General features: G+C 43.8%; 50 protein-coding genes and 1 tRNA gene (2 of these 51 cut by a window edge). 38 read left to right on the plus strand and 13 right to left on the minus strand.

Going from position 1 to position 57,671, the window contains the following annotated elements:
• The 3 genes in view from BGP76_RS16080 to BGP76_RS16090 are tightly spaced (at most 22 nt apart) and all read left to right on the plus strand, a layout consistent with a single transcriptional unit that may run on beyond the window.
• Positions 1-18: the 3' end of an RND family transporter gene (locus tag BGP76_RS16080; protein WP_119845424.1), read on the plus strand. It extends 2,409 nt beyond the left edge of the window; the window shows 18 of its 2,427 coding nt (coding positions 2,410-2,427); the start codon falls outside the window, past its left edge; its stop codon occupies positions 16-18.
• Between the two features lie 21 nt (positions 19-39).
• A complete protein-coding gene (ileS, locus tag BGP76_RS16085) occupies positions 40-3,411 on the plus strand; it encodes an isoleucine--tRNA ligase (RefSeq protein ID WP_119845425.1) in 3,372 nt (1,123 codons plus the stop codon).
• Positions 3,412-3,433: 22 nt separating this feature from the next.
• On the plus strand, positions 3,434-4,030 hold the full coding sequence (locus BGP76_RS16090) for a lipoprotein signal peptidase (protein ID WP_119845426.1): 597 nt from the start codon (positions 3,434-3,436) through the stop codon (positions 4,028-4,030).
• A gap of 81 nt (positions 4,031-4,111) precedes the next feature.
• On the opposite strand, the gene accD is transcribed toward BGP76_RS16090, so the two are convergent.
• Both accD and BGP76_RS16100 read right to left on the minus strand, forming a co-directional pair.
• The gene (gene accD, locus BGP76_RS16095; protein ID WP_073120975.1) at positions 4,112-4,954 is read right to left on the minus strand and encodes an acetyl-CoA carboxylase, carboxyltransferase subunit beta; all 843 of its coding nucleotides are present in this window, start codon (positions 4,952-4,954) and stop codon (positions 4,112-4,114) included.
• 109 nt (positions 4,955-5,063) lie between these two features.
• On the minus strand, positions 5,064-6,278 hold the full coding sequence (locus BGP76_RS16100; protein WP_119845427.1) for an NAD(P)-dependent oxidoreductase: 1,215 nt from the start codon (positions 6,276-6,278) through the stop codon (positions 5,064-5,066).
• Positions 6,279-8,452: 2,174 nt separating this feature from the next.
• On the opposite strand from BGP76_RS16100, the gene BGP76_RS16110 reads away from it, so the two are divergent.
• The 3 genes from BGP76_RS16110 (at position 8,453) to BGP76_RS16120 (ending at position 10,762) form a co-directional block, all read left to right on the plus strand.
• Positions 8,453-8,809, plus strand: coding sequence for a hypothetical protein (locus BGP76_RS16110; protein WP_147407491.1), 357 nt, complete (start codon positions 8,453-8,455; stop codon positions 8,807-8,809).
• Between the two features lie 116 nt (positions 8,810-8,925).
• A complete protein-coding gene (locus BGP76_RS16115; protein ID WP_073120963.1) occupies positions 8,926-10,005 on the plus strand; it encodes a sensor histidine kinase in 1,080 nt (359 codons plus the stop codon).
• Positions 9,980-10,762, plus strand: a complete 783-nt coding sequence (locus BGP76_RS16120; protein ID WP_119845430.1) for a LytTR family DNA-binding domain-containing protein — start codon at positions 9,980-9,982, stop codon at positions 10,760-10,762. The genes BGP76_RS16115 and BGP76_RS16120 overlap by 26 nt, the downstream gene beginning before the upstream one ends.
• A gap of 48 nt (positions 10,763-10,810) precedes the next feature.
• Here the strand turns inward: BGP76_RS16120 and mutS are convergent, their stop codons facing one another.
• Entirely contained in the window at positions 10,811-13,420 is a 2,610-nt protein-coding gene (gene mutS, locus BGP76_RS16125; protein WP_119845431.1) for a DNA mismatch repair protein MutS, read from the minus strand.
• A 211-nt stretch (positions 13,421-13,631) separates the two neighbouring features.
• On the opposite strand from mutS, the gene BGP76_RS16130 reads away from it, so the two are divergent.
• The 7 genes from BGP76_RS16130 (at position 13,632) to BGP76_RS16160 (ending at position 20,960) form a co-directional block, all read left to right on the plus strand.
• Complete coding sequence (locus BGP76_RS16130) at positions 13,632-14,165, plus strand: RNA methyltransferase (protein ID WP_119845432.1); 534 nt, start codon at positions 13,632-13,634, stop codon at positions 14,163-14,165.
• 216 nt (positions 14,166-14,381) lie between these two features.
• Complete coding sequence (gene fumC / locus BGP76_RS16135; protein ID WP_119845433.1) at positions 14,382-15,785, plus strand: class II fumarate hydratase; 1,404 nt, start codon at positions 14,382-14,384, stop codon at positions 15,783-15,785.
• Between the two features lie 97 nt (positions 15,786-15,882).
• The gene (locus BGP76_RS16140) at positions 15,883-16,491 is read left to right on the plus strand and encodes an Ezrin/radixin/moesin family protein (RefSeq protein WP_252737291.1); all 609 of its coding nucleotides are present in this window, start codon (positions 15,883-15,885) and stop codon (positions 16,489-16,491) included.
• A 125-nt stretch (positions 16,492-16,616) separates the two neighbouring features.
• Positions 16,617-17,402, plus strand: a complete 786-nt coding sequence (gene map / locus BGP76_RS16145; RefSeq protein WP_119845435.1) for a type I methionyl aminopeptidase — start codon at positions 16,617-16,619, stop codon at positions 17,400-17,402.
• Between the two features lie 68 nt (positions 17,403-17,470).
• Entirely contained in the window at positions 17,471-18,169 is a 699-nt protein-coding gene (locus BGP76_RS16150; protein WP_119845436.1) for a hypothetical protein, read from the plus strand.
• Positions 18,170-18,236: 67 nt separating this feature from the next.
• Positions 18,237-20,438: a tetratricopeptide repeat protein gene (locus BGP76_RS16155; protein ID WP_158584304.1), complete on the plus strand. Its 2,202-nt coding sequence runs from the start codon at positions 18,237-18,239 to the stop codon at positions 20,436-20,438.
• A 21-nt stretch (positions 20,439-20,459) separates the two neighbouring features.
• Positions 20,460-20,960 carry a DUF3124 domain-containing protein gene (locus BGP76_RS16160; RefSeq protein WP_073120949.1) on the plus strand — a complete coding sequence of 167 codons (501 nt, stop codon included), beginning with the start codon at positions 20,460-20,462 and terminating at the stop codon, positions 20,958-20,960.
• Between the two features lie 46 nt (positions 20,961-21,006).
• Here BGP76_RS16160 and BGP76_RS16165 read toward each other — a convergent pair whose 3' ends face one another.
• Positions 21,007-21,372 carry a DUF1573 domain-containing protein gene (locus BGP76_RS16165; RefSeq protein ID WP_073120947.1) on the minus strand — a complete coding sequence of 122 codons (366 nt, stop codon included), beginning with the start codon at positions 21,370-21,372 and terminating at the stop codon, positions 21,007-21,009.
• Between the two features lie 179 nt (positions 21,373-21,551).
• Here BGP76_RS16165 and BGP76_RS16170 point away from each other — a divergent pair, with 179 nt between their 5' ends.
• The 13 genes from BGP76_RS16170 (at position 21,552) to BGP76_RS16230 (ending at position 32,527) form a co-directional block, all read left to right on the plus strand.
• The gene (locus BGP76_RS16170) at positions 21,552-22,817 is read left to right on the plus strand and encodes a sensor histidine kinase KdpD (RefSeq protein WP_073120945.1); all 1,266 of its coding nucleotides are present in this window, start codon (positions 21,552-21,554) and stop codon (positions 22,815-22,817) included.
• A complete protein-coding gene (locus BGP76_RS16175; RefSeq protein WP_119845438.1) occupies positions 22,814-23,500 on the plus strand; it encodes a response regulator transcription factor in 687 nt (228 codons plus the stop codon). The genes BGP76_RS16170 and BGP76_RS16175 overlap by 4 nt, the downstream gene beginning before the upstream one ends.
• 208 nt (positions 23,501-23,708) lie before the next feature.
• On the plus strand, positions 23,709-24,641 hold the full coding sequence (locus BGP76_RS16180) for an alpha/beta fold hydrolase (protein ID WP_158584305.1): 933 nt from the start codon (positions 23,709-23,711) through the stop codon (positions 24,639-24,641).
• A 214-nt stretch (positions 24,642-24,855) separates the two neighbouring features.
• The gene (locus BGP76_RS16185; protein WP_119845440.1) at positions 24,856-26,025 is read left to right on the plus strand and encodes a Gfo/Idh/MocA family protein; all 1,170 of its coding nucleotides are present in this window, start codon (positions 24,856-24,858) and stop codon (positions 26,023-26,025) included.
• A gap of 27 nt (positions 26,026-26,052) precedes the next feature.
• Positions 26,053-27,108, plus strand: coding sequence for a sugar phosphate isomerase/epimerase (locus BGP76_RS16190; RefSeq protein ID WP_073120937.1), 1,056 nt, complete (start codon positions 26,053-26,055; stop codon positions 27,106-27,108).
• Positions 27,109-27,180: 72 nt separating this feature from the next.
• Entirely contained in the window at positions 27,181-27,588 is a 408-nt protein-coding gene (locus tag BGP76_RS16195) for a GNAT family N-acetyltransferase (protein WP_073120935.1), read from the plus strand.
• A 9-nt stretch (positions 27,589-27,597) separates the two neighbouring features.
• A complete protein-coding gene (locus tag BGP76_RS16200) occupies positions 27,598-27,900 on the plus strand; it encodes an antibiotic biosynthesis monooxygenase (RefSeq protein ID WP_119845441.1) in 303 nt (100 codons plus the stop codon).
• A 99-nt stretch (positions 27,901-27,999) separates the two neighbouring features.
• Entirely contained in the window at positions 28,000-29,484 is a 1,485-nt protein-coding gene (gene crtD / locus BGP76_RS16205) for a 1-hydroxycarotenoid 3,4-desaturase CrtD (RefSeq protein WP_158584306.1), read from the plus strand.
• A gap of 72 nt (positions 29,485-29,556) precedes the next feature.
• On the plus strand, positions 29,557-30,645 hold the full coding sequence (gcvT, locus tag BGP76_RS16210) for a glycine cleavage system aminomethyltransferase GcvT (RefSeq protein WP_073120929.1): 1,089 nt from the start codon (positions 29,557-29,559) through the stop codon (positions 30,643-30,645).
• Positions 30,646-30,649: 4 nt separating this feature from the next.
• Complete coding sequence (locus BGP76_RS16215) at positions 30,650-31,363, plus strand: 2-phosphosulfolactate phosphatase (RefSeq protein WP_073120927.1); 714 nt, start codon at positions 30,650-30,652, stop codon at positions 31,361-31,363.
• A 117-nt stretch (positions 31,364-31,480) separates the two neighbouring features.
• A complete protein-coding gene (locus BGP76_RS16220; protein ID WP_158584307.1) occupies positions 31,481-31,948 on the plus strand; it encodes a DUF4783 domain-containing protein in 468 nt (155 codons plus the stop codon).
• 123 nt (positions 31,949-32,071) lie between these two features.
• On the plus strand, positions 32,072-32,281 hold the full coding sequence (locus BGP76_RS16225; protein WP_073120923.1) for a hypothetical protein: 210 nt from the start codon (positions 32,072-32,074) through the stop codon (positions 32,279-32,281).
• Between the two features lie 45 nt (positions 32,282-32,326).
• Entirely contained in the window at positions 32,327-32,527 is a 201-nt protein-coding gene (locus BGP76_RS16230) for a hypothetical protein (protein ID WP_073120921.1), read from the plus strand.
• A 73-nt stretch (positions 32,528-32,600) separates the two neighbouring features.
• On the opposite strand, the gene BGP76_RS16235 is transcribed toward BGP76_RS16230, so the two are convergent.
• The 6 genes from BGP76_RS16235 to BGP76_RS16260 all read right to left on the minus strand — a co-directional run bounded on the left by BGP76_RS16235 (position 32,601) and on the right by BGP76_RS16260 (position 38,500).
• Positions 32,601-33,602, minus strand: a complete 1,002-nt coding sequence (locus BGP76_RS16235; protein ID WP_119845443.1) for a glycosyltransferase family 2 protein — start codon at positions 33,600-33,602, stop codon at positions 32,601-32,603.
• 18 nt (positions 33,603-33,620) lie between these two features.
• On the minus strand, positions 33,621-34,469 hold the full coding sequence (locus tag BGP76_RS16240) for a hypothetical protein (protein ID WP_119845444.1): 849 nt from the start codon (positions 34,467-34,469) through the stop codon (positions 33,621-33,623).
• A 24-nt stretch (positions 34,470-34,493) separates the two neighbouring features.
• The gene (locus BGP76_RS16245) at positions 34,494-35,846 is read right to left on the minus strand and encodes a deoxyguanosinetriphosphate triphosphohydrolase (RefSeq protein WP_370453804.1); all 1,353 of its coding nucleotides are present in this window, start codon (positions 35,844-35,846) and stop codon (positions 34,494-34,496) included.
• Positions 35,847-35,848: 2 nt separating this feature from the next.
• Entirely contained in the window at positions 35,849-36,601 is a 753-nt protein-coding gene (locus tag BGP76_RS16250; RefSeq protein ID WP_119845445.1) for an SDR family NAD(P)-dependent oxidoreductase, read from the minus strand.
• 89 nt (positions 36,602-36,690) lie between these two features.
• Positions 36,691-37,971 (minus strand): sterol desaturase family protein, encoded by a 1,281-nt coding sequence (locus BGP76_RS16255; protein ID WP_119845446.1) that lies wholly within the window; start codon positions 37,969-37,971, stop codon positions 36,691-36,693.
• A gap of 94 nt (positions 37,972-38,065) precedes the next feature.
• Positions 38,066-38,500, minus strand: coding sequence for an SRPBCC domain-containing protein (locus BGP76_RS16260; protein ID WP_073120912.1), 435 nt, complete (start codon positions 38,498-38,500; stop codon positions 38,066-38,068).
• Between the two features lie 339 nt (positions 38,501-38,839).
• Here BGP76_RS16260 and rimP point away from each other — a divergent pair, with 339 nt between their 5' ends.
• The 4 genes from rimP (at position 38,840) to BGP76_RS16285 (ending at position 43,887) form a co-directional block, all read left to right on the plus strand.
• Positions 38,840-39,310, plus strand: coding sequence for a ribosome maturation factor RimP (gene rimP / locus BGP76_RS16265; RefSeq protein WP_073120910.1), 471 nt, complete (start codon positions 38,840-38,842; stop codon positions 39,308-39,310).
• Positions 39,311-39,314: 4 nt separating this feature from the next.
• Positions 39,315-40,559 (plus strand): transcription termination factor NusA, encoded by a 1,245-nt coding sequence (gene nusA, locus BGP76_RS16270; RefSeq protein ID WP_073120908.1) that lies wholly within the window; start codon positions 39,315-39,317, stop codon positions 40,557-40,559.
• Between the two features lie 37 nt (positions 40,560-40,596).
• On the plus strand, positions 40,597-43,533 hold the full coding sequence (infB, locus tag BGP76_RS16275) for a translation initiation factor IF-2 (protein ID WP_119845447.1): 2,937 nt from the start codon (positions 40,597-40,599) through the stop codon (positions 43,531-43,533).
• Positions 43,534-43,810: 277 nt separating this feature from the next.
• A tRNA-Arg gene (locus BGP76_RS16285) sits at positions 43,811-43,887 on the plus strand.
• Between the two features lie 962 nt (positions 43,888-44,849).
• Here BGP76_RS16285 and BGP76_RS16290 read toward each other — a convergent pair.
• Positions 44,850-45,761, minus strand: coding sequence for an App1 family protein (locus tag BGP76_RS16290; RefSeq protein WP_147407492.1), 912 nt, complete (start codon positions 45,759-45,761; stop codon positions 44,850-44,852).
• A 185-nt stretch (positions 45,762-45,946) separates the two neighbouring features.
• On the opposite strand from BGP76_RS16290, the gene BGP76_RS16295 reads away from it, so the two are divergent.
• From BGP76_RS16295 to BGP76_RS16325, 7 genes are all read left to right on the plus strand, one after another.
• Complete coding sequence (locus tag BGP76_RS16295; protein WP_119845450.1) at positions 45,947-46,828, plus strand: diacylglycerol kinase family protein; 882 nt, start codon at positions 45,947-45,949, stop codon at positions 46,826-46,828.
• Between the two features lie 111 nt (positions 46,829-46,939).
• Positions 46,940-47,692, plus strand: coding sequence for an ABC transporter ATP-binding protein (locus tag BGP76_RS16300; protein ID WP_119845451.1), 753 nt, complete (start codon positions 46,940-46,942; stop codon positions 47,690-47,692).
• Entirely contained in the window at positions 47,692-48,975 is a 1,284-nt protein-coding gene (locus tag BGP76_RS16305) for an ABC transporter permease (protein ID WP_119845452.1), read from the plus strand. Before BGP76_RS16300 ends, BGP76_RS16305 begins: the two co-directional genes overlap by 1 nt.
• A gap of 14 nt (positions 48,976-48,989) precedes the next feature.
• A complete protein-coding gene (locus BGP76_RS16310) occupies positions 48,990-49,241 on the plus strand; it encodes an acyl carrier protein (RefSeq protein ID WP_073120896.1) in 252 nt (83 codons plus the stop codon).
• Between the two features lie 4 nt (positions 49,242-49,245).
• Positions 49,246-50,523 (plus strand): hypothetical protein, encoded by a 1,278-nt coding sequence (locus BGP76_RS16315; protein ID WP_119845453.1) that lies wholly within the window; start codon positions 49,246-49,248, stop codon positions 50,521-50,523.
• Positions 50,520-51,695, plus strand: a complete 1,176-nt coding sequence (locus BGP76_RS16320; protein WP_119845454.1) for an FAD-dependent oxidoreductase — start codon at positions 50,520-50,522, stop codon at positions 51,693-51,695. Before BGP76_RS16315 ends, BGP76_RS16320 begins: the two co-directional genes overlap by 4 nt.
• Positions 51,696-51,742: 47 nt before the next feature.
• Complete coding sequence (locus BGP76_RS16325) at positions 51,743-53,185, plus strand: class I adenylate-forming enzyme family protein (RefSeq protein ID WP_119845455.1); 1,443 nt, start codon at positions 51,743-51,745, stop codon at positions 53,183-53,185.
• A gap of 32 nt (positions 53,186-53,217) precedes the next feature.
• Here the strand turns inward: BGP76_RS16325 and BGP76_RS16330 are convergent, their stop codons facing one another.
• Positions 53,218-54,345, minus strand: coding sequence for a sulfotransferase (locus tag BGP76_RS16330; protein WP_119845456.1), 1,128 nt, complete (start codon positions 54,343-54,345; stop codon positions 53,218-53,220).
• A 57-nt stretch (positions 54,346-54,402) separates the two neighbouring features.
• On the opposite strand from BGP76_RS16330, the gene BGP76_RS16335 reads away from it, so the two are divergent.
• Positions 54,403-56,877, plus strand: coding sequence for a DUF5686 and carboxypeptidase-like regulatory domain-containing protein (locus BGP76_RS16335; protein ID WP_158584308.1), 2,475 nt, complete (start codon positions 54,403-54,405; stop codon positions 56,875-56,877).
• A gap of 24 nt (positions 56,878-56,901) precedes the next feature.
• Here BGP76_RS16335 and BGP76_RS16340 read toward each other — a convergent pair whose 3' ends face one another.
• Positions 56,902-57,671, minus strand: the 3' portion of a protein-coding gene (locus BGP76_RS16340) for a PAS domain S-box protein (RefSeq protein WP_158584309.1). Its footprint extends 1,021 nt past the window's final position; 770 of the gene's 1,791 nt are visible here — the last part of the coding sequence; the start codon falls outside the window, past its right edge; it ends in the stop codon at positions 56,902-56,904.

Below are 57,671 nucleotides of genomic sequence, written 5' to 3' on the forward strand. Positions count from 1 at the left end.
GGAGAAGAAAGTAAATAATCGAAGAATATTTTTGAGACTGTGAAATACAGAGAATATAAAAACATCAACTACGCGGAGGTTGCCGACGAAGTATTGGAGTTCTGGAAAAAGAACGACATCTTCAAAAAATCTGTGGATGAGAAAGAAGGTGCAGAGTCATTTGTGTTCTACGAGGGGCCTCCCTCCGCGAATGGTACGCCAGGTATTCATCACGTAATGGCTCGTGCGGTCAAGGATATTTTTTGTAGATACAAAACCCTAAAAGGGTATCAGGTCAACCGTAAAGGGGGCTGGGACACGCACGGCCTACCTGTTGAGCTCCAAGTAGAAAAAGAACTTGGAATTACCAAAGAGGATATTGGGAAGAAAATCTCTGTAGAAGAGTACAATCAAAAGTGTCGTGAAGCGGTCATGAAATTCAAAAATGAATGGGATGACCTAACGGAGAAAATGGGGTACTGGGTTGATTTGGACGATCCCTATATCACTTTTGACAAGAACTACATGGAGACGCTATGGCATCTACTCAAAAAGTTCTATGACAAGGATCTGCTCTACAAAGGCTACACGATACAACCTTACTCTCCAGCGGCTGGTACAGGGCTGAGCTCTCACGAACTCAACCAACCTGGCACATACCGTGACGTGAAGGATACGTCTATCGTGGCGCAGTTCAAAGCCAAAAAGACGGATGCTACGGCTAAGTTATTTGAAGGAGACGAGGAGGTGTTTTTCCTCGCATGGACTACTACACCTTGGACGCTACCGTCCAACGCTGCGCTAGCAGTAGGAAAGAAAATTAGTTATGTCAAAGTGAAGACTTTCAACCCCTATACTTTCTTGCCGGTCTCTGTGATCGTTGCGAAGGATCTGATGGGAAAATACTTCTCTGAGAAGGCAAAAGAAATTGCATTTGATGACTACAAATCAGGAGATAAATTAATCCCATGGGAAGTGACGGGAGAATTTTCGGGTGAAGATTTGGTAGGTATGCCGTATGAGCAGTTGATGCCCTATGTGACCAATGACGAACTCGAAGCAAAGGCATTTAGAGTGATTTCAGGAGATTTCGTATCGACTGAGGATGGTACAGGTATCGTACATATCGCGCCGACTTTTGGTGCGGACGATTTCTTGGCTGCTAAGCTGGCGGATGTACCAGGTGTAATGGTTAAAGACGAAACGGGCAAGGACGTCCCCTTAGTAGATAAGCAGGGAAGGTTCGTGGCAGAGGTCCCTGACTATGCTGGCAAGTATGTCAAGGCAGAGTACTATAGCGACGAAGAGAATTCCGCGAAGGATTTTAAACCAACGGATGTACTAATTGCCATCCAGCTCAAAGAAGAAAATAAGGCATTTAATGTCACCAAATACGAGCACAGTTACCCACACTGCTGGAGAACTGACAAACCTATCCTTTACTATCCGTTAGATTCTTGGTTTATCAAAACCACGGCCTACAAGGATAGATTGGTCGAACTCAATAAGACGATCAACTGGAAACCAGCATCAACAGGTACAGGTCGATTTGGCAACTGGTTGGAGAATCTGGTAGACTGGAACTTATCACGTTCTAGATACTGGGGCACACCACTACCTATCTGGGTGTCTGAGGACAAAACAGAAGAGATTTGTATCGGATCTATTGCTGAGCTGAAAGTAGAGATCGAAAAGTCTATTACTGCAGGATATATGACTGAGCAGATTGGTGAAGATTTCGATTTGCACAGACCGTATGTGGACGATGTGTTTTTGGTCAGTGCATCAGGGCAGAAAATGTATCGAGAGCCAGACTTGATCGATGTATGGTTTGATTCTGGAGCTATGCCTTATGCACAGTTCCACTTCATGGGGGATGACCCGAAGGCCGATTCTGTTAAAGAAGGAGGTCTTAAGGAAGTTTATCCAGCAAACTTCATTGCCGAAGGGGTGGATCAGACGAGAGGATGGTTCTTTACGCTACATGCGATATCGGTCATGCTTTTTGACAAAGTGTCTTTCCAAAATGTGATAGCGAATGGTCTTGTCTTAGATAAAAAAGGCAATAAGATGTCAAAACGATTGGGCAATGCAGTTAACCCATTTGAGACACTCAAAAAATACGGTCCAGATGCGACGCGTTGGTACATGATCTCCAATGCTAACCCTTGGGATAATTTGAAATTCGATATCGAAGGAGTCGCTGAGTCTCAGCGTAGATTCTTTGGTACTTTATATAATACGTATTCCTTCTTTTCGCTGTATGCGAATTTGGATGGATTTACTTTCTCTGAAAAGGCTATTCCTTTGGCTGAGCGAACGGAGAGTGATCAATGGGTTATCTCTAAGTTGAACACGCTAGTCAAAAAGGTGGATGAGGCCTACGACGAGTATGAACCTACCAAAGCAGCTCGATTGATTCAGGATTTTGTGATCGATGACATGAGCAACTGGTATGTTCGTCTAAACAGAAAACGATTCTGGAAAGGGGAGTATAACGAGGACAAGCGAGCAGCGTACCAGTCTCTTTATACTTGTCTCAAAACAGTGGCTAAACTCGGTGCTCCAATTGCACCTTTCTTCCTAGATAGGTTGTATTCTGATTTGAATGCGGTATCAGGTAGCGAAAATCATGAATCAGTACACTTATCCAACTTTCCCGTAGCAGACGAAGCAGCTATCAATATAGAGCTAGAAGCACGTATGGATATGGCACAGAAGATCTCTTCTTTGGTTCATTCGTTGAGAAAGAAGGAAAGATTGAAAGTACGTCAGCCTTTGGCTAAAATCATGATTCCTGTGATGAACGAAAACACGGTGTCTCGTGTGAGTGCAGTCAAAGATTTGATATTGAATGAGGTCAACATCAAAGAGATCGAGTTCTTAGATGACACATCGGGTGTATTGGTCAAGTCCATCAAGCCTAACTTTAGAAAGCTGGGTAAGGAGTTTGGTCCTAAGATGAAGGATGTGAGCAACCTTATCAATGCTTTTGATCAAGATCAAATTGCCGAGATAGAAAAAAGTAACAGCTTGATTGTTGATCTCAATGGTGAGGCGATTACTTTGACGTTGGAGGATGTAGAGATTGCTTCTCAGGATATCCCAGGGTGGTTGGTAGCAAGCGAAGGCGGCATCACTGTCGCGCTAGATATCAACCTGACGGATGAGTTGAGACAAGAGGGGATCGCGAGAGACCTAGTCAATAGAATCCAAAATCTGAGAAAGGATCAAGGTTTAGAGGTTCAAGATAAAATTAAAGTGAGTCTGCGTAGTGATGAGGAAGTAGTAACTGCAGCAGTGCAGGCTTTCAATAGCTACATCTGTGAAGAGACACAGGCTAACGAACTAAAACTTGTAGACAGTTTGTCTGCGGGACAGGAATTAGATATAGATGAATTGAAAATCAGCGCGCAAATAGAGGTTTGCTAGTTGTCACTTTTAGCGGTAATCGATGAAATATTATAAATACTTTTTGATCAGTCTGGGTGTAATCCTACTAGATCAGGTAGTGAAGTTGGTTGTTCATTTCAATATGGATATGGGCGTCAATGGACAAATTCAGATCATAGGCGAATATTTTAAACTCCATTATTTGACCAATCCAGGTATGGCTTTCGGGATGAAACTGGGTACGGAGTATGGCAAGCTGTTTTTGACTTTGTTTAGATTGGTCGCGATGGTTGGGATTGGCTACTACTTGTACACGCTGATCAAAAAAGAAGTTTCTACTGGTTTACTCGTATGTATCGCATTGATATTAGGTGGAGCCATAGGCAATGTGATCGATAGCACCTTCTACGGAGTATTCTTGGATAATGCTCCCTATGATGCCCCTACTCCATGGTTTTATGGTCAGGTAGTGGATATGTTCTACATCGATATCTGGGAAGGGCGTCTACCGGACTGGTTGCCGCTCATGGGAGGGAAATACATGTCTCTCTGGCCTGTATTTAATGTAGCGGATGCATCTATCTTCATAGGGGTAGCCATTATTCTCATCTTTCAAAAGCGGTTTTTTGCGCATACAAAGGAGCAAGAGGCAGAGTAAAATTTTAATATTTAGCACAGCGTTAAACCAAAAGAAGCCGAGCGATATCGCTCGGCTTCTTTTGGTTTAACGCTTCTCTTCTTAATTCTCTAGCATCTTGAGAAGTGTCGAGAGTTTGTTTTTTAAACTACGACGATCTACGATGAAATCTAAGAAACCATGATCTTTTACAAACTCAGCACTTTGGAAGCCTTTTGGCAAATCCTTACCGATGGTCTCACGAATAACTCTTGGACCCGCGAACCCTATCAATGACCCTGGTTCTGAGATGTTGAAATCTCCTAGCATCGCGTAGGATGCCGTTACTCCTCCAGTCGTAGGATCTGTGAGTAGCGAGATGTATGGGATTTTTGCTTCGCTCAGTAGAGCAAGTCTAGCTGAAGTCTTGGCCATCTGCATGAGCGAAAAACCAGCCTCCATCATACGCGCACCACCTGATTTGGAGATCATCAAAAACGGGATTTTATGTTCTAAAGAGTGATTGATAGCTCTTGCGATTTTCTCCCCTACCACTGATCCCATAGAACCACCAATGAACCCAAAATCCATACAAGCGATGACTAGGGGCGTACCGTTGATTTTGCCTACTGCACTTCTCAGTGCATCCGTCAATCCAGATTTTTTCTGAGTTGCTTCGATACGAGCTGGATAAGGTTTAGAATCCACAAACTTGAGTGGGTCTCCTGAAGAAAGCTCTGCGTCGAGCTCTTCGAACTTATTGTCATCAAAAAGAATTTCGAAATATTCTTTAGAGCCAATACGAACATGATAGTCATCTTCTGGACTTACGTATGCATTGTTACGAAGCTCGCGCATGTGGACAATCTTGCCACTAGGCGTCTTGTACCAAAGTCCATCTGGTGCTTCTTTTTTAGATTCTGTGGGGGTCTGTATGCCCTTATTTGTTCTTTTAAACCAAGCCATAATTAACTTTTCATTCCTCCCCAAATACGTGAAATTAAGTCGTTGGAGGTTTGCAAAGATAGGAATTCAATCGAAGATATAAGATTTGACAATATGTTTTTTAGCCTACTCAGTCACGCCCATCTACATAGTCTTGGAGGTAGGAATATTTCTCAGTCAAATGACCTCCTTTGGCTATGGTAGCCCTCTCTATAATACTTCCTTTGTCTTCTCCGATGAGGTTGGGTAGTACATTATTGAGGAGCTCTTTTCCAAAGTCTGCTGACGCATTTCTGGGTAGTTCGCATGGGAGATTGTCTACAGCCATCACTGTGACATTGCCTTCGTCTGAGAGTGGTGGTGCTAGTATGCCTTGTGTCGGGTCATAATCATAGATGGGATCATCTATGGTAGCAGGCTGCAGTGTCGAGGGGATCGATCCCTCTATATCGCAAGTTACATCCGCAATCACTTTGATGCTGAAGTTACGCTGAGTCATATCTTCCCGAGTAAATAGAACAGGGGCTTTGGGATTCCAAAAAGCACATGCGATCAAGATATCGGCAGCTTGGGCATAGGGAGCGAAATCAGATTCGAAATCTTCTGGTGACCGAAAGAATTCAGCACGATTGAAGACTTTGTCTTCGTTTTTGTGCTTGTGATAGTCTCGGTTATTTAGTTGGCAATACACGGGTTCATCAAATAGTTGGGTGATGAACTGATGAGGTGATACGCGACGAATACCAACCTGATTCATGATTTCCATAGCTCCTTTGGCTACTCGGCCACCTCCAGTGATAACGATCTTTATTTTGGGAAGTTTGATTAGATTAAACTCTGTTTTTAGATCGTCCAAATCAAAGCATTCGTGCGCACGTCGGATATCAAATAGGTTATAGCGCTTTCCATAAGTCCATAACGCATTGTACGCGCCTACGATTCCTGCATACCGACCAAAGGCAATGATGCGTTGCCCATCAGTATTCGTCAGTGTTTCATAATCGATCAAGGTTATGTTCTTGTCCAGTATGGTTTGGAGCAGTGTTCTGTTGTAGGCTTGTTTCTTGATCGTGTGTGAGAAGAAAAAGTAGGTTTTGTTAGGTATCAATGCTGCGATCGGCACTTCTTTGACTCCAAATAAAATATCACAGTCCGACACATCATCTGTCAGGGGGGTGTTTAGATCTATATAGTCCTGATCCGAGAAACATCTAATGTCGCTATGCGCACAGACAAGTGAAACCTCTGGGTGTGTTTCTTGTATTTTTTTGGCTTGTTCCGGCGTGATGGCAACACGTCTATCGACGGGGATTTTGCCTTCTTTTAGAATGCCGATTTTGATCATTGGGGTAGTGTTTGTCATAAAGCCAAATATCGCAAGATTGGTAGATATAGCTAGTAATTTGAGTTCGATTAATCATTGTTGTTTTGGTTATCTGAGCAAGTTATCATCATGTTTCTAAACTAAATAGGCTTTCATTTCGTCTATTGTCGAAATGAAATGACAAAAAAGGCTTTAATACTGCTATTGAGTCTGTTTTAGAACCGAATTCAGGTTAGTAGGTCATAAGGTTTTTTTGATTAGGCTTTTCCTTTCTTGAATCGTAGGCTAACTCTAGCAGTTCTGTCATTCTCATGGTGGGTTAGGTTTGTTTCCTGTATAATGACAGGTTTTAAAAAGGGTATGTACAAGATTTTGTATGGCTTTGTGTGCGGAAGTAGAATATGCCCTAAATCAATCCTATAGCTACTTTTTAGTTTGCTTGGTTTATCCTTTCTTTCACCTGTCAAATAATACAGTTCACCGATTTCTAGTTTTAGAATCAAGTACTGGCTGCTATTATTGCATTGTAGTCACAGAGAAACGAAGAGAAGAAAAGAGGAAGTGACTACATGAGCTGAAAAGCTCCACCGAAACAGAATAGTAATTTAGTCTTTCATAATCATGCTTAAGCTGCTGACCCGGACGGGGTGAGCAGCTTTTCTTTTTTTAGGGGCAATGGTGTCAATCCACGTTGCTATTTTAGGAAGCTACTCTACAGTACTGACTGAAAAGCCTGAGGAAGGAAATAACTATCGGCGACCTCTCTAGCTCTATTAGGTTCTCGATACTAACCATCAATCAAAACGACTTCATCTATCGGTCCATCCAAAACCACTCTCCTATATAATGATGAAGTTCACCTGTCAAATAATACAGTTCACCGATTTCTGCTTTAAAACAATACGCTGCATGCATATTATTGCATTGTAGTTACAGAGAAACGAAGAGAAGAAAAGAGGAAGTGACTATATGAGCTGAAAAGCTCCACCGAAATAGAATAGTAATTTAGTCTTTCATAATCATGCTTAAGCTGCTGACCCGGACGGGGTGAGCAGCTTTTCTTTTTTTAGGGGCAATGGTGTCAATCTACGTTGCTATTTATAGAAAGCCACTCTTCATTGTGGATCAATCCGTATTTCTGAGGGAGAGGTAGTAGATCACTTCGTGATTCAAGATTCATTGTTCGAAATTCATTATTGTTTTTTGTGAATAACCATCCCTTATAAGTCCTTGAGGTTTTTTTGAATAAAAATATCGAACCTGTCTACCGAGTTTATCCCCCCAATTTTACAGACTGATCCTTCATCGTTGATCGAAAAGCCTGAGGAAGGAAACAACTATCGGCGACCTCTCTAGTTTCATTGGGCTCTCAGTACTAACTATCGATCCATCCAAAACCACTCTCCTATATAATGATGAAGTTCACCTGTCAAATAATACAGTTCACCGATTTATGCTTTAAAACAATACGCTGCATGCATATTATTGCATTGTAGTTACAGAGAAACGAAGAGAAGAAAAGAGGAAGTGACTACATGAGCTGAAAAGCTCCACCAATACTAGAATAGTAATTTAGTCTTTCATAATCATGCTTAAAAGCTGCTGGCCCGGACGGGGTGAGCAGCTTTTTCTTTTTTAGTCGGTCTTAGCAGACACTGAGACTAGAGGAGTAGGTTTTTCTATCCTCTGATTTTATACCCTAATGAGGACATGGTTTAGATTGGAGATTATACTTATTGGGAGTAAAACCAAAAAGGTAAGTTTTGGAAACGGTAACTTAGGTTTAGAAGAAGGGAGTGGGGTATGTTCATTGCATTATAAATGCCAAGAAGGTTTCAGTCGCATTAGGAAATGCGATCAAGCGGGAGCACTATTCGAATCGCAATGAACATAAAGACTAATCTGCACCAAATTATATTTTTGCACAGGGAAGACAGTCTTACTTACTTCAGAATTCATCCTTTGACTCGGCTAGATGCCAAACAACACTCGCCCCGTAGCAAATGCTCTACTTCATATGCAACCAAAAGAACTATTAGAATTGTCTCGTCTCATCTTGATTTGATCCAATTGCCCATAGAAAATTTTCTACACTTCACCTGAATAAAATTAAAGCTCACCGAAATCAGGTTTTACTCCCCTCAGGATCATCGTAAACTTGTATCGTAATCAATTTCAACAAAACAACTATTATCATGAAAACTACAATTAAAACAATCGCAATTGCTGGTTTAGTAGCCATGTCCACACTTTCGTTTGCAGGCAACAAAGGTGAAAAGTCAGAAAAGGAAGTGAAAGTGAGCCCAGAGCTCGATGTTAGAATCGTGGAACTGAACGAGTCTAGTGTTGCTGTGACTTTTGCCAAGCTAGAAGGTGAGTCCGTGAAAGTGAAGATTTTTGACGCTTATGGAGTTTTGATGCACACAGAAAAGCAGTCAGAAGGTAAAGCTTTTTTGAAAAGATTTGACGTATCAGCATTACCAGCAGGTGACTATACTTATATGGTAGCCAATGAAATGTATGCTGTCAAAAAAGTAATCACAAAAGACTAATGGATAACTGCCAAGGAATGTAACCTCAGACTATATGTATGTCTGAGGTTTTTTTTGTGTTTAGCCAGTTTTAATATTAGATATTATACGCGTACTTCGTGTATAATTTTTTTTGCATGTCAGAATTTATAAGTCCGTTTAGAGGGTACAGTGTGAACTGGTGGAGATGGCTAAGTGTCGTTTTCATGGGAGCTGGTCTTCGTTTGTTTATTGATATCATTTATAGTGTTTTTTATTCGGACTTACCCCTTTCTTGGGATCCCAATGAATACATCTATGCGATCGTTTTGGCTCTTTTTGTATTAGAGGGGATTCGCTTTATAAATCGCCGGTTAGATAAAATCCTCCCTTGGGAGCATGGTGCGAAAAGCCGCTTTATCATCCAGCTCAGCTCCAATACAGTCTATGCCTCGGTAGTCATAGCTTTTTTTGGGGCCTTCCTTTATCGTTTTGTCAGTGATCACCATTCTAGGCCGTTGTTTGATGAAATCGTGGTGATCTCCACGGCGCTGTCTCTGACCATACTAGTGGTAGCGATCGAGATGGGAATGTTTTTCTTGAACAAGTGGAAGGTCTCGATGATAGAGATCGAAAGGTTCAAAAAAGAGGGACTTGAGTTTAGACATGAAATGCTCAAAACACAGGTGAACCCACATTTTTTGTTCAACAGTCTCAACACGCTTTCATCTTTGGTCTATTCAGACCCGAATACAGCCTATAGTTTCATCCGAAAACTTTCTAATGTTTATCGAAATGTACTGGAACATCGCAACAAAGGTCTCGTATCAATTCAAGAAGAACTACAAGCCATTGAGTCCTATGTCGAGTTGATTCGAATGCGTTTTGGACAGAAATTAGTGATCGAGATAGATCCGATGAAAGAGGTAGCAAAGTGTCAAGTGCCTCCATTGATTTTGCAGTTGTTGATCGAAAACGCTATCAAGCATAATGTGGTATCTACCAAATACCCCCTATCTATCTGGGTGTACCATGAGGGCGACCAGATTGTGATCAAAAATTCACTCCGGCTAAAGTCCTCTAAAGGGTATTCATCCAAAATCGGATTGGATAACATCATCAGTCATTATGATATAGTGACAGATAAAAATGTAGAAATTAAACAAACAGAAGATAGTTTTATAGTATTATTACCACTATTAAGCCCTGATTATGAAGGTATTGATTATAGAGGATGAGCAATTCGCTCAGGATGAGCTGAAAAGACTTTTGGCTGAGACGTCATTTGACGTAGAAATTATTGATTGTTTTGAATCTATAGAAGAAACAGTCGAATGGTATGAAGACAATGAAGATCCAGACTTGATCTTCATGGATATTCAGCTGTCTGATGGGTTGAGCTTTGAGATTTTTCAGCAGACGACTGTTAGCTGCCCCATCGTTTTTACGACGGCTTTTGAGAACTATGCCATTAGAGCATTCAAGGTCAATAGTATAGATTACCTCCTCAAACCCATCGAGAAAGACGACCTAGAAGCTGCATTGAAAAAGTATGCTGATCTCAATGATAACAAAAGCGAAGAGGAAGAAGGTAGTGTCGCGTTGAGCATAGACCAAGTGCAGCAGTTGCTCAAACTATCTGACGAGCAGCGCGATTACAAAAAGCGTTTTATTATTAAGTCTGGAGACAGATTGAGACACGTGTCTGTTGAGGACATTGCGTACTTCTATGCCGAGGATGACTACACCTATTTGGTCTCGAAGGAAGGGGCTAAATTCATTATCTCCTTTAAGTTAGATGAATTAGTCAAGCAGCTTGATCCTTCTGATTTCTTTAGATTATCTAGAAAATATATCGCCAATATCCATTCGATCAAACTGGTCAACAAATACTTCAACAGTAGACTAGAGGTCATTCTACAGCCAGAGACCAAGGATCAAATCCTGATCAGTCGAGTCAGAGTGCCGGAGTTTCTGAACTGGCTGGAGAAATAATAAATGAAGACACTAGAGTCAAGACAATCTTGGGTCTAGTGTCTTCATTTATTGTTTATTCCCTTTCAAAATCGACTTTACCTCATTGAGTTTAAGCAAAGCTTCTACAGGCGAAATCGTATTGATATCTAGTTTATTGAGTAGACCAATTACCTCTTCGAAGTGTGGGTCAGATTCGAACATACTGAGCTGAAAGTTATTCTTTGGAATAGATTCTATTCGCTCCGCATCTCCTTCTTTGATCTTGTCTTTTTCTAAGTGACCCAAGATTTCGTTGGCACGTAAGACTACTTCATTGGGCATGCCTGCCATTTTAGCAACATGGATACCAAAGCTGTGCTCACTGCCGCCCTCCTTGAGCTTACGCATAAAGATCACACGGTTGTCTAGCTCCTTTACGGATACGTTAAAATTTTTGACTCTCGGGAAATCTGTGGCGATTTGATTCAGTTCGTGGTAGTGTGTCGCAAACATCGTCTTTGCTTTGAACTTCGGGTGATTGTGCAGATGCTCCACGATGGACCAAGCGATGGATACCCCATCATAGGTGCTTGTACCTCTACCAATTTCATCCATGAGAACCAGACTACTGTCGCTCAGGTTGTTGAGTATACTAGCGGTCTCGGTCATCTCGACCATGAAGGTAGATTCGCCTTTGGATAGGTTATCAGAGGCGCCCACTCTGGTGAATACCTTGTCAATGATCCCGATTTTAGCATAGGTAGCAGGGACGAAAGATCCCATCTGTGCCATGAGTACGATTAGTGCGGTTTGTCTCAGTAGGGCAGACTTACCCGCCATGTTAGGGCCGGTGATGACCATGATCTGTTGTGATACATTGTCTAACATGACGCTATTAGGGATGTACTCTTCACCAGCGGGCAGCTGGGTTTCTATTACCGGATGCCTGCCTTCTTTGATGTCGATGATCGGGTCTTCTTGGATCGATGGACGGCAGTAGTTTTGTTTTTTAGCGACCTGCGAAAAGGATAGTAGACAGTCTATCTCAGCGATACATTTAGCATTGACCTGGATCTCGTTGACATAGTCGGCAGTGAAGCTCACGAGTTCGTTGTAGAGGCGAAACTCTATGCTGCCTAATTTGTCTTCTGCAGTCAGTATTTTTTCTTCGTATGTTTTGAGCTCTTCCGTGATGTAACGCTCTGCGTTGACGAGCGTTTGCTTTCTGATCCACTCGGCGGGAACTTTATCCTTGTGTGCATTGGATACCTCTAGGTAGTACCCAAATACTTTATTGTAGGCGATTTTGAGTGATGAGATACCTGTTTTGGCTTTTTCTCTTTCTTGGATTTGGAGCAAATAGTCTTTGCCAGAGAAAGCGATTTTTCTTAGTTCGTCGAGTTCCGAATCTATCCCATCGCTGATGATTCCTCCTTGGGTGGCGTTGAGCGGCACGTCATCTTTCATGTAGGTATTGATGCGGTCGAGTAATTGTGCGCATGGGTTCAGTTTGTCTCCATATTTGGACAAAGTTTCGATTCCCGACTTCTCTAGTTGCTCCTTGATAGGTTGGATATGTGCCAGTGCTTTTTTGAGATGTAGCAACTCACGAGGGTTGATGCGCAGTGCAGCTACCTTGGATACCAGTCGCTCGATATCTGAGATCTGTGATAAGTGGCTTTCTACTGTCTCAGCAACCTCCTCTGCCTCTAATAGTGATTCTACGACCGAAAGCCTCGCTTCGATGATCGCTTTTTCTTTTAATGGAAGCACAAGCCACTTTTTGAGCAATCGTGCGCCCATAGGCGTGCAGGTATGGTCTAGGATCGATAGCAGCGCTACGCCATCATTTTGCTGAGGATAAACCAGTTCAAGATTACGGATGGTGAATTTATCCAGCCAAACATACTTGTCGGTATCCAGTCTAGAGATGGACGAAATATGACTGATCTGTTTGTGCTCGGTCTCTTCGAGGTAGTAGAGTATCGCGCCAGCCGCAGCGATTCCTTCTTTGGATTGTTCTATACCAAACCCTTTTAGATTTTTGGTCTTAAAGTGCGTGTTGAGTTTTTCATATCCGAAATCAAAACCAAAAATCCACTCCTCCAGACAGAAGATGTTGTGATCCGAACCGAGGAGTTTTTCGCAATGCGCTCGGTGGTTCTTGCAGAAAATGATCTCCGATGGGTTGAAACTTTGGATCAGTTTGTCAATGTAGTCGTCAGTGCCATGTGAGAGCATAAACTCACCTGTACTGAGATCGAGAAACGCGATCCCGTGCATTTCTTTCCCAAATGAAATCGAGGCGAGATAGTTGTTTTTTCTTTGTTCGAGGACATTGTCATTGAGCGTCAGGCCAGGAGTGACCAGCTCTGTCACACCGCGTTTGACGATTCCTTTGACATCTTTTGGGTTTTCGAGTTGATCACAGATCGCCACTCTATTTCCTGCTCGTACCAATTTGGGCAAGTAAGTGTCCAGCGAATGGTGAGGAAACCCCGCCAGCTCGATGTGCGAGGCAGAACCATTGGCACGTTTGGTCAGGACAATATCGAGGATTTTGCTGGCGCGTACTGCGTCTTCACCAAAAGTCTCGTAGAAGTCTCCTACTCTAAATAGTAGCAATGCATCAGGGTGCTTGGCCTTGATCGCATTGTATTGTTTCATCAAAGGGGTTTCTTTCTTACTTGCTGCCATGGTGATAGGATCAAAGCACGAATTTAAGAACTAGCGGCTTTTTAGTATGGGATGCTCTCATTTCTTTTTGGATTATCTAAAGTCTAATTTGAAAAGCAGCTAGATTTAAACGTTACACTACATGCCCAAACTCTTGTCTGTGCAAATATCTCGTTAAACCCATGTAAATGATTTAGGATCGTTTTCTTTGCGGTAGCAAAAAAGAAGAGCGATGCGCAAATTGAAGAATGAGGAACTCAACCGTCCAAGTGTTGAAGAGTTTAAGGAGCAAAAGAAAAATGAAGTAATCGTCATACTGGACAATGTCAGGAGTCTCAACAATGTCGGCTCTGCATTTCGCAGTTCGGATGCCTTCAATGTCAAGAAGCTCTATCTCTGTGGGATTACTGGGACTCCTCCACATCGTGACATCAATAAGACGGCTATCGGCGCAACTGACTCGGTAGACTGGGAGTACGTCAAGGATACCAAAACACTGGTCGAGAGACTACAGTCCGAAGGCTGGAAAGTCTATGCCGTAGAGCAGGCCGAGGGTGCGACGATGCTTCAGGATTTTTCGCCTGAGACTGATGAGAAAGTTTGCTATGTGTTTGGAAACGAGGTTTTTGGTGTAGAGCAAGAGGTCGTCTCTGCATGTGATGGTTGTTTAGAGATCCCTCAGTATGGTACCAAACATTCTCTCAATATCTCCGTCACTATAGGAGTAGTTCTCTGGGATTATGTCCTCAAGAGTTCTTTAAAATAGGCTGTTGGGGTACAAGTTGAAAACAGACACGTTTCACAGATTCAGGATAGGCGGGACCTATGGAGGATGTCCTATTCTGATTCGGAATCGACCCGAAAGTTCACTGTTGGCAGTGAATTTTGTTAATGATTAGTGCTTTTTTGCACACGTTTTTAATCGGTTTCTCCATGTTCTGTTAGTAATTTTGACTCGAATCAAAAATAAAATCCAAAGCAAATGGAATACCGCATAGAACATGACACCATGGGGGAAGTGAAAGTCCCTGCTGACAAATACTGGGGAGCCCAAACCCAAAGATCAAAGATGAATTTTAAAATAGGAGGCGCTAGCATGCAGATGCCTATGGAGATCATCCATGCTTTTGCTATTTTGAAAAAATCTGCCGCAGAGGCCAACACGGCGCTTGGTGTATTGGATCAAGAAAAATCAGATTTGATCGGTAAGGTGTGTGACGAGATTCTAGCTGGAGACTTGGACGATCAGTTCCCACTCGTAGTATGGCAAACGGGCTCTGGAACACAGTCTAATATGAACTCTAATGAGGTGATCGCCAACCGTGCTCATGTCATTAATGGTGGTAACCTTTCGGATGACAAGAAGTTCATCCATCCTAACGATGACGTGAATAAATCACAGTCCTCTAATGACACCTTCCCTACCGCGATGCATATCGCAGGTTACAAGATGATCGTCGAGACGACCATCCCAAAGGTAGAGAAGTTAAGAAATACACTGGATGCCAAAGCGAAAGCGTTTAAAGATGTAGTAAAAATCGGTCGTACTCACTTCATGGATGCCACTCCATTGACTTTAGGACATGAATTTTCTGGATATGTAGCACAGCTGGATTTTGGATTGAAAGCTTTAAAAAACACGCTGGCGCATCTATCCGAATTGGCACTAGGTGGTACAGCTGTAGGTACTGGCTTGAATACCCCAGAAGGGTATGCAGAGTTGGTGGCAGAGAAGATTGCTAAACATTCTGGGTTACCACTAGTGACTGCTGCGAACAAATTCGAAGCACTGGCGGCACATGATGCGATCGTAGAGTCAAGTGGCGCACTGAAGCAACTAGCAGTTAGCTTGATGAAAATTGGTAATGACATACGTATGCTTTCGTCTGGACCAAGAAGTGGTATCGGGGAACTCATGATCCCTGAGAATGAGCCAGGTTCGTCCATCATGCCAGGGAAAGTTAACCCTACGCAATGCGAAGCACTTACAATGGTATGTGCACAAGTAATCGGTAACGATGTGGCAGTATCGACTGGTGGTATGACTGGGCACTTCGAGCTCAATGTTTTTAAACCGATGATGATCTATAACCTGTTAAACTCAGCGCGATTGATTGGCGATGCATGCGAGTCATTTAACGACAATTGTGCTGTAGGTATAGAGCCTAATCACCCAGTAATTGAAGAGAAATTAGAAAAATCGCTAATGCTAGTAACTGCTCTCAACCCACATATTGGTTATGAGAATGCTGCAAAAATTGCAAAAAAGGCACACAAAGAAGGAAAAACACTTCGTGAAGCAGCACTAGAATTAGAGTTATTGACCAATGAGCAGTTCGACGAATGGGTCATTCCTGCCGACATGGTTGGTAGTTTAAAGGCTTGATCTTTTATGAGATAGCTCAAAAAAGTATAATTAATACTTTAATTAGATCAATATTTTTGTACATTAGTCACTATAAATAGGATTAAATCATAAAATTATGAAGAGTATAATAGCAATTTTCGCTGTAATATTTGCACTAGGTATGTCTGTGGATGCTTCTGCTCAGATGTCTAAGCAGGAAAGCAAGGAATGGAAAAAAAGAATCAAAGCCTTGTCTCCAGAGCAATACAAAGCCCTTTTGGAAGAAAATAAATCGCTAAAAGGCCAATTGAGTAGTTTGAAAAAAGAAGTAGCTGGAGTCGATGACAGAATCAGCGAAAAAGATGATCAAATTGCAGATTACCAAGATCAGGTATCTTCCTTGAGAAAGGAACTTTCAGAAGCTAAGAAAAATGCTTCTAAGTCAAGCGATGAAGGTCAAGTTGCTTCTCGTTCTTCTGTTCCTAAAAACGGCGTTTTCTTCAAGGTTCAAATCGGAGCTTTCAAGAAAAAGGATTTGTCTGAGTTCTCTCAAAACAACCCTTCTTTCGAAATTGATGGTGAAGATGGAACGATGAGGTACACTATTGGTACTTTCAAGGATTACTGGGAGGCTGATACCTTCAAAAAGTATTTGAGAGAGATGGGTGTTAAAGACGCTTGGATCGTAGCTTACAAAGACGGCAATAGAGTGCCTATCAAGCAAGTATTAGAAGGAGTGATTTAATTACCCCTATATCTTATAAATTATTTCCCTGATCTAGAATCGACACAGCCGTTCTAGATCAGGGTTTTTTTATATGTAGCTATCGCTTTTTGTATATTTTTGCGAATCAGAAAAATTGAGCTCCTATGATTCATTATAAGACAAGAGAAGAGATTGAGTTAATGCGTGAGAGTGCGCAGATCGTATCCAAGACATTGGGTGCATTGGCTGCTGAGGTCAAACCTGGCGTGACACCATTAGAACTAGACGCCATAGCGGAGACATGCATTAGAGACCATGGTGCTATACCTGGCTTTCTAGGGCTTTACGATTTCCCCAATACACTTTGCATGTCGCTCAATCAGCAGGTCGTACATGGCATACCAAACAAAACACCTCTTCAAGAGGGCGATATTATTAGTATCGACTGTGGCGCATTAAAAAATGGCTTCTATGGTGATCATGCTTATACTTTTGAGGTGGGCGAGGTAGCACCAGAAGTCCGGGAGCTGCTCAAAGTCACCAAGGAATGTCTCGATCTAGGTATTGCTCAAGTCAAAAAAGGGAACAGAATCGGAGATGTGAGTTTTGCTATCCAGCAACATGCAGAGAAACATGGCTATGGTGTGGTCAGAGAGCTGGTGGGACATGGGTTAGGAAAGAAAATGCATGAAGGTCCAGAGGTGCCGAACTTCGGGAAGCGTGGGCGCGGACCGGTGATCAAAGAAGGGTTAGTGATCGCCATAGAGCCGATGATTAATCTCGGAACAAAAGAAGTTCGCCAACTGTCTGATGGCTGGACGATTATTACAGGAGACAATAAGCCTTCTGCGCATTTCGAACATGATGTAGCGGTAGTCGATGGAAAACCTGAAGTCCTGTCAACATTTAGCTATATCGAAGAGGCGTTGAAAAAGACCAGTGTGATCTAATCTATCTTAAAATTGGTTTATCCTTTTTTAGTTACTTTTATATTTATTGAAAATCTAAATTCTCCTGTATGAATCAAGATCCTACCAATTACTTAGAGACCTGGGCTAGCATTGCGCATCTGATTGCTTTGGTACTGGTTCTCATGGCATGTGCCAACTACATTGTTTATATGCTTATCGTCTCGATTATGGGCAATCGATCGGGTAAGTATAGTTTTGTGCTCAACAATGAGACGAAAGTAATGTTTATTTCCGCCATTGGTTTGTCTATTGCCGCAGCATTGGTTTTGAATGTGTTTATGCTCAACGAGAGGGACTTTAGTCATTTGTTTGTCTTCTCCTTGAAGTCTGGTTTGCCCGTTGGGATAGGAATTACGCTTGCGTATGCGTTTCATGTCTATCTGAGCCAGTATTACCCATTTATACTAGAAGCTCGATTGGCAGATATTCGCTTTAGAGAACGAAAAAGTCCAAAGTCAGGGCGATCAATGCGTCTGCTCAATGAGGAAGAAGAGGATGATTATTTGTCAGAAGAGATGATGATTCAGGAAGAGCAATTGGCTTATGATTTTGACGTTTGGTTAGATGATATATCAGGAGAGACCATCATTGAGACTTACAAAGGAACGACCAATCGTGTGTGTGACAAGTGCCATTTCCGTACACTCAAACTGATCAAAGAAGAGATTAGTGAAGAGACCATGATCAAAAGTAAACATTACCAATGCTCACATTGTGGACATAAAGAGCGAGTCCAGGATCTATAATATTAGGAAGATATCAAGGGAGCAATTGCTCCCTTTTTTGATGAAAATGGTTCAAATTGCAAGGCTTATGAAGAATGTGATTTACTTGGTCTCGGGTATTGTTTTGCTATTGGTTGGATGTGGTAAAAAACAGGAAGGGTATCAGCCCTCTGCCCCTACATCGGTAACACCAGTGCAGAAGGCGGAGTTTGTGGGAGCAGATGCATGTAAGGCTTGTCACGAAGAAGCATACCATGCATGGCAAGGTTCCCATCACGATGATGCGATGAAAATTGCAGATTCGTCTACGGTTAAAGGTGACTTTAACAACATTAAGTATTCTTCGAACGGAGTAGACTATTACTTCTTTCAGAAATCCAATGACTACTATGTCAATACGCAGGATGGCGATGGTGAGTATAAAGATTTTAAAGTCGAATATACTTTTGGCGTCACCCCACTCCAGCAGTATTTAATCCCTTTCCCGAATGGGTCTTATCAAACGCTACAAGCCGCATGGGACGACCAAGAAAATAAATGGTTCGACGTACAGTCACGTTTCAAAATAGATACTGCCGAATGGTTGCATTGGACACGAGGAGCTGCCCGCTGGAACACGATGTGTGCAGATTGCCATAGCACCAATGTGCACAAAAACTACAACGCAAAGGAGGATAGCTACCATACAACATTCAGTGAGATCAATGTTGCCTGTGAGAGTTGCCATGGGCCAGGGAGCACGCATGTCAACTATTATAAAGAGAGTCAAGATGGTCCTAAACCGAAATTTTACATGTCTGCCGATATGGGGAGCAAAGAGTTGGTAGATAAATGTGCAAGATGTCATTCCAGGCGTGGACAGATCACCCCGTATTTTGATTACGAAGGGTCATATTTGGATCACTACCAACCCGCTCTGTTGACTGAGAATGTCTATGAACTAGATGGACAGATTCAAGACGAAGATTATGTCTATGGGTCGTTTATCCAGAGCAAAATGTATCACAACAATGTGTCGTGTAGAGACTGTCACGATGTGCATTCCCTTAAATTAAAAAAGCAGGGGAACTCATTGTGTCTGCAGTGTCATGAGCCGAAGTATGACTCACCTACACATCACAAACATAAAATAAACACTGAAGCGAGTCAGTGCATCAATTGTCACATGACGGGAAAGACCTATATGGGCAATGACTTTAGGCGAGACCATAGTTTTAGAGTCCCGAGACCCGATCAGACAGTGAAATACGGGACACCAAACGCGTGCAATAGTTGTCATGCTGACAAGTCTGCCAAATGGGCCAGTGATATAATCGTGAAAGAATACGGTACGGAGCGTCCTGATCACTTTTCAGATTTACTGTTAGCGGGGTATCATGGCAACAATGATGATTTGCTTCAGTTGATTATGAACTCTAAATACCCTGTGGTGGCGCGTGCCACAGCGGTCAACTATTATGGGCAGAGTGCTTCCGCTCAGGAACTACAGCAGATCACACGTTTTCTCAGAGATAGCGCTGCGTTGATACGAGGTGAGACAGTACGGGCATTGAGCAACCGGCCAGATGTCCCAGCTCATCAGTTGATCCAACCATTGATTAGGGATTCGGTTCGCTTGGTTAGAATCACAGCAGCACAGTATATGGCACGTTTGGATCCTCAGGCGGCCAATAATCCTGCTTATAAAGAAGCTATGAAGGAAAACCTAGCTTCTATGCAGATGCAAGCTGATTTTGCGTCAGGGCAGCATGCCTTAGGTATCTACTATGAAGGGATCGGGAATACCCCAGCGGCCATCACGGCCTACCGAAGAGCACTGGATATCGATGACCATTACAACCAAGCCAAAATGAACCTTGCACTGATCTTGTACAACCAAGGAGAGACTGAAGAAGCCATTGCGCTATATCTGGATGTCATCAGACAAGAGCCAGATTATAGTTACTCTTACTACATGCTCGGTCTGCTGTACAATGAGCAAGGTGACCTTTCTAAGGCAATGAAACATCTCTCTCTTGCTACACAAAAGCAACCTCCAATCCCGCGTGCATTTTACAACTATGCAACGCTGCTCTATCAGCAGCAGAATTTTGCAGAGGCTGTAATAGTCGCGCAGGAGAGTGAATTGTATTTTATGCCATCGGAGGACATGCTCTATGTGAAACTGTTGTCACAAATGGGCGCGGAGGATTATGAGGCCGCACTGCGTAGTTGTCAGCAATTGATCGAAATGGCACCAAATAACCAGCAGTATAGACAGATGTTCTCTCAGCTAAAAGTTAAATTGTAGCCTACCTAAGCATTTAGCCCTATGAAAATTTTCATTCCGTTTTTACTACTAGCAGTGCTTTTTGGATGTAAAAAGGACGAGTCACGCCTTCCTCAGGTCAACATGGACTGGAAACAGCGCACTGTTGAAGCTAGCCTCGACTCATTGTCGTCGGGTAGCACATACCTGTCCATATATAGCCAGATCAATAGCTACGATGAAGAGACCAAACATGGACTGACCGTCACTGTGAGTATGAGAAATATCTATGATGAAGACACGCTATATATGCATGGGATACGTAGCTATGACACAGAGGGGCACATGCTGACAGACTACATCTCACAGGATATTTACATCCTGCCGCTGGAGACTCTGGAGATCATCATCGACGAGGAAGATGACTATGGTGGGACTGGAGGCAATTTTATATTTGATTGGTCTGCGGAGGCAGGCAAAGAGCCATTCATAGAGGCTGTCATGATTCGTTCTTCTGGTCAGCAGGGGATATCTTTCACGACCAGAGGGATCAGAAGAGATTAATTGTCTTTTGCTCTAGTGTCAGACCAAAAGACAATCGTAGTAGTTATTATATCACCTCACCTTTGATTTTGAGCTTAATCGGGTCACCTACGCTAGGTTGTATCGTGACGCTCTTTTGGAAGCTACCGACTTTAGCTGCATTATAAGTAGTGCGAACTGTGCCTTTTTTGCCAGGTTGAATCTCACCTTTGGTATAGTCAGCTACTGTGCATCCACACGAAGCTTTGGCAGAGAGAATCATGAGAGGCTCGTCTCCTTCATTCAAAAATTCAAAGGATGCAGATACTGGTGTTCCTTGTTTGATCTGCCCATAGTCATGCATTGTTTTTGTCCAGACAAAAGCAGTTTCTTTTATCATGTGAAAGGCACTGAGTGCCACGATTAGCCCTAGGCCAAGCATTACATTTTTCATAATTGTATAGTTTATGATTATAAATTTGTTTGATCAAAGGTGTGTTTTAAGGATAGAAAGGACTGTTAATGAAATCCTATTCATTGTTAACGGGATGTTAAAACTTTGTGATCTGGTTAGATTTAGGAGATAAAGATTGATTTTTAATCCATGAAGCAGGCGTTTCCTTACTTAGTTAAATGAATAGACGAGCATTTCAGGTCTTGGTAGTGATGGCAGCCGTGTCTATAGTGGGGACACTGGCGGTGCAGTTCTTTTGGATGAAGAAGGCCTTTGATGTGCGTAACCAGCAGTTCGATCACAATGTCAAAAGTGCACTGCTCAATATCACAGAGAGCCTTTGCGAGATCAATCAAGAAGTTCCACGCACCGATGCGATCGAACAGGTCTCTTCTAATTACTTCATTGTCTACGTCAACAATAAGATAGAACCAAAGACACTAGAGTCACTGCTGAAGCGAGAGTTTGGGACACGTGCGATTCACGAAGGATTTGAATATGGCATCTTTGACTGTCGCAACCGTGATATGGTATATGGCCAGTATATTGATTTAGGGGAATCTGTAGAAACTTCCACGGGGATTGAGACATTCCCTCAGCTCAACAAGGATCAGTACTATTTTGGCGTGTATTTCCCGCATAAGGTCACAGGATTAGTCAGTCAGATGGGGATTTGGATTTTCTCCTCGCTCCTCGTACTGGTCGTAGTGATATTTTTTGCGCTTAGCCTTTTTATTATTTTTCGACAAAGACGATTGTCCGAGGTACAAAAGGATTTTATCAACAACATGACTCACGAGTTTCGTACACCCATCTCCACTATGGCCATCGCTGCGGAGGTTTTGAAGACTCCACAGATCGTGACACAGCCCGAGCGACTCAGCACCTATGCTGAGATCGTCGAGCGAGAAGCTTATCGTTTGCAAAGCCAAGTGGACCGAGTACTACAAATGTCCAATGCATCCAAAGATCAGATTGTCCTGAAGAAAGAATTTTTGGATATGGAGGCTTTGGTTGGAGAGCAGCTGCGCAGTTACCGTATCTCTTATGAGTCGGCACGACTAGAGATGAGCGTAGCAGATGACCTGCCACTTATCTATGGTGACAAGATGCATCTTGGCAATGTGGCGAGCAATCTTATCGACAATGCCATCAAATACAGTGACAATCAGCGAGAGGTAGCAGTGTCATTAAAAGCCTCGATAAACCATCTGGTCATAGTAGTCGCTGATAAGGGAAAGGGGATAGATGGGAAACACTTGAAAACGATTTTTCATCAGTTTTATCGTGTACCGACTGGCAATAGACATGATGTCAAAGGTTTCGGACTAGGACTGTATTATGTCAAAATGGTTGTCGTGGCACATGGAGGGAAGATAGAAGTAACGAGCCAGCTAGGAGAAGGGACACAGATGACGGTAACATTACCCATAGACAAGCCATGAACAAGAGAATACTGCTCGTAGAAGATGATCAAAATCTAGGTTTTGTGATCAAGGATAACCTGACTATCCAAGGGTATCAGGTAGATCTCTGTATTGATGGAGATGCTGGGTGGCTAGCTTATGAGAGAGGTGCCTATGAGCTTTGTCTTTTCGATATCATGCTACCGAAGATGGATGGATTGACTTTGGCACGTAAGGTCAGGACAGTGAACCCAAGTGTCCCGATTATTTTCTTGACGGCAAAGTCACTACAAGAGGATAAGTTGGCGGGCTTTGAAATCGGTGCGGATGATTATATCACCAAGCCTTTTTCTATCAAGGAATTACTCTACCGTGTGGAGGTATTCATGAAAAGAAGTCAGGTGATACATGACTATCAGCAACAGGTAGAGATCGGTAGCTATCATTTCGATCCCGAATCTTTCCAATTATCCTTAGGTAAAAAGATGAAGAAGCTCACGCGGCGCGAAGCGGAAATTTTGCACTATCTCCATCAGCGAGTCAACACCGTAGTAAAGCGTGACGAACTACTCATTGCGCTATGGGGAGACAATGATTATTTCAAAGGGCGCAGTCTCGATGTGTTCATATCCAAACTGAGAAAATATCTCTCCGAAGAAGAGCATGTAGACATTGAGAACATCCACGGGGTGGGGTTCAAGCTTCGTATCAAGAAGTCCTGAATGGAGAATTTCCAGAATAGGCATGATAAGATGGATTGTCTTGTAACCCCACTCTGGAAATATCCCGAACTTCATGAAAGATACGTTCGTTTTGAGCGTAACTTTCATCTGACTATTTAATGAGGGATTTATGAGATACATGGTTTGGTTAATGTTGGGATTGGCTTGCGGGAGTTGTAGCACAGACAATAAACAAGAAAGCACAAGTATGGAGGATAGAAAAGAGAAGCTGGTAGAAGAGTTTGGGGTCTATGAAGAGGAGGTTTCACCAGAAAATGAAGCGTACTACAAAGCTTACGACAAGACCTTGGGTCTATGGCAAACGGTCTATCATCAGGTCTACGTCCCGACGAGCTACGGCGAGGCGCATGTGGTGGTTAGTGGACCAAAGGATGCTGAGCCATTGGTGCTTCTGCATGGCATGAACGCCAGCTCGACGATGTGGTACCCTAATGCCGAGGCATTGTCTAAAAAATATAGAATCTATGCAATAGACTACCTGCTCGAACCAGGGAAGTCCAAAGTAACAGGTGAAGTAGGTAGTATGGAGCAGGTGACGGACTGGTACACTCAGGTAGTGGATGGATTGAAATTGGAGAGATTCACGCTAGTGGGGGCTTCTAAGGGAGGATGGCTCGCCATCAACTATGCGTTGGTGCAGCGTGATCGTGTCGATAGACTCATATTACTCAGTCCCGTACAAGCGTTTGCGTGGATCAAACCAGGATTAGAGATGGTATCTAATCTCAGCTACGCGATCTCACCGAGCAAAGAAGACCTTAACGAAATGATGTCCGGTATGTCTGTTAATGCTGACTTGATCGCAGAGGCCTACAAGAATCAATATCTCCTAGGGACGAAAAACTCAGAGGAGGATATACTGATAGTCAAAATGAGACCATTCTCTGATGAAAAATTGGAGACTCTAGACCTGCCCGTCTTATTGCTCATCGGAGATGATGATGCAATGAATAGCTCCAAAACGATCAAGGAGGCAAAGAAAATTTTGCCTCAGGTAGAAACGGAGACCGTGAAAGATGCCGGACACTTTCTCTCCGTTGATCAACCAGAGTTGATCAATCAGCGAATACTCGATTTTATAGAAAAGCATCCTGTGAGCACAGAAGCAGGAGAGGATTAGAGAGGCTGTTCAACTTATTTTTGTGATCATTAGAGCTTGATTAGACTCCATGATGGGATTTTGGTTCCTGAATTTTCTACATGTGAACAAAATATCCCGTGGATTTGAGCATATATCCCCTTTGTCACTGAAGGGAGGTTGATTACCTTAGGGATTGAAAAAAATGAGCTGATTTCAGAGTCAGCTATTATCTAATATACAATTACAATTTTTTATGAAAGGCAGAAAATTACGCATGGGAATGATCGGTGGCGGCCAAGGATCATTCATTGGCGAGGTACACCGATTGGCCGCTAATTTGGACGGACAGATTGAGTTAGTCTGTGGAGCTTTTAGCAGCAAACCAGAGGTGTCCAAGGCTTCTGGTCAGGCGCTATTCCTTCCCGAGAATAGGTGCTATGCGACCTACGCAGAGATGATCGAAAAAGAAGCAACTATGCCAGAAGGAGAAAGAATGGATTTTGTCTCCATCGTGACTCCAAATCATGTGCATTTCGAACCGACCAAGTTGGCTTTAGAAGCGGGATTTCCGGTGATATTGGATAAACCTATGTGTTTTGATTTTGATCAGGCACTACAGATGCAGGAGATTATTGGACGTACAGGACTGCCCTTTGCCCTGACACACACTTATACAGGTTACCCCATGGTCAAGCAGGCCAAATCTATGGTCAAAGACGGTACACTAGGGAAGATCAAAAAAATCAATGTAGAATATCCTCAGGGTTGGTTGTCTGAAAAACTGGAAGACACAGGTGCAAAACAAGCAGCGTGGCGAACCGACCCGAAGCGCAGTGGCAAGAGTGGTTGTTTTGGAGACATCGGTACTCATGCGGCCAACATGGCTGAGTACGTGAGTGGATTGAAAATAACTAAGGTGTTGTCTCGATTGAAAACGGTCGTAGACGGGCGTTTGCTGGATGACGATGCTGACGTATTGCTAGAGTTCGACGGAGGAGTTCATGGATTATTATCAGCTTCTCAGATATCTACAGGAGAGGAAAACGGTGTGAAGGTTCGTGTCTATGGAGAGAAAGGTGGACTAGAATGGAAGCAAGTAGACAATAATTCACTAGCCGTGACGATGCTGGGACAGCCCAAACAAATCTTGAGAGCTGGTGGAGACAATGACTACTTGAGCGAAATGGCCTTGGCGGCTTGTAGAATTCCTGCAGGTCACCCCGAAGGTTATTTGGAAGCATTTGCGAATATTTATAAAAATTTCGCCCTGTCGATGCGAGCACATGCTGCGGGACAAAAGGCTGATCTCACGATCCATGATTACCCTGGGATAGAAGACGGTGTACGAGGTATGGCATTGATCGATGCGATGGTAGCCTCTACCGAGGCGGGCAATGCCTGGACAGACGTAGTACTGAAATAATAATTGATAACTGAAGACGAGATAACGATGAAAACTATAAAAGGACCAGCGATATTTTTAGCGCAGTTTGCTGGAGACGAAGCGCCATACAATACACTAGATAATATGTGCCAGTGGGCAGCGAGCTTAGGATACAAGGCGGTGCAGATTCCCGCATGGGACACCCGACTGATAGACATCAAAAAAGCCGGAGAGAGCAAGGACTACTGCGATGAACTGAAAGGTACAGCGGCCAAATATGGCTTGGATATATCGGAGATATCGACACATCTCCAGGGACAGTTGGTAGCGGTGAACCCAGCTTATGATAGCATGTTCGATGGGTTTGCTCCCAAAGAAGTACATGGCAACCCAAAAGCACGTACGGCATGGGCGATCGACCAAATGAAGTCAGCAGCATCGGCTAGTCAAAATCTAGGGATAGATGTGATGGGTACTTTTTCGGGTTCATTGCTCTTTCATACTGTGTACCCTTGGCCACAGCGTCCTTCGGGATTAGTGGAGGCAGGATTCAAAGAGCTGGCAGACAGGTGGCTGCCGATCCTTGACCATGCCAAAGACTGTGGTGTGGAGGTTTGCTATGAGATTCATCCAGGCGAAGACTTACATGATGGGGTGACTTTCGAGCGATTCCTAGCTGCTACGGGCAACCACAGCAGCGCGAAAATTTTATATGATCCGAGTCACTTTGTTCTGCAGCAGCTGGATTACTTACAGTATATCGATTTCTACCATGAGTACATTCGTATGTTTCATGTCAAGGATGCGGAGTTTAATCCGAATGGTAAATCAGGCGTGTATGGCGGCTATCAAGATTGGGTAGACAGACCGGGGCGTTTCAGATCGCTGGGGGATGGACAGGTAGATTTCAGAAGCATTTTTAGCAAGTTAAGTCAGTATGGGTATGACGGATGGGCAGTGCTAGAGTGGGAGTGCTGCATCAAGTCACCAGAGCAAGGGGCAGCAGAAGGCGCACCTTTCATCGCCGATCACATCATCGAAGTGACTGAAAAGACTTTTGATGATTTTGCTGGGAAAGACACAGATGAAAAGGAATTGAGAAATATTTTAGGACTGGATTGATTTGAATTAATGCTTAGGACAGGAAAAGCACGATCTCGTGCTTTTCCTGTTTTGTAGGAGAATAGATTAGGTATGGACATCACGATCAGGGAGACCAAAAAATTACCTCAGGAACAAATTATTGCACTTTATAATGCCAACGGATGGAGTGCTGCCACTAAGCCAGAACAGCTGTGTCAGGCACTTGCGCATTCGCATCGCGTCGTGAGCGCATGGGAGGAGGAGCGATTGATAGGTTTGGGTAATGCCATATCTGATGGTTTTATGGTAGTATATTATCCGCATTTACTCGTGCATCCCGACTATCAAGGCCAAGGGATTGGGCAGATGATCGTAGGTCGAATGCTCGAAACCTACAAGGGCTTTCATATGCAGATGCTTACTGCTGACGGTAGAGCCATTGATTTTTACCAAAAGATGGGATTTGAAAAGGCTGGAAAAACAGAATCTATGTGGATTTATGCCGGAGACGAACATTAAAGTGACATTATGATAGCACGAATTTGGAAGGGGAAAACGAAGGTAGAAGACTTGGAGGCGTACTCAGCGTTTATGAAGGCTCGCGCCATACCAGATTATAAACAGACAGATGGATTTATCAAATTGACATTCCTGAGGCGAATAGATGATACCCACGCTTATTTTAGGCTGGTGACTTATTGGGAAAATTTGGATGTGATTAAGAATTTTGCAGGAGAGGATCCTGAGAAAGCAAAATACTACCCCGAGGATAAAAAATACTTGATAGACTTCCCCGACACGGTAACGCACTATGAGGTTTTTGCGGAATAAACTTTCCTTAATACAGGTGACTCCCCAAGGATAAAAGCCTACAGCACTATCTGCCAGTTTACTTGGAACTAATCGGCTCTGGGTGCAAATTTGTCCTCAGTGAAAAAAGCAGAAGAAACACAGCGGAGTGTGGTGATCGGTGCAGGGATAGCAGGGCTTGCTTCGGCGATTCGGTTAGTGGCCAGAGGGTTTCATGTGGATGTCTATGAAGCCAATGCCTCACCAGGAGGCAAGATGAGGCAGCAGTTTGCACAGGGCTATCGCTTTGATATGGGCCCTTCGATAGTGACACTGCCGCATTTGATTGACGAGCTGTTTGCTCTCCATAGCAAAAATCCTCGTGATTACTTCGATTATACTTTGTTAGAGAAGCCGTTCAAGTACTTTTATGAAGATGGCACGGTGATTCAGGCGTATGCAGATACTGATAGGTTTTCCCAAGAGATAGCTAATAAAACAATTGATACGCCTCGTCGCTTTCGTAAGTATCTCAAAAACATCAAACGAAAATATACGATTACCCGACCAGTGTTTATCGAGCGATCTATTCATCGTGTCAAAGATATCTTGCATCACAACGTCGTGCTGGGATTGATTCGTTTCTCTAAGATCGAAGCATTCAAGACCATGGACCGTGCCAATCGCAACCACTTCAAAGACCCCAAGTTGGTCAAGATGTTCAACAACTATGCGACCTATGTAGGGGCTAATCCGTTCGTTGCGCCCGCGACTCTCAACGTGATTCAGCACCTAGAGGTCGGGTTAGGTATGTATATGCCAGACCGAGGGGTATATTCTATAGTGGAGGCGCTACACCGACTCGCGGTAGAGATTGGCGTGACTTTTCATTTCAATCAAAAGGTCGACGAAATCCTAGTAGAAAACCGAAAGGCTAATGGTGTCATCGTTCAAGGACGCTCGATACGCTACGATACTGTGGTGAGTAACATGGATGTTTATCTGACCTATAAATATTTGTTGCCGAAGGTCGCTGGACCTAAGCATGTGTTGTCTCAGCCTAAGTCCAGTTCGGTGATTGCATTCTTTTGGGGGATGAACAGGTGCTTTGATGATCTCAATGTGCACAATTTGCTTTTTACCGAGGATCAAAAAGAGGAATTTAGAAGTATCTATTCGGATCATAAAATTAGCAAAGACCCTTCTTTGTATCTCTACATCTCTTCCAAGGTAGTTCCGAGTGACGCACCAGTTGGAAAGGAAAACTGGTTCGTACTTATCACAGCTCCCAACAACCAAGGACAGGACTGGAAAGCTATGGTAGCAGAAGCACGAACTACGGCGATAGCTAAACTCAGTCGTATGCTGGGTATGCCTATCGAAACGCATATCAAGTATGAAGACCATATCGATCCTGTCTCTATAGAGGCTGATTTGTTTAGTGCATTTGGCTCGGTATATGGCAATAGTTCCAATAGCATGTTCGCGGCATTTCTTCGTCATGCCAATTTCTCGAGGAAGGTCAAAAACCTCTATTTTGTGGGAGGAAGTGCGCACCCTGGCGCTGGGATACCCATGTGTCTGAACTCAGCGAAGATCATGGGTCAAGTGCTGAAGCAGCGCTGAGATTGTTTTGAGACTGTCGATTCTGAGGCTTACAGAATTCTATTAGATTTGCGGTCTAAAAATGAGACAAACATGGACGTGAAAAACATAACCCTAAATGATTTGCATGTTGCCTTAGGAGGAAAGATGGTTCCTTTTGCAGGATTTAACATGCCAGTAAGATATAGCTCTGATAAGGCGGAACATCTGTGCGTGCGTCAAGGCGTAGGCGTATTTGATGTGTCCCATATGGGAGAGTTCTTTTTGGAAGGACCTGAAGCACTCGACCTCATCCAACGGGTCACGACCAATGATGCCTCAAAAATAGTCGACGGACAAGCGCAATATTCCTGCCTGCCCAATCAAGACGGAGGTATCGTGGATGATCTACTCGTCTATCGTATGTCAGAGACGAAATACATGTTGGTCGTCAACGCCTCTAACATAGAAAAAGATTGGAACTGGATCAGCCAGTTCAATACGAAGGGTGTAGAGATGACTAATGCATCGGACGAGTATTCATTGTTCGCAGTGCAGGGACCTAAGGCCGTGGAAGCGCTACAGAAGATCACGGAAGTTGATCTTTCGGATATTAAGTTTTATCACTTCATGACTGGTGAGATAGGCGATGTAGCGGAGGTTATTATTTCTGCTACAGGCTATACTGGCGCGGGAGGATTTGAGCTTTATGTGAAAAATGCCGATGCAGAGAAACTCTGGAAAGCAGTCTTCGAAGCGGGGAAGGATTTTGATATTCAGCCAATTGGGTTGGGGGCACGCGATACACTCCGACTGGAGATGGGATTTTGTCTCTATGGCAATGATATCGATGACACCACGTCACCGATAGAGGCTGGACTAGGATGGATCACTAAATTTACCAAGGAGTTCACTAACAGCGACACGTTCCTTCTACAAAAGGAGTCGGGGGTTGATCGTAAATTGGTAGGGTTCATCATGGAAGACAAAGGGATCCCTAGAGGTGGATATGAGATTGCCGATGCAGCAGGAAACGTGATTGGAAACGTAACTTCTGGTACCATGTCGCCCTTGATGAATATTGGTATTGGCTTGGGTTATGTCGCAGTAGGACATCATAAGGCTGATTCAGAGATTTTTATCCAAGTGAGAAATAAATCATTAAAAGCTAAGGTGACGAAGCTTCCATTATATAAGCAGTAGAAAATTGAGTAATAGTATTGACGTATGTCTATCACCGAAACTGATAGACCTCTATGATTTAGAAGGGAAAATTGTAGTCGTGGTGGATATTCTCAGAGCGACATCTGTGATGACCACCGCATTAGCGCACGGTGCTAAGGAGATTATTCCCGTAGAAAAACTGGAAGTAGCCAAAGAGTACCTCACCAAAGAAGGCTATCTCTGTGCAGCAGAGCGTGGAGGAGAACAGATAGCAGGATTTCCGTTGGACAACTCTCCGTTTAACTACATGAAGGATAATATCAAAGGGGCTTCTATCGTGATTACCACGACGAATGGTACTGTAGCGATCGAAAAATCTGCTGTGGCAGATCAGATTTTGGTAGGGTCTTTCTTGAACCTAACCAGCGTGGCAGAATATATCAAGACGCAAAATAAAGATGTCGTCGTGCACTGTGCTGGATGGAAAGGTAAAACGAACATGGAGGATACGCTCTACGCAGGAGCGCTGATCGAGCGACTCCAGTCGACTCATGCGCTGGGGTGTGACACGCCACACATGGCATTGAAGTACTGGGAGGCTGTCAAAAATGATTTGCAACAGACTGTAGCAGACTCTGCGCATGCTAAGCGTTTGAACAAGTTGAACATTACCAAGGATATCAGGTTTTGTACTCAGATCGATGAGTATGACGTGGTGCCAAAGATGGAAGGTACTTCTTTGGTCGCTGTAAAGTAGATTTTGGGAAAAGGTGATAAGGACAGTTGCTATACGCTTATCACCTTTTTTGTGTCTGTGATTAAAATCAAGAATCCGTTATATTGGCATTATATTAGCTGATGAAATTTCCCTATGATGAAGAATCTATTACATGGAAGCCATGAGGCAGTGAGAGCAATAAAAGCAAATGCTATAGGCTATAAATCACCAGTATTTCAAATTAGATTTTGTCTAAGTGTATTTGTTATTTTGTTTTTTACGCTCAGCAGTCATGCACAGACTACCACGGATTATGTGGACCAGGCTTTTAATGCAGGGAGTGCCAAAGAGTTGATCAAATATTTTAATCATGTGACAGAAGTAAAGATTAACGATGTAGGCGCCAACTATAGTAGAGCACAGGCAGAACCTATGCTTCGAGATTTCTTCAAACAAAACCCACCAACCAGTTTCGAGTATATACACAAAGGCACTTCGCCAGAAGGCCTCAAGTATAATATCGGCATATACACCACCAGAGCGAAGAGCTACCGCGTGGTGCTACTACTGAAAAAAGTCAATGGTGAGTACGTAGTAGATACGGTCAATTTCAACGAAGATTAGTTTAAGCCTTCAATTTCCTGCCAATAGAGTGAATAAATCAGTTTTGGCAGTTTATTTAACTTTATTGGCAGGATTCTTTTTTAGGATTGGTGTTGCTTTGAATCAAACTCAAACGCAAAACCTATGAAGATCATTTGGTACAATTCGGAAAGTAAGAAATACAACTGCGGCAGCTCTCAGGATTTTATAAGTGAAGTGTCTCAGGTCAATGAGCCTTCGTCTTTGGCTATCGTGATGAAATTTAATCAGCACTCAACCAACCTCGCACGCAAAGTGCTACGCCAGCTTAACCTAGTGAACCACGAAATGGAAGAGTATTTGGCTAGTAGTTGATACGATTTAATCATTCATTTTTTAACCTCACCAAACCACTATCCTATGCATCTTATCTGGTACAATACAACCACTGCTCAATACGAATATGGTAGCAAGACAAGTTTCCGCGCTTTGAAAACGGCTAGTACTGACCCGAGTTCACTATCCATATTGATGGAGTTCACAAGTGATAAGGAGCACCTAGCCTACAAAGTAATAGAAGAGCTTAATGTCGCGAAAACAGAGTTCGTGATACGAAAATAGTTAAGATAATTTTTCTCATAGCTTGATTCCTGTAGACGATAGGAAAACGGCTTCAATAACAAGCCTTGACTGTTTAGTCAAGGCTTTTTTTGTCAAAAAAGAAATGAGGAAAGGCACTGCGTTCATGTTGACCTAAAAGCGTTACTTTCCAGAGAGATTTTAGAAATCCAAAGCCGTATCCCAACAATTGTATCCATGCCGCGGGAACCGCCATGACAGCTACGCGAAGCGAGTTGCCACGTGAAAGCGCATCTAGACATAGCAGCCCACTGTAGATGAATGGAGCAATTAAAAATGCCGGGAATGCGATGCTGAGTAGTAGCAGTCCTGTGACTCCAATTAGAAAGGTAGTGGGTAAGAAATACACTAGTTTTTTGGAGTAGGGATACCACTTGTTTAGAATCACACGAACTACTCCGAATTTGTACACCTGTTTGACAAACTTGGAAAAATCAATGCGCCTTTTGTGATAGACAATCAATTCTGGCAATAGTATGACGTTAAAACCTTCGGCCATGATACGAAAACTTAGGTCAGGATCTTCTCCTGGGTGTATGTCCGAAAAACCGCCGACACGTTCATATACCTCACGAGTCAGTCCCATGTTGAAGCTGCGAGGTTGGTATTTGTCTAATTGTTTTTGGCCACCACGAATTCCTCCTGTGGTAAAGAAGGAGGTCATAGCATAGTTGATGGCTTTTTGTACATCAGAGAAGGATTCATGTGCTGCATCAGGCCCTCCGAAGGCATCTGGCTGATAAGTTCTGATCCCCTCATCTAACTTGTCGAAATAGTCTGGAGGTATGAGACAGTCAGAGTCAAAGAATAGGAAGTACTCGCCCTGTGCTTTGGACATCCCAAAATTGCGACTATCACCAGGCCCGCTGTTTTGTTTGAAAAAGTAACTTATGTTCAATTCATATTGATCGAGAAGGAAATCACACTTGTCGGAGGAGCCATCTTCTACGATTACAATCTCCACATCCGAGCGAGGCTGTACAGCCAAACTGTCTAGCAGTTCTTTCATTTCCTGTGGTCGATTATAGACGGGTACGATGACGGAGTATTTGATCAATGAAGTAGATTCAAAAGGTTAAAGGTTCTTAAGGATATCTATCGTAGTGCTATAGAATGTCTTGATGACTCTAATCTGATCTTGAATCAGATCGTGCTGACTCAGTTCCGAATAGCGTAGTACTCCACCGATCCAGTTGTTGCTGTGCCAGTGCCCTTGCGTAGCAGAGATGTCTGGCAGTTCCTTGACTGGATAGGGCCATGGGGAGACGTAGAAATAGGGTTCGTCATAGTGTTCATCTCCAGGAGACATACCTACACCGATTTGTTTGGATGTTTCGGGATCTCCAGTGTCTAGTAGTATAATAGAACCTGCTATGTCAAAATGGTGAGGCCAACATTTGATCTCCGTGGTTTTATTTTCTTTAGATAGAATGTGACGTAGCATCAAATCCGCATTGTGATAGAGTCGACTGAGCTCTTCACTGGCCATAGGGTTGCTCACGCCGAAGGCTGCTCCTGCTGCAGTTGGATATGCTGGAAGTTCGTATGGGTAGGCTAGATTTATTTTCGAGAAATCAGCTCCTAGATCGACAATTTGCTTTTCTAGCCAGACCATGATATCGGTTTGTTTGGCACCTTGCATGGAGATAGAAGAGATCGTTTCGAAATTCTCGTTCACCAGATATACCATAAAGTCTCGAATACTGATGGATGAACGAAAGGTATGTTCACCAGTCACCCACCTGCCCACGAGTCGTTGTAGTTTGCTGTCCCATTCGAGGTTCGCATTTTCGTCTTGTTCACTTGGAGGCAAAAAAGATCGACCTACTGCGGAGACGTTTTGGATAGCCTGATGACTCTGGTCACGAGCTTCTCGAATGTCTTCTAGAGCGGGGTATGTGAAACGCTGCCAGTGTTGATTCATGGTTTTACTCTTTGTTCGTTACGTCTAATTTAAATCAATTCCTTTGATAATCCTGAACAGTTTGATCGCAGAACTGTCTGTCATTCCGGATATGAAATCAGTAATGAGCAGCATAGATTCGTAAGGCGTATTTGCTTCATGATCGAGCTTGTATATTGTGTCTTGGGGGAGTAGTTTGAAAGCGCTTTTGTGTCGACCAGAGTAGGATTCGGATTGGTAGTATTTGTAATACACCGCTAGAATATAGATTTCTAGTAGGCCATCGATTACTTGAAACCCTGCAGCTTCCTTTTCTAATACCTGACGACTTTGGTAGAGATTTTGGATCGAAAAGTTACTGATCTCTTGCAGAACAGGAGTTGATGGGATAAGGTCTGTTAGCGCTTGGTCAAATGTTCCTGCTAATATCGCTTCTTCGTTCTCCAAAAACACCTGCGTGCTTTCCTCGATTAGGACTTGGATCGCTACTGCACGAAGCACTCCGATTTTTTCTTTGTCGCTAGGGATTTTTTCTAGCTTGTCAGGCATGTATTTACCTTTTAGTATCTGAGCTAAATAGTCCCGTGCTTCGGTATAACTAACGAGTCCCAGTCCAAAGCCATCCTCCAGATCGATGATGCTGTAACATATGTCATCGGCTGCCTCTACCAAAAAAGCCAAAGGATGTCGTGCCCATACATAGTCGTCCAACTGAGTCAGGCCGACGCTTTGTGCCATGTCGCGGAACATGTCTTGCTCGGCCTGAAAGTATCCGTATTTTTTTTGGCTTTTTCTTCCCTTCTCTTTTTGCTCAAAAGAAGAGTAGCACGGATATTTGGTAAATGCAGCTAGAGAAGCCATGGTAAGTTTCAACCCTTGTCTTTGATTTCTAGTCAGCAGACGAAATCCCTGTGCATTACCTTCAAAACTTGTCAAATCACGCCATTCTGCAGTGGTCATTTTGGACTTGAGCGTTTCGGATAGGCTATGATGTGCGAAAATGTCAGATATAGCAGTCTCACCAGAGTGTCCAAATGGCGGATTCCCCACGTCATGCGCAAGAGCCGCTGCACCCACGACTGCACCAAAATCGCTTGGGCTTAGGTGATTCAAATCAGGATGCTTTTCGAGTATTTGCGCACCGACATTTTTGCCCAGCGAACGACCTACACTGGATACCTCTAGGCTATGTGTCAGTCGGGTGTGTACAAAGTCTTGATCGGGTAGCGGAAATACCTGCGTCTTGTCTTGTAGGTTTCTAAAAGGACGGCTAAAAATGATGCGGTCATAGTCAGCTTCGTAGGCACTCCTTAGCTGGTTGGCCGTGACAGAAGGGGCTTTTTTTGCTTCGCCCAAACGCTGTGCAGACATCAGCGATTTCCAATTCATTTTGGTCATCCTTAGTTGTTTTTATGGACTTTGGTCGCACTGGCTTGCGCACGAGCCAGTACTGTGGTATCGGCTAGGTTGACATGGGCAGGGCGGTTCAGTGCGAATTGAACCACTTCAGCAATATCTTGCGCGAGTAGTGGTTCCATACCTAGATATACAGATTCTGCTTTGTCTTCATCTCCTTTGAAGCGCACACTGGAGAATTCTGTGTGGACGAGTCCTGGATTGATGGACATAACCCGTATATTGTGTGTCACGAGCTCCTGTCTCATGCTTTTGGTTAAGGCATCCACGCCAAACTTGGTGGCGCAGTAGACGTTTCCGTTCTCATACGCTTCTTTGCCGGCGATAGAAGAAATGTTGATTACGTCCCCTGCATTTCTAGTGACCATGTCGGGCAGAATCGTTCGGGTGACGTAAAGAAGACCTTTGAGATTAGAGTCTATCATGGCCTCCCAGTCGTCTATGTCTCCTTCGTGTAATGGGGCTCGTCCGTGAGCGTTACCCGCGTTATTAATCAGCGCATCTATTCTTTTCCAAGGTTCGGGTAGAGTAGCGATGGCGTCTTGCACTTCGGTTTTGATTCCAACATCAAAGCAGAGGGTGATTACATCTGTTTTCTTTTCTAGGGCTTGCTGTAAGGTGTCTAGACGCTCCTGTCTTCTTCCACATAGTATTAGAGCGAAATCATCTGCCAGTGTTTCAGCTATGGCTTTGCCGATTCCAGATGTTGCTCCTGTTATAAAGGCTATTTTACGCATTATTCTCAGGTTCTTTCGAACCCCGAAGTTAGGAAGGATCATTCAAAAACCGATCAATAAGTCTATCCGAAGCTACAAAGCATTAGCACTTAGGCGATTTGAGTTGGTCTGACTGGTGGCGTACTTGGTTTTGTTTCGGTATTTGCGAAATAGGACACTGCCAAAAGTGAAAGCAAAAGGTATGCGGATATCAGATAAATTCCTTGAGGAGTGATTTCATTCAATCCAAACCAATCGCCAGTGTCCCAAATCCAATAAAGTCCCGTGAGGCACTTAATCAACTCTAGGAATGGTGCTAGTGAATGTAAATCCATCAGCATACTGTAAGCAAAGATGTGTAAGGCGATAAATCCCCCGTAAACAAACAACATAGGAAAACCTATGGATTCAAAATGAATGAGTAGCATGGTTAAGAATGCAAGGCCGATAGTTAGTTGTATCCACGACCAGATGTGCATGGCTAGTGAGGCATTTGTTTCATGTTTTACCTGCTCACGAGGATCATCGATGATATGTATAGGGTATTTCTGAGTTACATCCGCTGGTCGCCAACCTGTGGGCTTAAACCAAATGGTGAATTTGGCTTTCCAATCATGTGTGCGCCATGCATCCTGCGCGAGGCGCCAGAAATGCTGGAAGTTGATGAGGACTGGATTCCAAGTCTCTGCTGGTTTTTTAATTCCATAGACACATGGCTCATCTTCGAGTTCCTCTTGGAATGTCCCGAATAGTCGATCCCACCACGGAAATATCTGTCCCATATTTTTGTCTAGGTAGATGGGGTTGATGGCGTGATGCACCCGATGCTGAGAGGGAGTAACGATCAGGTATTCGAGCCATCCGAGTTTGCCTATATGACGGGTGTGATACCAAAACTGTAGAAAGAGGTGTATAGGAGCTATTGTCGCGATCACCTTTGGCGGCATACCGATTAGGGCTGCTGGTATCAATAAAAATGCACCAATGCTGAATACATTAGATATTGGCTGGCGCAGAGCACAGGCTAGGTTGAGCTCTTCGCTGCTGTGATGTATGACGTGTTCGTTCCAGAAGTAATTGACTCGGTGAGAAAGGTAGTGTTTCAGATAGCCCGCTAGATCTATGAGAATAAAACTGATGAGGTAGATCAGCCAAGTGGCTTTGATGTGTGTAAGTGCAATATGTTCGTACATCCAGTTGTACCCAACGATGATAAGTGTCAGCCCTAAGATGTCTTTGACTAGATTAGTGATTCCAGAGCTGAGACTAGCGATGGTGTCAAAACTCCGAAACGTTTGTTTTTTAATGAACCATCCATAGATGCACTCGATCAGCATCAGTACCATGAATATGGGGATAGCAATGAGTAAAACTTGGGCGTAAGTTGTCATAAATCATGCTAATTAGTCTCCAAATGTACAAAATGAGGGTCTGATTAAGAAGCTAATGTAAGTTTATTCGGCATGCATAATAAATGGAGAGATGTTAAATGACCAAGTTTTCTGCGTGTTCTTTAAGTGCGAGGTTAAATGCTTCGAAGCTGTTTCGTGTGTCTGTCTCTATTTTTTTGACGATGGGATGACTAAAGATGCCAGAGAATCGTTCGCCATGTGTCAGACGCGTTTGACCTTCTCCCTCGGGCTTAAAGTGGAAGTAGTGTTGACCCGAAAATATCCTTTTGTGACCGAGGTTACCTGTCCATTCGAATGTCTGCTCGTGACTCACTTCTACGACCTTTGTTTTAAAGATTGACAATTTGTTACCTAGTTGTATAGATAGTTTCAGATGCTCCCCAAGTTGCGCTTGACCTTCTATACTCATGACGGTGTTCCAGTCTTTATAAGAATCGAAATCCGTAAATATTTTCCAAAGTAGTTCGATAGGTGCGGTGATCAGGATGTCTGTTTTAACTTCTTTCATTTCTGTAAGTGGGAATTTTTTCGAGAGGCAGTTTTGGGTGTCCTAGATATAATATAGTGTTTTATCGGGATACAAGCTGCTACTTACGTGTAAATATTTATTGCTTACCAAGCTCATTGACTTGTTCTCTAAGTACGAGCAAAATTGATACCGAGACCATTCGTTTTGGTAAAACTTCTATTGGAAGTAAAATCTCTGAAGAGTTTAGCATAGAGCCTTATTTCATAATCGAACTATTTATTTGATTTCACGGAATATTAAGCTATTTTTGCATCGAAATACCGTTTTCAGGGAATGAGGGGACACCAGTCCCCTCTTCTTTTATACTAAAAATAATAAGTGGACGAGGCAGTCAAACATATAGAGGGTTGGGCACAGGAGTGCATTGCAGATCAAAAGGATCTTTTTATTGTTGATATCATCAAAAAAGGATCGTCGGCAGTGGGCAAAGTGATTATTTTGATCGATGGGGATCAAGGTGTACCGATCGAAGTATGTGCAAAGATTAGCAGAACGATATCTCGTCGCATAGATGAGGAGCTGGATTTGCAAGATCCACTGACGATGGAGGTTTCTTCGCCAGGACTGGATCATCCACTCAAAATGCACCGACAGTATGTCAAGAACATTGGCAAGTCTGTTCGTGTAAACCTGAATGATCAGTCACAGGTAGAGGGAGAGTTAACCGAAGTTAGCGAGGATGCCATTACATTGGTAGTGACTACTGATAAGAAGAAAAAAGTAGTAGAAAACAGGGAGATAAAGTTTAGTGAAATAAGTAAAACTATTGTTCTAGTTTCATTCAAATAAAAAGATGGATAGTTCTATATTAATTGAATCATTTTCGGATTTTGCGAAAAGCAAAAACGTCGATCGACCAACCATGATCAGAATACTGGAAGACGTATTCAAGACGATGATCCGAAAGAAATTTGAATATGATGATAATTTTGACATTATCATTAATGCCGATAAAGGTGACCTTGAGATATGGAGGTTTAGAGAGATCGTGGATGATAACTCTGAAGATATCTGGGATCATGATAAAATCAGCTTGAGCGAAGCTAAGAAGATAGAACCTGATTTTGAAATCGGAGAAGAGGTAGCCGAAGAGGTGAAATTGATCGATTTTGGTAGGAGAATGGTGATGACTGCACGTCAGACCCTCATTCAAAAAGTGAAGGATTTAGAAAAAGATATTCTGTTCCAAAAGTACAAGGATCTCGTAGGCGAAATTATCGTAGGAGAGGTGTATCAGGTATTGGGACGTGAAGTGCTTTTGATCGATGGTGAAGGCAATGAGTTGACGATCCCGAAATCAGAACAAATCAACAAGGATAGATATAGAAAAGGAGATTCGGTACGCTCGATCGTTGATCGTGTAGAGATTGTCAATGGCAATCCTAGGATTATCTTATCAAGAATATCTCCAACATTTCTGGAGAGACTTTTTGAGAGTGAAGTGCCAGAGGTATACGATGGTTTGATCACGATCAAGAAAGTAGTTAGAGAACCAGGAGAAAGGGCCAAAGTAGCGGTAGAGTCTTATGATGACCGTATCGATCCAGTAGGTGCCTGTGTAGGAATGAAAGGATCAAGAATCCACAGTATAGTGCGTGAGTTGCAAAACGAGAATATCGATGTGATCAACTATACTGAAAACATGGATTTGTATATAGCTAGAGCGCTTAGCCCAGCTAAGATTTCCTCTATTAAGATAGAGGAAGAAAGTAAAAGAGTTTCTGTATATCTAAAACCAGATCAAGTATCTCTTGCAATCGGTAAAGGTGGTCAAAACATCAAGCTGGCGAGTAGACTGGTAGATATGGAAATCGACGTGTTCAGAGAACTTGACGGTGTAGAAGACGAGGATGTGGCATTGACCGAATTCTCCGACGAAATCGAAGAGTGGGTGATCGAGGAATTGAGAAAGATAGGTTTGGACACTGCTAAGAGTGTTTTAAATTTGACTGTTGAAGAGCTTCAAAGAAGAACTGACCTAGAAGAAGAAACAATTCAGGCGGTACTTGATATCCTAAAACAGGAATTTGAACAATAAGTTAAGGATTAAGAATAGAAGGATAGTAAATTAGCATATGGCAGAAGGTAAAATGATTCGTCTCAATCAAGTGGCTCGAAAACTGAACGTGGGAATAGACACGGTCGTTGAATTCTTGAATGAAAAAGGATTCGAGGTGGAGCGTAGCCCGAACACGAAGATATCGTCTGAGCAATACGATATACTATCCAAAGAATACGCCGACTCGGCGAATGAAAAGGAAGAGGCTTCTACGCTAACGATAGGTACTAAATCTACCGAAAATGTGGTGATCAAGGCGGGGTCTCCTTCTGTCCCTGAGGAGAAATCACGCGAAGAAGAAATCCTAATCAAAGATAATACGGCCGATACTAAGCCTGAACCAGTTGCTCCTAAGGAGGAAGAGGTGAAAAAAGAAGAGCCCAAGGCGGAGGAAAAACCGAAAGAAGAACCTGCTACTCTTTCAGGTGCAGAGAAACTTCAAGGGTTCAAGGTCGTAGGAAAGATCGATTTGGATAAAGGCAAGAAGAAGAAAGAGGAGCCTAAGGCGGAAGCGCCAAAAGTCGAAGAGAAGAAAGAGGAGCCTAAGGTGGAAGCACCAAAAGCCGAGGAGAAGAAAGAAGAGCCTAAGGTGGAAGCACCAAAAGTCGAGGAGAAGAAAGAAGAGGCTAAGGTGGAACCACCAAAAGCTGAGGAGAAGAAGGAGGAAGAACCTAAAGTTGAAACTCCAAAAGCAGCTGCTGAAACAACTAAGGAGGGTGCTCCAAAGCCAGCAGAGGAAGCTGCGCCTGAAGAAAACAAAACGATAGCTGCGAAAGCCGATTCATTAAGAGGTCTGAAGGTACTTGGTAAAATTGAATTGCCAGAGACTAGAAAGAAATCAGACAAGCCTGTGGCATCCTCTGATGCCAAGAAGGATGGCGATAAAAAACGTCCTAGAAAACGTATCAGTAGGTCTAAGACACAGCCAGGTGGTGGGCCAGGCGCTCCACAGCAAAGAGGCGGTAGCCCAGGGCAAGGAGGAGGTCCTCAGCGTGGTGGTGGAAAGTTCAGTAGAGACAAGAAAAAAGTTGTCAAGGAAGAGCTTACCGATAAAGAGATTCAGGATAAGATCAAGGCTACACTCGCTAAGCTGAGTGGAGGCAAGACCAACGCTAATGTTAGTCGATCAAAATATAGAAAGGACAAGCGTAGTGCGGTAGCTGAAGCTACTGAAGAGAGACTATTGCAAGAGCAGGAGGATTCTAAGACACTGAAAGTGACGGAGTTTATCTCTGCAAATGACTTAGCGAGTTTGTTAGGAGTGTCAGTCAATGATATTATCTCCACATGTATGTCTCTAGGGATGTTCGTCTCTATTAACCAGCGTTTGGATGCAGAGTCGATCACGATTATTGCGGACGAATTCGGTTATGCGGTTGAGTTTACGACGCATGACGATGAAGTAGACGTTGCGGAAGAGGAGGATGAAGAAGGTACCCTAATAGATAGAGCTCCGATTGTGACGATTATGGGACACGTCGATCACGGTAAGACTTCATTGCTGGATTATATCCGGGATGCGAGTGTGACCGAAGGCGAAGCAGGGGGGATTACTCAGCATATTGGTGCCTATGACGTAATGACTTCATCGGGCAAGCGTGTTGCATTCCTTGATACACCGGGTCACGAAGCGTTTACCGCGATGCGTGCTAGGGGAGCAAAGATTACCGATATTGTAATCATCGTGGTAGCGGCAGATGATGACGTTATGCCTCAGACCAAGGAAGCGATCAACCATGCGCAAGTCGCAGGTGTGCCGATTATCATTGCGATCAACAAGGTAGATAAGCCTCAAGCTAACCCAGATAAAATTAAAGAAGCACTTTCTCAAAACAACATCTTGGTCGAAGACTGGGGTGGTAAATATCAGTGTCAAGAAATCTCTGCGAAGACAGGGCAAGGTATTGAAGACCTGTTGGAGAAAGTATTGCTTGAAGCAGAAGTGCTTGAATTGACAGCTAATCCAAATAAGAAAGCTGTAGGGTCTGTGATCGAAGCGACTTTGGATAAAGGACGTGGATATGTCACGACGATGATGGTTCAGTCAGGTACTTTGAATGTAGGAGATGTTGTTTTAGCAGGTTCTTTCTTCGGAAAGGTCAAGGCGATGTTCGACCATACAGGGAAAAAATTGAAAAAGGCAGGCCCTTCTACTCCGTTGCAGATGCTAGGATTGGATGGAGCAGCCCAAGCGGGTGACAAGTTCAACGTCATGGATACGGATCGTGAGGCGCGTGAGATCGCGACCAAGCGTGAGCAGATCGTGAGAGAGCAAAGCATCCGTACGAAGAAACATATTACTTTGGATGAGATCGGTCGTCGTTTGGCTATTGGATCATTTAAGGAGTTGAACGTGATTGTGAAAGGTGATGTGGATGGGTCTGTAGAGGCATTGTCAGATTCACTCTTGAAACTCTCTACGAGCGAAGTACAAGTGAATATCATTCACAAAGGTGTAGGTCAGATTTCCGAATCGGATGTGTTATTAGCATCTGCTTCTGATGCAGTCATCATTGGTTTCCAAGTGAGACCATCTGGTGGGGCGAAGAAGATTGCTGAGAAAGATGAAATCGAGATCAGACTATACTCTATCATTTACGATGCGATCAACGACGTGAAAGATGCGATGGAAGGTCTATTGGCTCCAACCGTTGAGGAAATCATTACCGGTAATATCGAAGTAAGAGATGTCTTTAAGATATCTAAAGTAGGTACAGTAGCGGGATGTTATGTGACGGATGGTTATGTGAAACGTGCTAACAATATCAGACTGATTAGAGACGGTATCGTGACCTACGAAGGACAGATTGGTCAATTGAAGCGATTCAAAGATGATGTTCAAGAAGTGAAATATAGCTACGAATGTGGTATCAGTATCAAAGGCTTCAATGACATCAAGATTGGCGATGTGATAGAGGGCTATGAGCAGCGAGAGGTTAAACGTTCGCTGTAATAAGGAGTCATGGAAGCAATCCATTACTTGGCTAGCTTCTTTTTTTACCTAGCGATCGTTACTATAGTAGTGGGGTTGTTTTATAAACCATGGGTTGTACTATGGTGGATGGATAAACAAAACCGATGGATGGTGCTACAGTATTATGGTTCATTAGCAATTTTAAGTTTCCTGATAAAATTTATCACAGAATAAAGATTGTTTTTAATAGAGCAAGTATATTTGCACCTCGAAAAAATGGAAAGCGGCCTAGGTCGTTGGTTCATTAAAAATAAATGGCCTTGTAGCTCAACTGAATAGAGCACCTGATTACGGCTCAGGAGGTTTCAGGTTTGAATCCTGACAAGGTCACCAAAGGGTTGGATTCATTTGAATTCGACCCTTTTTTGTTTTTAAGGCAGCCTGGTTTAATAGAAGCCACCAACGTGACAGTACAACTCGAGATTTTCAAATGTAATCCAAAGCTTCTGGATAGGTTGGTTCGAAGATTATTGAACAGATCAGTGTGTTGGGCTTAAACTAAAAGTAGAATTATACTGAGTGGCTGTAGATGGAGTGTTTGGTCGAGAATCTCAAATATTAAAAAATGGACTCAATACGCAAGGACGTATAGTATCTATTCGGAAACAATAGGCTATTAAAATGGGCGTATGATTCTAGCACGGCTCATCAAGCCATATGGTGAATGAGTAAAGACTGGGAGATGAAGGAAAATGGATAAATAAGTTCATGGTGACTGTTTATTATATAAGGACTATCACCTCTGGGTACATTTTATATTTTTTTATCAGTAATAGGGGTTGGGTTCTTTGAATAGTTCAATTTTTGGTGGAGGATTCAGGTGGTGTTTTTGAGGGGGTAATATGCCTAATTGCGGTCAAAAACTAGATGGCACCAAAGGAGACACGTGGTCTTCAAAACAAACACCTGTGATTGCCCGCTTGAACACCTGTAGTTGACGCTCCAAACACAGGTGTTTGGAGCGTCAACTACAGGTGTTTGCGAAGTGCATGAAAAAAGCTTCTCTAGGGCGTTTAAATAGTGTTTTTGTACCCGGTCTTCGATTCATTCTTGGCTTAAACAGCATAGAAGTATAGAAGAGAGCAAAGAGGAGCAGATATTGACAGTTATATGTTTAACATCTTGAATTAGTACAATTCAGGTAACTAACAGATGTCAGGATACGGACTTTGGATTCAGTACTAGCCAAATCCTCTACGGTTCTCTTAGTGTACAACTATAGCAAGCTGAAAACTGTTAGAATTGACCAAGGAATGGTGCAGCTGTAGGACTGTTTTTTTCTTCTTATTTATTTATCATTCATTGACCTCTGATTGAATCAGTCCTGCTTTTAGAGCATGTGTATAAGCTTCTTCGGTCGTATGTACTAGCACCATTTCGACTCCCTCTTTGGCTGTTTGTTTAACCAGTTTTTTATCCAGTTCTTTTTTCTTGCCCACAGCCCTGATGTAAATGGCTTTGACTCTTGCAGGATATTGCGCTGCGATATCTGCATAGATCTCTGGGTCACGCTGCCCGCTGTCTCCGATGAGTACAAAAGATAAACTAGGGTAGAGTTTCATCAGTCGATGAATTTTTTGCGTTTTGTGCATGTGGCTGCCGCCACCAGATCTGATTAAGTCTTTGATCCCAGATTTAAACTCTTGTAATAAGAAAGGGCCCTTAGGTAAGTGTTTGGTAGCGAAGAAATCCACGAGGAAGTCATAGAGGTTCCACTCGCTGCTACTGACGTAGAAGATGGGATTGGAACTGTTGTTCCCTGTGAGTGCCTGATAGAATTCTTTGACACCAACAAATGGCAATCTGGTTTTGGCATTTTTAGTGAGGATCAGTCGGAGCTTGCGCAGCAACTGTGTGGCATGGGATACCAATACCGTGTCATCGATATCCGAGATGATACCAAACGGAGCGTCGGTATCTACGATCAGGACTTCACCAGTTTTGATACATTGTTTCGTCTCAGGCGTATCATGGATGCAAAAATCTACGGGGTGCCAGCCAGTATGATCTAGAGGATGATCTACCTCGAACCAGTTCATGAAATAGCCGCACTCGTCAGTCTTGATGATCTTTTTTTGGCCTGAGAAAGAGATCTCTACTTGAATATCTGGAATGGCTGTACTGAGATAGCGCGCAATCATGTGGCGTAGATTCTTTCGTTTTTTGTCCATCACATGGGATAGCATTTCGGGACGGTTTTCTAACACCTGTCCTTTGATGTAGACGAGGTGACGTGTGCCATATCCACGATAAGGGACAATCGTCGGGGGGTGAATAATCCCTAGCTTTTTTTTGAGCCAAAGCGTAAAGCGAATGCCGATTTTGTGGAATATTGCGATGTGGATGTAGTTTGGTTTCCTATTAATACGAAAATAAAACGTTTTTAACTCTTATGAGTAAAGCTTCAATTTTGTTTGTGATCAATCCGATTTCAGGTGCGTCTGACAAAGATGACTTGGATCGTGTCATTGCCCGTTTTTGTGAAAGAAATGAATTGTCTTTCGATATCATGAAGACGACTGGAGAGTCCGATGCGCAGAATATTCGAGAAGCCATTGACCAATACCAGCCATCGATCGTAGTGGCGGGCGGTGGCGATGGTACGGTCACTTTAGTTGCCGAGCAACTGATCGGTTCTACTAGGATGTTGGCCATTCTTCCACTAGGATCAGCTAATGGATTGGCATCCGAATTTGAGATTCCTGAAGAATGGGATAGAAACCTAAAGCTACTCCTTGATCCCAAAACGATCACGATAGATGCCATTCGAATCAATGATGAACACTTGTCTCTTCACCTTTGTGATTTAGGCTTCAATGCAGACTTGATCAAGGAATTTGAAAGAGAAGGTCAGCGAGGGAAGCTTGGGTATGCTCGTTCGTTTGTTAAAAAAATGGCAAATCGTCGAGCCGGTCGTTTTAGAATCGTGACAGAAAGTACTAGTAGTAGGCATAAAGCCGAAATGGTGGTGATAGCCAATGCTTCTCGTTATGGTACAGGTGCAGTGGTCAATCCGCGATGTGACTTGAGTGATGGGCTACTGGAGGTATGTGTTTTCAAGCCCCTGCCGTGGTACAAGCTGCTCGCCCTCACATGGCACAGTTTTGTGGGGGAGTTGGAAGATTCAGAGTATTTTGCCATCTACCAAACGAGTGAAGTAACTATAACGACCCAAAGGCCCGAGACGCTACAAGTCGATGGTGAGGTGATAGATGCCGTGACGGAGGTACGCGCCAAGGTCATCAAGGGAGCAGTAACGATCGTAGTACCATAGTCATTAGTGTATGATACTGCGATTAAATTATTGCGGAGCAAAATATTTGTTTCTACTCAGCTGGGGTTTTATTATGTTCGTGGTGAAACGCAAGTGAACCCATGCATTTTCATGTCAGATACCCACAGTATTGTCATATCAAACCTATCGAAACACTACCGAGGCACGAGTCAGGATGCTTTGCGTGCGATCAATCTGAAGATATCCTCTGGCGAGGTATTCGGGTTGTTAGGGCCTAATGGAGCAGGTAAAACGACTTTTTTTTCTATTCTATGTGGGTTGATCTATCCCAGTGATGGGGAGGTTTCTTTAGCGGGTATGTCCATTGCCTCGAATCTGAAAAGTATCAAGCAGATCATTGGGGTAGTGCCTCAGGAGATCGCTTTGTATCCCACTTTGTCAGGGGAAGATAATCTACTGTTTATCGGTCGGATGTATGGACTGAAAGGGACGAAACTCAAAGAACGTGTGCAGTCTTGTCTGGATGACTTTGGTTTCGATCAAAACCGTCGACAAGCTGTGAAAAATTACTCTGGAGGGATGAAGCGGAAGATCAATCTCATCGCTGGTATACTGCATCAGCCAAAGGTGCTGCTGCTAGACGAACCTACAGTGGGGATAGATGTGCATGCTCGCAAGGAAATCCTAGCTCAACTACGACAGCTCAATCAACAAGAAGGCACGACGATTATCTATACCTCACATCACATGGAAGAAGCAGAGCAGTTTTGTGACCGGGTGGCTATCATAGACGAGGGGCAACTCATCACCACAGGGGTACCAGAGACGATGGTATCGGTTGCCAACTGTCGTAGTTTAGAAGAGTTGTTTTTGCAACATACAGGGAAGAAAATTAGGGACTGATGAATAGAGTGATAGCTACCTGTATCAAAGAGTTGAAGCTACTGGCGCATGACCGCACAGGGATCACGGTGCTATTCCTAATGCCGATGATGCTGGTGGTCATTATGACTTTGATTCAAAATGAAGCGTATAAAAGTCTCAACGAGTCAGGCATTCCTGTGCTCCTAGTCAACTATGATTTGGATAGCCTGGGCTATGCGATAGAGCGAGGTTTTGCGGAGAATCCAATGTGTGATCTGACGCTGGATCACGGTGAGCAATTTGCTAGTATCGATAAGGTCAGAGAAAAGGTGCTGCATGGGGAGTACCTCATTGCGCTGATCATCCCATCGGGTGCGACAGAGCGACTCAGGACTGAACTAGGCCAGATGATGGACAGTTATCTCGATGGAGATTCGACGATTAGTGTGGAGCAGGCGTTTAGCCAAGTAGAGTTTCAGATCATCACCGACCCATTGGCGAGAGAATCATTCGTGATGGCCATGTCGAGCGGACTCAAAGAAGTCATCGCGAGTATCAAGACTAAGGTGTTTTTTCAGATCGTGACGAGCAAAATTAATGGCGTACTCGGTACTAGCAATGAAGTGAAGTTCCCCGACGATGATTTCTTTGTATTTGAGGAGTCTAGTGCAGCGGCGGGTGCAGCGGAGAGTTACGAACCGAATGCTGTACAGCACAACGTACCGGCTTGGGCTATATTCTCGATCTTTTTCATCGTGCTACCGCTGGCGGGTAGTATGATTAGCGAACGCACGACGGGCGTTTATGTGCGGATGCACACTTTTCCCGGTTCGTATATTATGATCCTGTCTGGCAAGATTATCACTTATATCTGTATCGCATTGCTACAGTTTCTGATCGTGTTGGCATTGGGCAAATTTCTATTGCCGCTGATGGGGCTGCCTATTCTGCATATCGGGACGCATTGGGGGGCGCTGGCTGTGCTAACACTGGCCGTGTCTGTCACCGCAGTGGGCTATGGCTTCTTGATCGGGACGGTATTCGATACGCCGCAGCAGTCAGCGATATTTGGTGGGATATCGGTATTGATCATGTCGGCGCTAGGCGGGATATGGGTGCCGCTCAATATCATGCCAGAACACATGCAACAGATCGCCAATATCTCTCCACTCAACTGGGCGCTCAAGGGGTACTACGAGTTATTTATCAAGTCGGGTGGCTGGGCAGAGATTCAATGGCAGGTGCTTAAATTGACTTTGTTTTTTGTTTTATCCGTTTCGCTTTCTTACTATTTTCACAAAATCAAAAGAAGCCTAGCCTAACACGACACGACGAGATGGGAAGAATTACTGAGGAGCAAATCAAAGAGGATTTAATCAAGTTTATCAAAAAGGAGATCGTCGACCCGTCGGTGGAGCTAGATCAAAACACAGTTTTGTCAGAGGCAGGGGTTGATTCATTTTCTGTGGTGGAGTTGGTGTTGTTTTTGGAGCGAAAACATGGGATTACTATAGGAGAGAAGAGTATGTTGCCTCAAAATTTCCGTACGGTTCAGACACTAGCCACGTGCGCTAGCAACTCCCAATAGACCGATGCAGACCTTTCCGCTTACTGGTTTTGATACTTTCCTTCTAGCACTAGAACAGCAGTACAACCAAAATGATATTGCTGGCAACACTTGCTACTATGTGATCGATCTGGAGGGAGCTTTAGATCATGAAGCCTTGGCGGATCGTATTATTTCCAACGAGTATTTTCAAGTGCTATCTAGTCTCCGCTACGAAAAGGAAAAGGCTTTGGGTATCCCTAAGTGGCACCTCCGAAGTAAGGATACTACCCGAATCGAACATTTCGTAACGGATCAGCTGATTCCTCAGGTGGTTTTGGACAGAAGGCTGGGTGCGGATGTAGGTTGTTTGTCCCTCGATACTGTTGCACGTAGTGATGGTCGCTCGACGGTGATACTTTCTTGGAATCACCTGTTGATGGATGGTTATGGAGCGGTGTTGTTTTTGAAGAGGCTCTTGGGCTCGGATGATTCTTTTGATCCAGCATTGCTCATGTCTTATCAAGCGCCCGTTTATAACTTGTCTGCTTTTTGGAAAGCAACGAAGGCTAAATTCTTTATCGATTATACTTCTCGTCCGAGGCTCTCCATGATTAGTCCTCCGTTGTATGATGTAAATTCTCAAGAGCGCGTGAGCGTGTTGGATTTTGATCCGAAACAGGTGAGACAGATAGAAGCAGCTGCTTTGCATAGCGGAGCACGGTTTGGGCGGAGTGCTTTCTTTTTGGCATGTATCGCACGAGCGGTGCAGTCGGTGCTGGTACAGCGAGGGGATGGGGTTCACAATTTTTGGATTCCCGTCCCTCGAGACAATAGACGAAAGGGCGCATTAGGCCCGATCATCGGCAATCGGCTATCTTTTCTTTTTTATCGATTGAAAAAGAAACAGATGAGTAGCATTGAGAGCTGTGTTGATGCGATCAATAATCAAATGAGAGATCAGATCAAACACAAGTCTCACGAATCCTATAATCATCTCATGGATTTCATGAAATGGCTGCCGCTGAATCTCTATTATTATTTGGTCAAGCGTCGTGGAGGCAATGCTATTGCCAGTTTTTTGTTTACCGTAGCGGCGGATCATCCTTCAGACCTAGAGACGATCATGGGGCAGCGTGTCATCAATGCCCTGAGTCTACCTGCGAATGCGTACCCACCAGGGCTGACTTTTGCGATGATGAATTTTCGTGGATCACTGAAATTGATGATCTTGTATCACACACATGCGCTCTCAGATGCTGAGTATTCGGGGATGGCAAAACAGCTCCAGCAAGAGCTATTGATGGATGAATCGCAGGGATGAAAAAGATAGAAACGGACATATTGGTCGTAGGGGGAGGCGTAGCGGGATTTGCAGCGGCGATGGCTGCTAGCAGAGCAGGGACTGATATCCTGCTCGTTGATAGACACGAGGCAGTAGGGGGCAATGCTGTGCATAGCAACGTCGGTACGATCTGCGGTGCATACCATCATCACAAAGAGGGGCAAGACTTTTTACCTGTCGATCATCCATTCTTAAAGGAAGTAGTAGCAGCACTAAAATTAGAACCGATGGATTACCATCAGGGGTTAGTTGTCGCACCCTATCGTGTGGAACAGCTCAGTGCATACCTTCAAAAAACATTAGCAAGTCAGCAAGTGAAAGTTTGGACAGAAGCCGAAGTAATTGCTACTGAAACGAACGAGACAGAGCTTACTCACGTGATGATTGATCGTCAGGGGGAGCAGTTCGAAATCCATGCGACTCAGTATGTAGACTGCAGTGGGCGTGGGGTGCTCTCCGATTTGTCGGGGTTGGAGATGCTCAAATCGGAGCGGTATCAGATGGCTTCTCAGGTTTTTTCGGTATCGGGGTTGACGTCATCAGAAGCATATTCGTTAGAGTTTTCCATCAAAAAATCTGTGGTGCAAGACAAGAACGCTGCCTATGAAGCTGTACTCAAAACGATTTCGCTCGTGCCAGGTTCTTTGCAGGATGGCACTGCCAGTGTCAAGTTTACGCTGCCTCATGAGATTACTGATGAGGTCTCTCAGTATGTTTTGAACCAAAAGGGCCGTGAATGGTCCGTGCGATTGTTTGACTGGCTGGTGAAGTATGTTCCTAGTTTTGCAGCGGCTAAGTTGGAGAAGATTTATCCGCAGGTGGGTATTCGGATACAGCAGCGATCCAGAGGACAGTATGTTTTGACAGAGGAAGATGTGCTGTCAGGACGGAAATTTGATTCTGCAAATATCAAAGGGACTTGGCCCATAGAGGAGTGGAATCAAGATAGTCGGGTGGATTTGACCCATATTTCGGGTCATGGTTATTTTGAGATTCCCGTTGAGTGCTTGCGCTCTTATCGTTTGGATAATTTATTCCTCGGAGGGAAAAATATATCCGCCACCGACCGTGCCATCGCCAGTGCACGTGTGATTGGCACCTGTCTGCAGACTGGATTTGAGGCGGGAACTTTAGCCTATCAGCAACTATAACCGCATCTGTTTTCTGTCCATCGTATTTTTAGTTAGTATTGACCCCTATGTACAACGTATATCAATCGCTACAAGAGACCGCTACTCGCTACCCAAACCAGACGGCCATCATGGATGAATATGGTGCGCTCAGCTATGCGGAGTTATTACAGACGACGGACCAACTGTCTGTGCTGCTGCGTCAGGCAGGTATAGGTCAAGGTGTATTCGTAGGCTTGTTGACGGATAATAACCGTCATTTCATCATCGGTCTATATGCGGCTATCGCATGTGATGCGGTGGTTATGCCGATATTTCATAAGCAGAAGACTGCTGAGACAAACAAGTCAATAGTGACGGCAGAAATAGAAGTCGTACTGAGTGACGAAAACAATCGCTGGACTCAGGAAGGAATCACAGCTGAACCAGTTGCTGGTGATACAATTTTTTCCTTGACTTGGATTCAAAAAGGAATTCGTTCGGAGCAGTTGGCTCGGTTTGCCAATCCTGCCTTTGTGCGTTTTACCTCTGGTACGACAGGTCTTGCCAAGGGCGTGGTGATCAGTCATGAGGCCGTTTGGGATAGAATAGAAGCGGCCAATACGGCGCTCCAGATTTCGAAGGATGATCGTGTTCTTTGGGTCTTCCCGATGGCGTATCATTTCATTGTTTCCATCGTGCTGTATCTTCGGCATGGCGCGACGATCATCATCAACAATGATTTCTTAGCAGAGGAGATACTCGATAGCGTGACCAAACATGAAGTGACATTTTTCTACTGTGCGCCAATGCATCTTAAGCTGCTGGGGGCCTATCCCGAACCACGAGAGTTGCCATCACTGCGCTATGTGGTGTCCACGACGACAGGTGCTTCCTATGCTGTTTGTAAAGCCTTCGAGGATAAATATCGCTTGCCCGTCCATCAGGCTTTTGGGATTATAGAGGTAGGGCTACCGATGGTCAACACTGTGGATGCTTCTGCGCACCCTGATGCGGTCGGTCAAGCGTTAGCGGCGTATGAAGTTAGTGTTCTTGACGAAGAGGGACAAAAACTGCCAGTCGATGTAATCGGTCGATTGGGGATCAAAGGGCCTGGTATGTTTGATGGCTATCTTCAATCTCCCCATAGTAAAATTGAACGGTTAGAAAATGGCTATTTTATGACTGGAGACCTAGCGGTAAAGGATAAGCGAGAAGTCGTGACGATCAAAGGCCGAGAAAAAAATGTGATCATTGTGCATGGCAACAAGGTGTTTCCCACGGAAGTGGAAGAGGTACTCAATACGCATACACAGATTCATCAGTCCAGAGTTTATGGTCAGAAGCATCCGTTATTTGGTGAGGTCGTCGTGGCAGATGTAGTGGCTAGTGAGGACTTGAATATCGAAACATTATTGAGCAGCTGCCGTCAGAAATTATCATCCTATAAAGTGCCACAGCGTGTACAAATCGTGGAAGAAATCGAACATACGGCGAGTGGGAAGATTGTGCGTGAGAAGAAGATGAGCTGAGTTTCTTCTAAGGTGTCAAAGAGAAGGTTCGATTAAATCATTTCATATCCATAGGCTTCAAAGAAGAATTGCCACTGTGTATTGATGGCTTTGATTTGGCTAGGAGAGAGGCTTAGGTGTTGGTTTTTTTGATAGTTGTTGGATTGTTTTACTTCCTGCTTGATCACGGTTCTTGCTTGATCGAAATTCTCTAAACGTAATTGTTGATAGATAGACTGTAGTTGTTCCATCGGGTCACGCACAAAATCTTCGTAAGCCACCTCTATGATTTGACTATCGGGTATATCAGATTGGTCTGCTAGATATTTTCGGTGAAGCAGAGTGTAGGAGCGGATTATGAATGCTTCGATTGCCTCAGTAGTCGTGGTGTGAAAACTGAGAATGGGCAAAATCTTGTTGTAGAGTGCAGTATTGGACTGAAATACCTCATAAGGGTTTCGGTGGATATGTACGAAAAGTGCATCAGGATATAGCTCACGAATTTCTTTGACTCGAGCGGTATTGGAGGGGCTTTTGAGGACGAGTTGCTTGCCTTGGTTTTTGTAGGTCAGCTTTTGGATGAGGTAGTGTAAATTATTTTTCCATTGATTGCTATTATCATTATAGCCCCCCTCGAATGTGACCGTGTGGTCAAATATCTCCTGAATATATTTCGGAAAATAAAACGCATGGGTGAACGATGTGGTACTCATATTGGCCATCCCGAATTCTTCCTCCGTAGGGAGTTTAGCACCTGCTTTCACATTGTCCTGAGGACGCGTGGCGGGCATGAACAGGTCTACGATTTTTTCTGTGATCTTGCCAGTAGTCAGCATGAGGTGTGGCACCAGAGCATCATTGGTCGTACAGAAGGCTAGCTGTGGATCCGTGCTCATGAGGTTGTGAAGGTAGGTCGTGCCGCTGCGGTGATGCCCTAGGATGAAAATAGGTCGCTTGACAACCGTAGCTTTGATTTTTCGATCAAAAAACAAATATTCGATCAGCTGAAATGGGGTATTTAGGGTAGCAATCAGTGTGATGAATAACGCTTTGGGTAGCAAAGACCAGCTGATCGCAAAACGATACTGAGCGACCACCCTAATCCAAGTTTTGATATCCATCCCCATAGCTGTGTGCTTGAAAATATGAAAGTAATCTTTGACCTGGTGTTTTATCAGCATAGATTTATTTTTTGGTAAAACTAACCGATCCTTGTTTTTAAAATCTACTTGATCCAATTGAAAACTTATCTACGTCCTCTTGCTTTGTTTCTAGGCCTGATCAGTCAGTCATGGTGTCTGCTGGGGCAAACTACCGCGATCAGTGGGCGAGTACTGGAGCAAACGTCACGAGAGCCAGTACCTTTTGCTCATGTTTTCCTGAAGGGAACGCAGATTGGAACGTCTAGCAGGCTGGATGGTGAGTTTCAACTGCAGGTCAAAAGTGATCATTTACCTACCGATACGATGGTCGTTTCTTCGTTGGGTTATGTAACACAGCAGGTGGTGGTCACGCAGCATACCGAAATCGAAGTGATATTAGAGCCTGAGATGAAAGTGATGGATGATTTGGTCGTGACCGCTGGTGAGAATCCAGCATACATCGTCATGGGTCAAATTATTGCACATAAGAATGTAAACAATCCAGACCGACTCCAAAACTATCGCTGCGAAGAGTATTCTAAGATTCGTTTTGACCTAAACCATCTCACCGAGAAGGTGAAAAATAATTTCTTGTTGCGGCCTTTTGATTACATCTGGGACAAAGCGGATACTACTGGAGATGGTGTGAGCTTCTTGCCCGTACTGTTGGTCGAAAAGCAATCCGAACACTACTACCGACAGTCTCCGCTCAAACGCAAAAGCTTGGTCAGAGCCAAGCAGGTCACAGGGCTGCCTGGGCCTAGAATTCTTGAATTTGTGGAAGAACTATACTTTACCCCCAATATCTACGAGAATTATATGGTGATTTTGGAGAAGAATTTTCCCAGTCCGCTGATTGATAACTATCAGCTGCACTATGAGTACTACCTGGACAGTACAGGAACTGGAGAGGACAAAGAATACACGCTACAGTTTCTACCGAAGCGCACACGAGATTTAGCCTTTAAAGGCCAGATGACGGTGGACTCTGCGAGTTATGCGATCAAGTCGATCTCTTTGCGCTTTGACATCATGGCCAATGTCAATTTTGTGCGGAGCTATCAGGTAGAGCAGAATTATCGTGAGGTGGGTAGTGGGCAGTGGATGTTAGCCGAATCCAATGTGCTGGGAGACTATACAGTTGTGGAAAATTCGTCTGACCTGACCGGGTTCTTTGGGAGGAAACGAGCGGTGTTTGATCACTATGTGATCGATACAGCAGCGTACAAAAAGGCCTACGATGGAGTAGAGGTGATAGAAGAGCAGGCGGGCGCTGGGGACTATGACGAGTCCTATTGGGCGGCCAACCGAGTTGGTACACTTAGCTTGCAAGAGGAAGGCGTACAGCAGATGGTGAAGGAGCTGAAGCAAGACCCCGCTTTTGTCTCCCGAAAGAATATCGTGGTAGGAGTAGCGACAGGTTATGTGCCGTGGCGGTGGATGGAGATTGGAGATTTTTATACCTTCTACAGCAATAATTATGTAGAGGATTCTCGGTTGAAGTTCGGTTTTAGAACTAGAGAAAAGCTTGATTTCCCTTTGTCCGGTTCCGTGTACGGTGCCTATGGTTTTCGTGATGAGCGGTGGAAGTATGGTCTACAAGCAGCCTGGCGTTTGGGGCAGGCGGACGATACACGTGTCGGGTTTCGTTTCAAGGACGACATCATTCAGCTCGGTCGCAGTGTCAATGCGCTACCTATCGATCACATTTTGACCTCTTTCGTGCAGATTGGCAATACCGTCTCTCGTGTCTATGAGCAACGATGGTCTGGTTATTTGGAGCGAGATCTGATGACAGGAATGGTGGCGCGTTTGGGGTATTTTGATGCTATGATGAGTCCTACGGATACCGTGCAGTTTTATGAAATGGGACAGACGCATACAGCGCAGCACTATCGTGCCAGTGGTCTAGAGGTGACCTTCAAAATGAGTTGGCTCAATGATAACCTGGACGGGGATTTTTACAGTCGGCCGGATATGAAAAAGGAGTTTAGGAGGTTCCCAGACCTTGGGCTACAGTGGCAGTATGCTGATCGTTCCTTTGGAGGGAATGTTTCTTATCATAAGTTGACAGGCCAACTCAGCCAATATTTGTGGACTAAAAGCCTAGGCTATTTTCACTACCGAGTAGAGGCAGGGCTGACCGAGGGAACTGTTCCCTATCCATATCTCAATACGCCATTTGCTAATCAGCTCGTGCTATATGACGACATGGCTTTCAACCTAATGCACTACCTAGAATATGTGGCCGATCGCTATGTCACTGCCCATATTCAGCAGCACTTTGACGGATTGATTATGGACAAGATACCGCTGATCAATCGATTGAAGTGGCGCAGCTTTGTTTTTGCTAAGGGCTACTGGGGTAGCCTGTCTGCTCAAAACAGGAGCAGTTCCTATGACTTGCCACAGCAGACAGTAGGGATCATCGACCCCTACTACGAGGTAGGGTTTGGGTTGGAAAATATCTTTAAGATTGCGCGTGTGGATTTTGTCTGGCGACTCAACGAAACGACGCTGCCCAACAGCTATCAGTTTATCGTGAAACCGTCGTTTCGTTTTTCTTTTTAAGAAGCTAGGTTTTATATACGGCGCTTATTTAGATGGATACGGTAGCGTAATAGTCACCTTGGTACCTTCATGAAGTTTTGACTCGAACGCTAGGGTGCCGTTGTGTTTTTGGATGAAACCATAGCTGATGGAGAGCCCAAGTCCTGTGCCTTTTCCTTGTTCTTTGGTGGTGAAGAATGGGACTGTGAGTTGAGGGAGGTCTTCTTCGCTGACACCATCACCATTGTCGATACACTCAATGATGACTTGATCGGCTTCTTGTCGTGTGTTAAGGATAATTTTTCCAGTATCGGCGATGGCATCACTGGCATTGTGGATGATGTTGATGAAGACTTGGTGTAGGTTTCCAATATTGCCGAGGATAATGAGCGGTTGTTCGTTAAAATTTCTTTCTATTTCTACTCGATCTTTCAGTTCGTTGGTGAGGAGGGTGAGGCTATTTTCGAGGATGGCATGTAGGTCACATTTCTCGTCAAAGGATTCTTTGCTTCGGCTAAATTGGTTTAACCCTTTGACGATTTTGATTGCTCTGTCTGCACCTATTTTGATACTCCCCATCAGCTTTTTGAGATCTGGGTCTGTATGTAGTTCTGTGTTGTTGAGGTAGATTTCTAGTCCACGATACCCTCCCATGATGAAGTTGAGAGGGTTGTTGATTTCGTGTGCTACACCAGCGGTAAGTATCCCTAAAGATGCCATTTTTTCGGACTGGATCAGTTGCGCTTGCGTGTTCTGGAGGTCGTTCATGGCTTGGGTTAGTTCGGCGGTACGTTGTTCGACGAGATTTTCTAGGT

Origin of the sequence: Reichenbachiella sp. MSK19-1 (assembly GCF_003590315.1) — a bacterium.
GTDB lineage: Bacteria > Bacteroidota > Bacteroidia > Cytophagales > Cyclobacteriaceae > Reichenbachiella > Reichenbachiella agariperforans.

Excerpts from the sequence above, each read along its gene's own strand:
- BGP76_RS16090 (WP_119845426.1), top strand. The coding sequence starts at position 3,434 with ATGAAATATTATAAATACTTTTTGATCAGTCTGGGTGTAATCCTACTA.
- accD (WP_073120975.1), bottom strand. The coding sequence starts at position 4,954 with ATGGCTTGGTTTAAAAGAACAAATAAGGGCATACAGACCCCCACAGAA.
- BGP76_RS16100 (WP_119845427.1), bottom strand. The coding sequence starts at position 6,278 with ATGATCAAAATCGGCATTCTAAAAGAAGGCAAAATCCCCGTCGATAGA.
- BGP76_RS16110 (WP_147407491.1), top strand. The coding sequence starts at position 8,453 with ATGAAAACTACAATTAAAACAATCGCAATTGCTGGTTTAGTAGCCATG.
- BGP76_RS16115 (WP_073120963.1), top strand. The coding sequence starts at position 8,926 with ATGTCAGAATTTATAAGTCCGTTTAGAGGGTACAGTGTGAACTGGTGG.
- BGP76_RS16120 (WP_119845430.1), top strand. The coding sequence starts at position 9,980 with ATGAAGGTATTGATTATAGAGGATGAGCAATTCGCTCAGGATGAGCTG.
- mutS (WP_119845431.1), bottom strand. The coding sequence starts at position 13,420 with ATGGCAGCAAGTAAGAAAGAAACCCCTTTGATGAAACAATACAATGCG.
- BGP76_RS16130 (WP_119845432.1), top strand. The coding sequence starts at position 13,632 with ATGCGCAAATTGAAGAATGAGGAACTCAACCGTCCAAGTGTTGAAGAG.
- fumC (WP_119845433.1), top strand. The coding sequence starts at position 14,382 with ATGGAATACCGCATAGAACATGACACCATGGGGGAAGTGAAAGTCCCT.
- BGP76_RS16140 (WP_252737291.1), top strand. The coding sequence starts at position 15,883 with ATGAAGAGTATAATAGCAATTTTCGCTGTAATATTTGCACTAGGTATG.
- map (WP_119845435.1), top strand. The coding sequence starts at position 16,617 with ATGATTCATTATAAGACAAGAGAAGAGATTGAGTTAATGCGTGAGAGT.
- BGP76_RS16150 (WP_119845436.1), top strand. The coding sequence starts at position 17,471 with ATGAATCAAGATCCTACCAATTACTTAGAGACCTGGGCTAGCATTGCG.
- BGP76_RS16155 (WP_158584304.1), top strand. The coding sequence starts at position 18,237 with ATGAAGAATGTGATTTACTTGGTCTCGGGTATTGTTTTGCTATTGGTT.
- BGP76_RS16160 (WP_073120949.1), top strand. The coding sequence starts at position 20,460 with ATGAAAATTTTCATTCCGTTTTTACTACTAGCAGTGCTTTTTGGATGT.
- BGP76_RS16165 (WP_073120947.1), bottom strand. The coding sequence starts at position 21,372 with ATGAAAAATGTAATGCTTGGCCTAGGGCTAATCGTGGCACTCAGTGCC.
- BGP76_RS16170 (WP_073120945.1), top strand. The coding sequence starts at position 21,552 with ATGAATAGACGAGCATTTCAGGTCTTGGTAGTGATGGCAGCCGTGTCT.
- BGP76_RS16175 (WP_119845438.1), top strand. The coding sequence starts at position 22,814 with ATGAACAAGAGAATACTGCTCGTAGAAGATGATCAAAATCTAGGTTTT.
- BGP76_RS16180 (WP_158584305.1), top strand. The coding sequence starts at position 23,709 with ATGGAGGATAGAAAAGAGAAGCTGGTAGAAGAGTTTGGGGTCTATGAA.
- BGP76_RS16185 (WP_119845440.1), top strand. The coding sequence starts at position 24,856 with ATGAAAGGCAGAAAATTACGCATGGGAATGATCGGTGGCGGCCAAGGA.
- BGP76_RS16190 (WP_073120937.1), top strand. The coding sequence starts at position 26,053 with ATGAAAACTATAAAAGGACCAGCGATATTTTTAGCGCAGTTTGCTGGA.
- BGP76_RS16195 (WP_073120935.1), top strand. The coding sequence starts at position 27,181 with ATGGACATCACGATCAGGGAGACCAAAAAATTACCTCAGGAACAAATT.
- BGP76_RS16200 (WP_119845441.1), top strand. The coding sequence starts at position 27,598 with ATGATAGCACGAATTTGGAAGGGGAAAACGAAGGTAGAAGACTTGGAG.
- gcvT (WP_073120929.1), top strand. The coding sequence starts at position 29,557 with ATGGACGTGAAAAACATAACCCTAAATGATTTGCATGTTGCCTTAGGA.
- BGP76_RS16220 (WP_158584307.1), top strand. The coding sequence starts at position 31,481 with ATGAAGAATCTATTACATGGAAGCCATGAGGCAGTGAGAGCAATAAAA.
- BGP76_RS16225 (WP_073120923.1), top strand. The coding sequence starts at position 32,072 with ATGAAGATCATTTGGTACAATTCGGAAAGTAAGAAATACAACTGCGGC.
- BGP76_RS16230 (WP_073120921.1), top strand. The coding sequence starts at position 32,327 with ATGCATCTTATCTGGTACAATACAACCACTGCTCAATACGAATATGGT.
- BGP76_RS16240 (WP_119845444.1), bottom strand. The coding sequence starts at position 34,469 with ATGAATCAACACTGGCAGCGTTTCACATACCCCGCTCTAGAAGACATT.
- BGP76_RS16245 (WP_370453804.1), bottom strand. The coding sequence starts at position 35,846 with ATGACCAAAATGAATTGGAAATCGCTGATGTCTGCACAGCGTTTGGGC.
- BGP76_RS16250 (WP_119845445.1), bottom strand. The coding sequence starts at position 36,601 with ATGCGTAAAATAGCCTTTATAACAGGAGCAACATCTGGAATCGGCAAA.
- BGP76_RS16255 (WP_119845446.1), bottom strand. The coding sequence starts at position 37,971 with ATGACAACTTACGCCCAAGTTTTACTCATTGCTATCCCCATATTCATG.
- BGP76_RS16260 (WP_073120912.1), bottom strand. The coding sequence starts at position 38,500 with ATGAAAGAAGTTAAAACAGACATCCTGATCACCGCACCTATCGAACTA.
- nusA (WP_073120908.1), top strand. The coding sequence starts at position 39,315 with ATGGATAGTTCTATATTAATTGAATCATTTTCGGATTTTGCGAAAAGC.
- infB (WP_119845447.1), top strand. The coding sequence starts at position 40,597 with ATGGCAGAAGGTAAAATGATTCGTCTCAATCAAGTGGCTCGAAAACTG.
- BGP76_RS16295 (WP_119845450.1), top strand. The coding sequence starts at position 45,947 with ATGAGTAAAGCTTCAATTTTGTTTGTGATCAATCCGATTTCAGGTGCG.
- BGP76_RS16300 (WP_119845451.1), top strand. The coding sequence starts at position 46,940 with ATGTCAGATACCCACAGTATTGTCATATCAAACCTATCGAAACACTAC.
- BGP76_RS16305 (WP_119845452.1), top strand. The coding sequence starts at position 47,692 with ATGAATAGAGTGATAGCTACCTGTATCAAAGAGTTGAAGCTACTGGCG.
- BGP76_RS16310 (WP_073120896.1), top strand. The coding sequence starts at position 48,990 with ATGGGAAGAATTACTGAGGAGCAAATCAAAGAGGATTTAATCAAGTTT.
- BGP76_RS16315 (WP_119845453.1), top strand. The coding sequence starts at position 49,246 with ATGCAGACCTTTCCGCTTACTGGTTTTGATACTTTCCTTCTAGCACTA.
- BGP76_RS16320 (WP_119845454.1), top strand. The coding sequence starts at position 50,520 with ATGAAAAAGATAGAAACGGACATATTGGTCGTAGGGGGAGGCGTAGCG.
- BGP76_RS16325 (WP_119845455.1), top strand. The coding sequence starts at position 51,743 with ATGTACAACGTATATCAATCGCTACAAGAGACCGCTACTCGCTACCCA.
- BGP76_RS16330 (WP_119845456.1), bottom strand. The coding sequence starts at position 54,345 with ATGCTGATAAAACACCAGGTCAAAGATTACTTTCATATTTTCAAGCAC.